Source organism: Streptomyces sp. NPDC048442 (genome assembly GCF_040651475.1).
Classification (GTDB): Bacteria; Actinomycetota; Actinomycetes; order Streptomycetales; family Streptomycetaceae; genus Streptomyces.
Genome location: NZ_JBEZKB010000004.1, coordinates 259611 through 316225 on the forward strand (window position 1 = coordinate 259611; position 56615 = coordinate 316225).

The following is a 56615-nucleotide window of genomic DNA, read 5'->3' on the forward strand; positions in this document are numbered from 1 at the left end:
GCCGCCGCCTTCGCGGCCGGTGTCGCCCTGGAGTCCCGGGGCTGGGGCGCGGTCTTGGCGCCGGTGGCGGGCGCGGTGGCGCTGTCCCGGGTCTACACCGGTGTGCACTTCCCCAGCGACGTACTGGTCGGCGCCGCGCTCGGCGTGGGTGCCGCCTTCGCCGTACGGGGCCTGGTGCCGACCCGCGACCAGCTGCCGTCGCCCGGCCGCCCGCACACCGACGCGCCCCGGCTGCCCGCCGGCCAGGGCCTGGTGGTCGTCGTCAACAAGGCGTCCGGCAGCGCCGCCGCCAAGGCCGCTCTCGTACGCGACGCCCTGCCCGAGGCCGAGGTGCGCGAGGTCGCCCCCGAGGACCTGTGCGCCGAGCTCGACAAGGCCGTGGAGAACGGCACCGCGCTCGGCGTCTGCGGCGGCGACGGTACGGTCAACCGGGCCGCAGTGGCCGCCGCCCGCGCGGGAGTTCCGCTCGCCGTCTTCCCCGGCGGCACCCTCAACCACTTCGCGTACGACCTGAACATCGAGACCGTGCACGACACCTGCCGTGCGCTGGAGGCGGGCGACGCGGTCAAGGTGGACCTCGGCCGCTTCACCCCGGGCCCGGACCCGGACGGCTCACCCGGCTACTTCCTGAACACCTTCAGCCTCGGCGTCTACCCGGAGCTGGTCCGCATCCGCGAGCACTGGTCGCCGCGCATCGGCGGCTGGCCCGCCGGGGTCCTCGCCGCGTACCACGTCCTGCGCGGGGAGCGGCCGTTGGAGGCGGAGGTGCGGGGCAAGCGGCGCGGCATGTGGATGCTGTTCGCCGGGAACGGCCTGTACCAGCGGATGGGCCCGACGCCCGGCCGCCGCTTCGACCTCGCGGACGGGCTGCTCGACGTCCGGGTGGTGCACGGCGGCCGGCTGCCGGGGCTGCGGCTGGTGCTGGCGGCGCTCTCCGGGCCGCTGAGCCGATCCCCGTTCCACTCGGCGGGCCGGATGCGGCGGCTGCGACTGGCGGGGATCGAGCCGGGGACACCGCTCGCGTACGACGGCGAAGTGGCGGAGGCCCCGCCCGCGTTCGTCATCGACAAGGCGGACGAGGCGCTCACGGTGTACCGGCCGCTGCCTACCGCCCAGACGGCTCTGTAGGCCCGAACCGCTTCGGCTGCTCCCGAGGCTGTTCCCGCAGCTCCTGCCGCAGTTCCTGCCGCGGTTCCTCCCGAGGGTCCTCGCCCGGTACGAGTTCGCCGGTGGCGGCCTCGTCCGTGGGGGCCTCCGTCACATCGAGGAAGACCTGGTCGGCCTCCGGCCAGGTCTTCCGTATGTGCATCTTGATGCGCTCGGAGACCAGCTCGACGCGCTCGCTGTCCAGCCCCGGCATCAGGTCGACGCGGGCCGCCACAAGGATCGATTCCATGCCGAGCCGCATGGTGAGCAGGGCCGCCACCCGGTCGATCTCCGACTGGGAGCCCAGGAACTCGCGGATTTCTTCGCGCAGTTCGGGTTCGGCGGCCTCGCCGATGAGCTGGGCGCGGGCGTCGGAGCCGAGCCGGTAGGCCACGTACACCAGGAGCAGTCCGATGGTGAGCGAGGCCGCGGCCTCGTAGGCGACCTGGCCGGTGACCATGTGCAGGGCCATGCCGGCCATGGCGACGAGCACGCCGACGACGGCGGTGCTGTCCTCGGCGACGACGGTACGCAGCGCCGGGTCCTTGCCGAGGCCCTGGCCTGGCTGTTTGCGGACCTGCCACAGGGCGCGGACGAGGGAGCTGCCCTCGGCGGCGAGTGCCACTCCGAGGACGATCAGCCCGGCGGCGTACCCGCTGGTGGACTCCTCGGCCGACGGCTTCCGCAGGGCTTCGACGCCCTGGAAGAAGGAGAATCCGGCGCCGAGCACGAAGATGCCGACGGCGGCGAGGAGCGACCAGAAGTAGCGCTCCTTGCCGTAGCCGAAGGGGTGCCGGCGGTCGGCGGGGCGGCGGCTGCGGCGCAACGCGGCCAGCAGGAAGACCTCGTTGAGGCTGTCGGCGACGGAGTGCGCCGCCTCGGAGAGCAGGGCGGGTGAGGCCGCGACGAGCCCGCCGACGGCTTTGGCGGCGGCGATGAGGAGGTTGGCCGCGAGGGCCACCAGGATCGTGATGCGGGTCTTGCGGTCGGAGCCGCTCTCGGCGTTCGCGGCGGGATCGGTACGTTCGTTCTGCGAACTGTCGCTCACAGAAGGTCAGTTCCGGGGCAGCAGGGGCCCGAGCGGCCCCAGGTCGATGTTCAGGTCCTCCGGCTCCAGGCCGAACTTGTCCCGCAGGATGTCCATCCGGTCCTCCAGCAGCATCAGCGTCATGCCGATCCTTTCCTCCTGGTCCTCGGTGAGCTCGCCGGTGTCGACGCGGCGCAGCGCTTGACGCTCCATGAGCTGGCGCAGCAGCTCGACGACGGTGAGGACAAGTTTGGCGAGGTCGCGCTCGACGGTGTCGGCGTCCAGCTCGACCTGTTTGCGCCTGGCCTCGTCGCCGGCGGTCGCGGGGGCCGCGCCGCTGGAGCCGAGGCTGATGTTCCCCGCGCGGCCGGTGGCCACGGCGGTGTCCAGGTCGGCGGCGCCGAACTCGGCGCTGGTGGTGGCGCGGGGGATGTCGGTGACACCGGCCAGGTCGGCGATGCCGGTGGGGTCCACAGGACCGGTGAGGTGTTTGTCGCTCACGGCAACTCCCCTCCTCTCCATGTCAGTTCAGGTCCTCGAAGGGGGACGGCACGTTCTCGCTGACCGAGCTGATGAGTGCATTGAGGTCGATGCGTACGAGGTCGACGTCCGCGATCCGCAGGGTCAGGTCGCCGGAAAGCACCACTCCGCCCCCCAGCAGCCGGTCGAGGAGGTCGACGAGGGCGATCTCGCGCTGGGCGAGGGCGTCGATGTCGTGGTCGTCGGTGTAGTGGGTCACGCGGCACCGCCCTCCGCCGTGGATTGCCCTTCGCCCGCCTCGGCTGCGGCCTCGTCGCCGATGTCGGTGAAGGAGTAGGGCGCCCACGGCCCGGTCAGTTCGACCGTGACGTTGCCGCCGTCCTCGGGCGACGGCGTCAGGGCCTGCACCTGCTCCACGAAGGCCTCGCTGGTGCCGCGCGGCACCAGATAGGCGGCGTTGAGCACGTTCTGCCCGCCGCGGCCCGAGAGCCGGCCGTCCTGGAGGCGGTGCAGCAGGGCCGCCTCGGCGGACTGCGAGAGTTCGGCGTGGACCTTGCGGCAGAAGGCGTCGGCCTTCTTCGAGTCCGATTCGCGGCTGCGCCGCTGGGCGAGCCGCTGCCGGAGGTAGCTGCGCCCTGCACCGGGCTCGCCGGCCGAGGGCGGCGGGGAGGAAGGCGCGGGGGCGGTGGGCGCGGGCGACGGGTCCCCCTCGGAGGCCTCGGAGGCCTTGGGTGCCGCCTCCGCGTACACCTTGACTCCCCACTCGACCCGCCCGTCGAGCCGCTCCAGCGCCCGTACGAACCGTTCCTTCCCGCTCTCCAGGAGCCGCCGCACCCCGTCGTCGTCACGGCACACGGTCGCCAGCCGCAGCGGCAGCGGGGTGGTGACGGCGGTCAGGGCGGTGACGACCGCCTGGTGGGTACGGGCGGTCGCGGCGAGCCAGTCGAGGTCTTCGAGGTGGGCCTTGAGCGGCGCCTCGTCGAAGTCGGCGGCCCGTACCGGGCTGACGGCGGCGACCAGGTCGCCGTGGCGCAGCAGCCGGGGCGGCTCGCCGTCGAGGCCGCGCCCGCCCTCCTCGGGGAGGAACCCCTCGAAGGGGCGGGTCACGGCGTAGACGTAGCGGAGCTCTGCGGGCCCTGCCTCGTCCTTGAAGACTTCGGCAGGGAAGACTTCGGCGGAGAAGTCTTCGGCAGGCCCGGTCCCGCTGGTGCTGTCTGTCATGTCTGTCATGCCTGTTCTGCTTGCCCGTCCTTCGCCTTTTCAAGCTCCGGAGCGGAGGCTTCGAGGTCGGCGATGCGGCGCTTGAGGCGTTCGTTCTCCTCGGTGATCTCGCGGCGCCGGGCACCGGAGGAGAGCGACGGATCGTCCTCCCACCAGTCGATGCCCATCTCCTTGGCCTTGTCGACCGAGGCGACGATCAGCCGCAGCTTAATGGTGAGGAGCTCGATGTCCAGGAGGTTGATCTTGATGTCTCCTGCGATGACGACGCCCTTGTCGAGGACCCGTTCGAGGATGTCGGCGAGGTTGGCCCCGCCTCCGGACCCGTACGGGTCGGGCAGTCTGGCAGCGGTACTCATCGGCGGCCCCTGTCTCCGGAGTCGGCGTACTCGCGCTGCTTGCGGGAGTCGTCATCCTCCTGCTCCTCGTCGTCGACGGCCTCGGCCTCTTCGTACTCGGCCTCGGGGTCGTCCTCTTCCTCCTCGTACTCGGCCTCCGGCTCGCCTTCTCCTTCGGCCTCGGGCTCGGCCTCTTCCGCGGCCTCTTCGTCGTCGTACTCCGCCTCGGGCTCGCCCTCTTCCTCGTCCTCGGCCTCGGGCTGCTCCTCCTCGTCGTACTCGGCGTCGGGGTCGTGCTCCCCCTCGGCCTCCTCTTCCTCCTCGTACTCGCCCTCGGGACGGTCGTCGTCGGACTCCCGGCCCTCGTCCTGGCCTTCCTCGCCCTCGTGGTTTTCGTGGCCCTCTTCCTCCGCGCGGGCCTCTTCCTCCTCGGCGAGCGCGTCCTCGTGGGTCCTGACGACCTCGCCGTCCTCGATGGAGCCGCGCCAGCCGTCGTCGATGTCGCCCTTCATCGAGATGTGCCGGGCGTAGTTCTTCAGGTCGAGCCTGGCCCGCCGGCCCTGGGCCCGCCAGATGTTGCCGGTCCTTTCGAACAGGCCCTTCGGGTAGTACTCGATGACCAGCAGCACGCGGGTGAGGTTGTCACCCAGCGGATGGAAGGTGACCACACCCTTTGTGGTGCCCTTGGCGCCCTCGGACGTCCAGGACAGACGCTGGTCGGGAACCTGCTGGGTGGTGTGCGCCTTCCAGCTCCGGGTGGACCAGAAGACCTTGAGTTTCCAGTCGGAGGTGGTGTCGTCGGCGGTCGTCGCGCTCTTGACGCCCTTGGCGAAGGTGGAGAAGTCCTCGTAGCGGGTCCACTGGTCGTAGGCGACCCGGACCGGCACGCCGACGTCGATCGTCTCCAGGATGACGATGGGCTTGCCGCCGCCACCGCCCTTCTTGCGTTTTCCCTTGCCGCCGAAGAGGCCGGAGACCGCGTCCTTCGCCTTGTCCTTCAGGTGTCCTGCTCCGAGTTCCACGGCGCTGCGGACCGGGCCCTTGCCCTCGGCGATCTTCCGGCCGCCGTCGAGCGCGAGCTTGGCGAAGCCGGGGCTGTTGCCCTCGGCGATGTCGTTGAGCTTCACGGTGGACTCACCGAGCTTGCGGCCGACGCCCGTCAGGACGCGGGTGACCTGTGCGGTCAGGTACGCCTGCGCCTCGGACTTGAGGCGGTCGGTTATCTCGGAGTCCGGCTTCAGCGCGCCGGCTGCGTTCTTCAGATCAGCCACGGCGCTGGCCCCCCTTCGCGGCGGTGGTCTTGCGCGCCGCGGTCTTCTTCGCGGCGCCGGTCGCGCCGGACGCCGTCCTGCGGGCGGTGCCGGTGGACTTCTTGGCGCCGTCGGCGGTCTTCTTCGCCGTACCCGACGAGGCGGTCTTCTTGGCCGTGCCCTGTCCGGACCGGCCGGTGGAACGGGTTGCGCCGGTGGCCTTCTTGGCCGTACGGGAGCCCCGGGAGCCGCCGGAATCCGAGGAGTCACCCGACTCCGACGAAGATCCCGAGGCGGACGACGATCCCGAGGCGGACGAAGAGGACGACGACTGCTTGCGGGGGCGGGACCTGCGGCGCGGTTCGGCGCGCTCCTCGGTCTCCTCCTCGTCCTGCTCGTCGTACTCCTCCTCGTCCTGGCTCTTGTGGCCCTTCTCGCCCTTCAGGCTGCTGATGTCCGGCACGACACCGGCCGCCCGGTCCTGCACGTTCAGGGTGCGGTCGTGCAGCTTGTCGGCCAGGCCGCTGAGCTGACGGTTGATGAGGGCGCCGGTGGCGGCCTTGCCGACACCGCGCATGTCCTCGCGGAGCTGGTCGCCGATCTCCTTGAACTGCGGGTTGTTCTGCAACTGTGAGGACGCGAGGTCCATCAGCGCCTTCGGGCTCAGCTGCAGCTTCTTGCCCGCGACGAACGTGCCGACGGCGAAGGCGAACTTGAGTTTCTTGGTCCGCCCCAGCAGGTAGCCCGCACCTACGGCGAGCCCCAGTCCGAGCCTGTTGTTCATCGTTGCCCTGCTTTCATCGCGAAGGGGGTTGCCCCTTCTGCTTCTGCTCCAGCCGGTCGAGGAGTTCGTCCTCGCGGCGGTCGAATTCGGCCTCGTCGATCTCCCCCGCCTCAAGGCGCTCCTCAAGGGCGCGGAGCTCGCTCTGGATGGCCGCCGGGTCGTAGTACTGCTTCTCCGCCTCCGCGACCACCTGCCGCAGCACCCAGCCGGTGCCGCGCACAGGGGCCAGCGGAAGCATGAGCAGTTCTCCCAGGAGCCCCACGGGGCTATTCCACGAAGCTGTACGGCGGCAGCGGGCCGTTGACCTGGAGCACCAGGTACGGGGCCTCCCGCTGGAGGGTGTCGACGGCCTCGATGAACTCGGCGGAGCCGTCGCGCTCCACCAGGAAGGACACGTTGGCGAGCCAGCCGGTGGACTCGGGCCCGGGGCTGACGTCGGCGGCGGCACCTTCGAGCGCCTGGCGGACCAGCAGCGCGTCGGCCTTCTCGCGCTGCTGCACGGCGGCCACGACACGCTCGCCGAGGTGGAGCTTCTGCTCGTAACTTCCGCCCCCGGCAGCCCTGTTGGCCTCATTGAGGGTGCGCAGCTCGGAGTCGGTGGCGAGCACCTGGTGGAGCAGGGCCTCCTCGTCGTGGGTGGCCTTGACGTTGTACTCGACCTTGCCCTCCAGGGCGTCGAGCCGCTCCAGGTAGTGCTTCTCGCGCTCGGCGAGGACGGTGCGTACCGCCTCGTCGTCGGGCGAGACGCTGCCGAAGCGCATCGGCAGTACGGCGCCCGCCGCACCCGCCTCGGACAGCACGCTCTGGTGGGCGAGCAGATCGCGGCGCTTGGGCCGCAGGTTCTCCGGCGATTCACTGACCAGGGCGGTCAGTTCGCCGGTCTTGATGCTGTAGACGGGCTGCGGCGGGTCGCCCACCCCGCCCATCTTCTCGGGGAGGGCGGGGTGGGCCGCCCGGGTGATGCCGTAGACGTATGTGCTCATTCCTGCTCCTCCTTCCGGCGTGCCGGAGCGCGCCGGGCACGCGGCTTGGACTGGCTGCTCTCGTCACGGGCCTGCTGGAACGCGCCGGATATGGTCTCGGCGGCGCCGGACAGGGCGCCCTTGGACTTGCCGGACGCGCCCTTCTCCATCATGTCGCCGGTGATGTCGGTCAGCCCCGAGGGCTTCTTGGCGCCGGTCTCCAGGTCGAGGCGGTTGCACGCCTCGGCGAAGCGCAGATAGGTGTCCACGCTCGCGACCACGACACGGATGTCGATCTTCAGGATTTCGATGCCGACCAAGGACACGCGGACGAATGCGTCGATGACGAGTCCACGGTCGAGGACGAGCTCCAGGACGTCGTAGAGGCCGCTGGTACCTCCGCCGCCTCCACCTTGCTGTGCCGGAACAACGGTCATGTCGACCGGATCTCCTCTCTCTGTGTGATTGCGCGAGGACCGGCGCGCCGCTTCGCGGCTACTTCTTGTCGGCCCTGCCGCGCTCGTAACGGCCGACGCGGCGGTATCCGGTGAGCTCGCCGTCCGGGTCCAGCTGGACCTCGTACGAGGCGAGCAGGCTCATGGTGTCGGGGACGCGCTCCAGTTCGAGCACCTCCACCTTCAACACCCACCCGTCCTCCGCCTGCTCGAAGGAGGACACGGATTCGGCGGGCATGCCGGTGAGTTCCGAGATCTGCTCGCGGGCTGCGCGCAGTACTTGCATCGGACCCGGCTTCTTCTGCTCGCGCCGTTCGCTCTGCTTCTCGCTCGGCGTCCCGCTCTGCTTGTTCTGCGGGTCGCTCTGCTTCTCGCGCTGTTCGTCGTCGGCCTTGGCTTGCGTCTTCTTCGGTGTGTTCTCTGATGTATTTGCCATGGCTGCCTCGGAGGAGCGGGTAACCGCACACAACTGGAGCAAACCCTCAACGACGGAGCGTTGTTCGATTCGCCCCGGGGTACTCGTCGCGCCATGAAAACAACAGACAGCGGAGAGTTCCCGGAGGTCCGCACGCGCATCCCTGCGCGGCTGGACCGTCTGCCGTGGTCCCCCTGGCACTGGAGGATCATCATCGGCCTCGGCACGGTGTGGATCCTCGATGGCCTGGAAGTGACCATCGTCGGCAATATCGTCGTACGGCTCGCCGAAGAGGGCAGTGGCATCGCCATCACCACGGCACAGGTCACCACCACCGCCGCCGCCCTCTACGTGGCGGGCGCGTGCGTGGGGGCGCTCTTCTTCGGCCGGCTCACCGACCTCTTCGGCCGCAAGAAACTCTTCATCATCACGCTCGCCGTCTATCTCGCGGCGACGGCGGCGACGTCCCTGGCGGAAACTGCCTGGTTCTTCTTCCTCTGCCGCTTCTTCACGGGATTTGGCATCGGCGGTGAATACGCGGCAATCAACTCGGCCATCGACGAACTGATTCCGAGCAGGATGCGCGGACGGATCGACCTCATCATCAACGGTACGTTCTGGGCGGGCGCGGCCCTGGGCGCCCTGGCCTCCGTCGTCCTCCTCGACACGGACCTCTTCGCCAAGGACCTCGGCTGGCGGCTGGCCTTCGGCATCGGCGTCGTCCTCGGCCTCGTCATCCTGCTCGTCCGGCGCCACGTACCGGAGAGCCCGCGGTGGCTGATGGTGCACGGCAGGGAGGAGGAGGCCGACCGCATCGTCTCGGCGGTGGAACAGAAGGTCCACGACGAGACCGGATCGCCACTCCCGGAGCCCGAGGAGGAGATCACCGTCAGGCAGCGGGGCTCGATCGGCTTCCTGGAGATCATCCGTACGGTCTTCTCGCAGTACCGCAAGCGGGCGATCCTGGGACTGTCCCTCTTTGTCGGGCAGGCCTTCCTCTACAACTCGATCACCTTCGGTTACGCGGTCATCCTCGACAAGTTCTTCGGCGTGGGCACCGGCTCGGCCGCCTACTACTTCGCGGTCATCGCCGTCGGCAACCTGCTCGGCCCGCTCGTCCTCGGCCACTTCTTCGACTCGGTCGGCCGCGTCCCGATGATCGCCGGCACCTACATCCTCTCCGGTGTCCTGCTCTTCGGCACCGCGATGCTCTTCCAGAACGGGCTGCTGACCGCGACCACGATGACGGCGTGCTGGTGCGTGGTCCTCTTCTTCGCCTCGGCCGGGGCGAGTTCCGCGTACCTGACGGTCAGCGAGGTCTTCCCGCTGGAGACGCGCGCGATGTGCATCTCCTTCTTCTACGCGGTGGGCACGGCCCTGGGCGGCATCACCGGCCCGATCCTCTTCAACGGCCTGGTGAGCAGCGGCAAGCCGGGCGACACGACGCTGGCGTTCTGCATCGGGGCGGGACTTATGGTGGCGGCGGGAATCGTGGAATCCTTCCTGGGCGTCAAGAGTGAACGCAAGAGCCTGGAATCCATCGCCCAGCCCCTGAGCGCGGTACGGGCCGGCTGACAGCGAGGACCGCCGCCTCCGGTCCCGGGGCCCCGGGACCGGAGGCGGCGAGCCCGCTGCGAGGGCGCAGGGCCGGGGACGGCGGGGCTAGGGCACAGGGGCGGCGGGGCGGGGGCACGGGCCCCTGGCCCAATTCCCGTCACCGCTTGCGCTCACCGCACCACTGCTTTCTCCACCAGCAGACGTGCCGTCGCCGCCACCGACTCCGCGTCGATGCCGGCCCCGTACAGCTGCTCGTCGGGGGAGGCGGAACCGGGCATGTGCGAGACGTCGAGCCGTACCAGCCTCGGTACCGGCCGCCCGTCCGCGAACGCCTCGGCGACGGCGTCGCCGATACCGCCCTCGGCGCGGTGGTCCTCCACCGTCACCAGGGCGCCGGTCTCCTCACCGGCCGCCCACAGGGTCTGCGCGTCCACCGGCTTCACGGAGTACAGGTCGATCACCCGTACGTCGATGCCCTCGGCGGCCAGCATTGCCGCCGCCGCCAGCGCCTCCGGCACGGTCGTGCCCGCGGCTACCAGCGTCAGCCTGTCGTTGTCGCTCCGCCGCAGCACCTTGCTGCCGCCGACGGGGAACTCCTCGTCGGGCCCGTAGATGACGTCCGACTTGCCCCGGCCGGTGCGCAGGTACCGGATGCCCTTGAGGTCGGCCATCGCCGCGACGAGCTTCGCCGTCTGGTTGGCGTCGCACGGGCACAGGACGGTGCTCCCGTGGATGGCGCGCATCATCGCCAGGTCCTCCAGACCCATCTGGGAGGGCCCGTCCTGGCCGATGGCGACGCCCGCGTGCGAGCCGACCACATTCAGGTTCGCCCGGCTGATCGCCGCCATCCGCAGGAAGTCGTGGGCGCGGGTGAGGAACGCCGCGAACGTCGCCACGTACGGGACGTAACCGCGCGCCTGCATGCCGACACCCGCCGCGACGAGCAGCTGCTCGGCGATGTAGCACTCGAAGTACCGGTCGGCGTGCTGCTCGGAGAAGTATTCGGTACGGGTCGAGTCGCCGACCTCGCCGTCCAGCGCGACCACGTCGCCGCGCGCCGAGCCGAGCGCGGCGAGTGCCTTGCCGTAGGCGTCGCGGGTGGCGACCGGGTCTCCGCCCTTCTCGAAGCGGGGCAGCGTCAGGTGCCCGCTGGGCTCCGCGTGCAGGGTGCGGGCCGCGATCGGCTTGTGCACGTCCACGTGCCGGGCCCGTACGCCGCCCAGTTCCGCGATCGCCGCGGTCGCGTCCGGGAGCGGCTTGCCGTGCATGCCCTCCTTGTCGGCGACGCCTTCAACTCCCTTTCCCTTGACGGTACTTGCGAGAATCGCGGTCGGCCGGTCGAGGGTAGAGCGGGCCTCGGCGTACGCCCGGTCCACGGCGTCCACGTCGTGCCCGTCGATCTCGACGGTGTGCCAGCCGAACGCCTGGAGGCGGCGGGTGTACGCGCCGAGGTCGTGGCCGTGCCGGGTCGGGCCGCGCTGGCCCAGCCGGTTGACGTCCACGATCAGCGTCAGATTGTCGAGCTTCTCCGCACCGGCGTGCTCGACGGCCTCCCACACCGATCCCTCGGCCATCTCGCTGTCGCCGCTGATCACCCACACTCGGTACGGGATCCGGTCGAGCCGCTTCCCGCAGAGCGCCATGCCGACGCCCACCGGCAGCCCCTGCCCGAGCGAGCCGGTCGCGACGTCCACCCACGGCAGCCGGGGCGTCGGGTGCCCTTCGAGACGGCTGCCCTGGCTGCGGAAGGTCAGCAGTTCCTCGTCGCTGACGGCGCCGGCGGCCCGGTAGAGGGCGTAGAGGAGCGGCGACGCGTGCCCCTTGGAGAGGATCAGGTGGTCGTTGCCGGGGTGGTCGGGGCGGGCGAAGTCGTAGCGCAGATGGTTCGCCAGGAGTACGGCGCCGAGTTCGGCGGCGGACATGGACGAGGTCGCGTGCCCGGAGCCGGCGGCATCCGTGGCACGGACGGAGTCGACCCTCAACTGCTGGGCGAGTTCGGTCAGTTCGTCGGTGGACAGGCCTTCAGCGGGCATATTTCTTCTCCGGGTTTCGTAGCCGGGTGCACGGACTCGTCCGCGTGCCCTTCCCTTGCCCGCCCAAACTCCGTGATCAGTGTGTTTCCGGGCGCGCTCCGGGGATACCCGACAAGCACAGACGTACGACTACCGCCCCGGCTTCAGGAGCCCTGAGATGAGGCTGACCCAGGCCGCCCACCACCCGTCCCCCGCCTGGCGCCCGACACTGCGCACCCGGCTGGCCCACTTGCTCGCCCGGCTCAGGTCCGTCGCCCTGCGACGGCGGAACGCGTAGGGCCGTCCCGTGCGGAACTCGGCCCAACTCCCCCTGGAACAGCTGGAAGTGTCGTGTTTCCTGGTGCCGACGGACGCCCCCGAGGCGGACGGCACTCTCTCCTGGGAGACCACACCTGTGGTGGTGGCCGAGGCGCGGACGACGGACACCACGTACGGCACCGGATGGACGTACGCCCCCGCGGCGGCCGGCGCCCTCATCGTCCAGGAGCTGGCGCCGCTGGTGCTGGGCCTGGACGTGTTCGACGTTCCGGCGGCGCACCGGACGATGTGCCGTGCGCTACGCAACTACGCGGTTCCCGGGCTGACGTCGGCGGCCGTCTCCGCCGTCGACATCGCCCTGTGGGACCTCAAGGCCCGCCTTCTGGGCCTCCCCCTGTCGCGCCTCCTCGGCGCGGCCAGGCGCGAGCTGCCCGTCTACGGCAGCGGCGGCTTCACCACGTACCACGACACGCACCTCGCGTCCCAGCTGGCGGGCTGGGTGCACGGTCAGGGCATCGAACGCGTCAAGATCCGGATCGGCGAGTCCTGGGGCCGGGCGGTGGTCCGCGACCTGGAACGGGTCCGGCTGGCCCGTGAAGTCATCGGCCTGCAGGCGGAGTTGTACGTCGACGCGAGCGGTGCGTACAACCGCAAGCAGGCGGTACGGATCGGCGGACCGCTGGCCGAGCACGGGGTGGGCTGGTTCGAGGACCCGGTGCCGCCGGAGGACCTGGCCGGCCTGCGGGTGGTGCGGGACGCGGTGGTGTGCGACGTGGCGGCGGGCGGGCACGGGCTCGCCGACTGTGCGCGCATGGTGACGGCCGGGGCGGTCGACTGCCTCCTCCTGGACGTGACGCGGGGCGGGGGCGTCACCGGATTCCTCCGCGCGGCGGCGCTGGCGCAGGCGCACGGGCTGGAGGTCTCGACGCGCGGGGCGCCGCACGCGCAGGCGCACGTGGCTGCTGCCGTGCCCAATCTCCGGCACGTGGAGTGGTTCCACGACCATGTACGGGTCGAGGCGATGCTCTTCGACGGGGCGCTGGACCCGACGGGCGGAACGATCCGCACGAGCGGCTCGGCGCCGGGCCATGGGCTGACTCTTCGCCATGAGGAAGCGGAGCCGTATCGGGTCGCTTGAGGGGGCCTCGGGCCGCTTGGGCGCGGGCCGCTTGGGCGCGGGCCGGTGGGCTTCGTGCGGGTGCGTCGTGGCTGATCGCGCAGTTCCCCGCGCCCCTAACTGCTTGCCCCTTAGCCCGCTAGCCCTCTTGGGCAGCGGGGCCGCCCCCCGGGGGGGGCGGGACGGGTGGGCAAGGGGGCGGCCCCCACGCGGAGCGCGCCCCCTCACGACCCCGTGCGCCCGGCACCGTCTCGTCCACATCCCGAGACGCTCATCTCACAATCCAACACACACGCGTACCGTGAATCACCCACACCGCTCCGCACAAGGGAGTCCCCCGTGCCGAAAGAGACCGCCGTCTACACCCACGGCCACCACGAGTCCGTCCTGCGCTCACACACCTGGCGCACCGCCGCGAACTCCGCCGCGTACCTCGTTCCCCACCTCCGCCCGGGGCAGCGCGTGCTGGACATCGGCTGCGGGCCCGGCACCATCACCGCCGACCTGGCGACCCTCGTCGGCCCCGAGGGCCACGTCACCGGCGTCGACTTCGCGGCGGGCGTCCTCGACCAGGCCCGTCGGACCGCCGCCGATCGCGGCCTGGAGAACATCGAGTTCGCGAGAGCGGACGTGCACGCCCTCGGGTTCCCCGACGGCTCTTTCGACGTCGTCCACGCCCACCAGGTGCTCCAGCACGTGGGCGACCCGGACGCCGCCCTGCGCGAGATGCGCCGCGTGTGCCGCCCCGGCGGCATCGTCGCGGCCCGCGACAGCGATTACGCGGCGATGGCCTGGTACCCCGAACCGCCGCTGCTGGACGACTGGCTGGAGCTGTACCACCAAGTGGCCCGCGCGGGCGGCGGCGAGCCGGACGCCGGTCGCCGGCTGCACTCCTGGGCCAGGCGGGCCGGCTTCACGGACCTCGCCTCGTCCGCCGCGACCTGGTGCTACGCCACCCCCGACGAGCTCGCCTGGTGGAGCGGCCTGTGGGCGGACCGTACGATCGCGTCGTCGTACGCGGACCTGGCAGTGACCGGCGGGCACGCAACTGCCGTACAGCTCAAGGAGATCGCCGGGGCCTGGCGCGAGTGGGGCACCCGCGAGGACGCGTGGTTCATGGTCCCGCACGGCGAGATCCTCTGCCGCGCCTGACGGCTGCTCCCCCGCCCAACTACCCTCGCCCTTATGGAGATCTTGGGAACCACACTGCGCATCTACGTGGACGACACCGCAGCACTGGACACCACGGCCGCCTTCTACGAGCGCATCACGGGCATCCGTGCGCAGCGCTTCGAGCGCGGCGGGGTCTCGGTCGCCGCCGTCGGCTGCTTCCTGGTGATGAGCGGCCCGCGCGAGGAGATCGACCTGCTGCGGAAGGTCGCGGCGACGGTCGCGGTGAAGGACGTCGAGGAGGCCCACGTCACGCTGACCGCCGCCGGTGCGCAGGTCATCGCGGGCCCGGTGGCGACCCCGGTGGGCCGCAACCTGATCGCCCTCCACCCGGACGGCTCCGTCTTCGAGTACGTGGACCGGGGCGGCGCTTCCTCCGACTAGGAGCCGTCCTCCCGCCGTCTGAAGTCGTAGACCCCCGGCACCGGTTCGTCGGTGACGGTCGCCCAGACTTCGCCGACGTCGGTCGCGCCCTCGCGCAGATCGGCGACCTCGAAGCCCTCGTCGAAGACGGCTCGGGCCGCCTCCCGGTCCCCCTCCGCCACGAGCAGCTGGACCTCCAGGAGGCGGAACCGGCCGGTGGCCCGGGTGGCGGGCCGCAGTCCTTCCCAGACGGTACGGGCCTGGTCCTGACGGCCCGTGGCGAGCAGTGCCTCGATCGCCTCCCGGCCGAGTGCGGCGGTGGCCGCCGTCCAGTCCTCGCCGTCGCGGCGCTCCTCGCAGAGGTCGGCGAAGGCTTCGGCATACAGGTCGGCGGCCCGTTCCCGGTGTCCCGCCTCGCAGTCCGCGAGGGCCAGGCAGCGGAGCAACGGCCAGCGGGACGGAGCCAGTTGGAGGCCGCGCTCCCAGCTTCGTACCGCCTGGGCGAGGTCGCCCGCATGCCACTGGGCGATGCCGAGGTGGTACTCGGTGAGGGGTTCGGCGGGGGCGGTCTCCAGCATGTCGCGCCAGTGCGGGGCGACGAGCGAGGGCCCGGGAGGGACGACCCTTCGGGGGGCCGGGAGCGAGCCGCCCTTGAGCAACTCCAGCCAGGGCTCCTGCTGTTCGGTCAGCGTCGTCTCGGGGAAGGGGGTGCCCGGCAGCTTGAATCCGCCGCGCAGTACCTCCAGCGCGCCCCAGCCCGACCCCTCCGCCAGGATCTCGCCCGGCTCGTGGTCGGCGTGGGCGAGCCAAGCGGTATACGCGGCGTCGACGGCGGCGCGGGGCAGCGCCGCCTCAAGGGCGTCTTCCGCCGTCGTACGCGCTGCCGCCCAGTCGTCGCCGTGCACACTCTCCGCGTCGGCGGACAGCGGCCCGTACGCCTCCAGCCAGCTGAACGAGGTCTCCGGTTCGAGGGGTATGTGCTCCAGCTGGGTGCGGGCGAGTCCGGCCTGGATCTCGGCGTAGCCGGGGGTGCCCGGCTCGGTCAGCCACTCCTGCCAGCGCCGTCCGCCGTGCCCGCTGCCCCACAGGAACAGCTTGCGGCCGCGCAGCCGGTCGGTGGAGGTCTGCACGAGGCCCTCGCCCGCCCCGTCCAGCGCGGCGATCCACTTCCGCGACTCCTCGGGCACCTCGTAGAAGTAGTCGGCGGGGAAGTCACTGCGGGTGGGGTACGTACGGTCCGCGCCGTCGGAGTGCGGGACGGGGACCCGGCCGAGCGACTTCTCGTACCCGAAGTACCAGGCCTCGTCGGCGGGGGCGAGGACGCGGGTGCGCTCGTTCTCCTCGACGGCGGTGTTGGACCACCAGTAGGTGGGCACGGGCCGCTCGTGCGGGTTGCGGATGCGTACGCCCACGTACAGGAAGTCGGAGTCGGCGGGCAGCCACAGGTCGATCTGGAACGGCAGGTCGCGCAGTCGCTCCCACTCCCACAGCCGGACCATCTCGCCGCCGTCCGGAGCGGGCACGACGGCCGCGTGCAGCGGGGCGCAGGTGAGGGTGGTGTGGCCACTCGCGCCGATGTTCCACTCGATACCGCCGGAGAACCAGGCCCCGTTGAGGGCGAAGTCGGCAGGCTGGAGGACCGGGTTCCGGTAGACCAGTTCGCGTCCCGTGGGCTTGTGGTGGAGGGACTGGATCCGGCCACCGAGACCGGGCAGGACGGTCACTCGCAGCCGGTCGTTCTCGATCACGACCGCGTCGAAGTCCGTCTCCGTGCGCTCCCGCCCGTACCCGTCCAACGTCCGTACGGGAAGGAACGTGCGCAGCGGCTCGTACCCCATCTGACGTGCCATGTCGCGCGGCATCCCCTGCTTCGCCCGGTCCGCAGGCACCTGCACCCGGTCGAGGGTGCGCAGGCCGGGGAGGGGGTTCTCCTGACCCAACGGGGCGGCGGGGAGGGTCAGTACGGCACGTCGCACCGTCGTGGCCAAAACAACCTCACTCGTTCACTGGCTCGTGAAGGCGCAGCTGGGCACGCGCGCCCCTTCCGTGTCCATCCGAACACGATCCGTACCGCCCTGACCAGGGGTTCCGCCGGTCAGTATTAAGCAAAGGCGCGCTCGCCACGTGCGCCGTACGCTGGCCCTTTCCGCAGCCGTACGACGCGAAGGACCGACAGAGGATGAGCACGCAGCACACGTACCGGGTCATTGTCCGGGGAGCCTGGGACGGGCTGTCCGAGGACAGCAGGAGCCGGCTGCTCGCCGAGAAGGACGCGCACGGCCTGACGTCGATGCAGTTCGCCGCGGAGGGCTCGCTCACCTACGACGTCCCGCTGAAGCACTTCTCGATGCGCTACCTCGTGGAGTCCGACGCGGTGGACGGTCCTGAGATGGCGTCCGCGATCGCCGAGGACCGCGCCGAGTCCGTACTGAAGGAACTGGGCCACGGCCACGGTGAACTCAAGTCCACCGCGACCGACATGGACACGATGAAGATCAACCGGAAAGCGCGGCGGTGACGTCGGGCCCGGCCGGAAGCGCGGCGGTGACGTCGAGCTCCATGAGCTGCCCGGCAAAACCGAGCCGGGTGACGCCCAGGAGGGTGCTCGCGGTACTGAAGGCGGGTCCGAGCGGCGAGCCGGTGAGCCGCTGCCAGACGGCTCCGAGGGCGTCGGTCCCGTCCGTGACGACGTAGATCACGGTCCGTACGACCTGCTCGGGGCCCGCGTCGACAGCGGCGAGCGCGGCCAGGGTGTTCGCCACGACCTGATCGGTCTGGGCGAGTACGTCGCCGGGGCCGACCAGGTCTCCCGCCGCATCCAGCGGGCACTGTCCGGCGAGGTGGGCGGTGCGGCCCGCTTCGACGACGGTGATGTGGTGGTAGCCGGGGGTCTTGTGCAGGACCTCGGGGTTGAGGCGGGTGATGCCGGGCCCGGTGCGGGTGAGGTGGTCAGTCATGGGGGACAGGCTCTTCGCCCGACTGCCCTTCCCGCAAACGGTTTTGGGGCCGCAGCTCCGGTGCTGTGAGTGCCCAGCGTTCGTGGTCGCGCCAGGCTCCGGCGATGAAGAGGAAGTCCGGGGAGTAGCCCTCGTAACGGAAGTGCGCCGTGCGGACGAGGGCGAGGGAGGCTTCGTTGCCCGGCTGGATGTTGGCCTCCAGGCGGTGCAGGCCGAGCCGACCGAAGGCGTGGCGCAGGACGAGGTCCAGGCCCTCGGCCATCAGACCGCGGCCGACGGCGTGGGCGAACGCCCCGTAGCCGAGGGCGCCGTTCTGGAACGCACCCTCGACGATGTTGTTGATGTTGATGAAGCCCGCGATGCGGTCGTCGGCGCGGGTGCAGACCAGGAAGCCCACCCGGTTCGGGTCCCCGATCAGGGTGCTCGCGTAGCTGCGGAACGCCTGCGGGGTGTCCGGCGGTGCGAGCCACGGCCGGTGCAGCTCCCGGCTCTCGCGGACCCGTGCGGTGAACTCCTCCGCATCGCTGTGGCGGAACGGCCGGATGCCCACCCGCGGGCCCTCTGCGAGGTGGCGGGAGATGTGGGCGGCAGGTTGTTCAGGCATCCGGCCAGGCTACGTCCGACCGGGCTACGGGCACTTCTCGCCCGTCTTGACCACGCCCAGCCTGAGCGTGCCGCCACGCAGCTTGACGCCCGCCTTCGGGGACTGGGTGCAGACCTTCCAGTTGGGCGGCCACAGCACCTTGCGGTGGTCCCCGCTGAGGTCCTGGATGTCCAGGGCGGTCTCGGCGCTCACCGTGCTGTAGACGTGGAAGAGGTTCCTGCCGGCGAACTGGGGCAGCGGGTCGGGTTCGTCGGCGGCGGGCCCCGCCATGGCCTGCACCGCCATGACCTGCGGCGCGGCAACCGGCGCCGCCGCGGCCACGCCCGTCGATGCCACCGTCACGGCCAGTACCGCACCGGCCGCCGCCGTCGCCGCCGTCGCCGCACGCTTGTGAATCACTGTGCCTCCTGCGTCGCTGGGAAGGGGGCTCCCGCCCCCGGTGACCAGGATGACCGGATCCCCGGCGCCGAGGGGCACTCGGGCGGGCCGTACGGGTGACTTCCAGGGGCTTGACGGTGTGGTTTACGGTCCTGTGCATGACCCACACCACCCCGAAGCGGATCGAACGAGTGCCCTTCACCGGCGACGAGAAGTCGACCCTGCTCGCCTCGCTCGACCAGCACCGCGACATCGCCCTGTGGAAGCTCGAAGGCCTGGACGACGAGCAGTTGCGCCGTCCCCTGACCCCGACCGGCACGAACCTGCTGGGCCTGGTGAAGCACCTTGCGGCCATCGAGTACGGCTGGTTCTGCGAGACCTTCGGGTACGCGACCGAGAAGCTGTGGTTCGCGGACGAGGACGACATGGCCCTCTCCCCCGACGAGACGACCGCACAGATCGTGGAGCTGTACGGGCGGGCCCGGACGGCCTCCGACCGGGTCGTCGCCGACCTGGACCTCGACCACCTCGGCACGTCCTGGGACGGTACGACGGTGTCCCTGCGCTGGGTGCTGGTGCACATGATCGAGGACACCGTCCGGCACACCGGCCACATGGACATCGTGCGCGAGCTGATCGACGGGGCGACGGGCGACTACCGCACCACCTGGCAGTAGAACACCGGCCGCCCCCACAGCATTTGACGGTACGTCACACCAGCGCGGGCGCGTCCAGCGTCAAGGTTCCCGCGTCCGCGTCCAGCACCGCCGGGACCCCCAGCGGCACCGTCAGCGCGGTCGCCGAGTGCCCAAAGCCCAGCTCCTCGACCACCGGCACCCCGAGAGGGCCCAGCCGGTCGAGCAGCACCGGCCTGATCCGCTCCTCGTACGGCCCGCAGTCCACCCACGACCCGAGGGCGATCCCCGCGACGCCGTCCAGCAGGCCGGAGCGCAGGAGTTGGGTGAGGATGCGGTCCAGGCGGTACGCCTCCTCGCCGATGTCCTCGATGACGAGGATGCCGCCGCGTGCCGACGGGCGGCCGTACGGGGTGCCGAGGTCGGCGGCGAGCAGCGAGACGCAGCCGCCGAGGGTGACCCCGTGTGCCCGGCCGGGCACCAGGGTGCGGGCGGTGGGAAGCCCGAGGGTGCGGACGGTCTCCGGGGTGAAGAGGGTGGCGCGCAGGGAGTCCTGGGTGGGCCCGTCCTTGAGGAAGACGGGGGAGCCGGCCATCGGCCCGTGCAGGGTGGCGACGCCCATCCGGACGGCGAACGCCTCGTGCAGTACGGTGATGTCGCTGTAGCCGACGAAGGGCTTGGGCCGCCCGTACGCGGCGGTGGCCGTCCGCATCGCCGCCCAGTCGACGAGGTCGACCATGCGCTGCGCCCCGTACCCGCCGCGTGCGCACATCACGGCGGCCACGGACGGGTCGCACCACGCCTCGGTCAGGTCGCGGGCCCGCGCGGCGTCGCCGCCCGCCAGATACCCGAACTCCCCGTGTCTGTCCAGGACATGGGGCATCACCACCGGGTCCAGGTCCCACCCGCGCAGGATGTCGAGCCCCTGTGCCAGCTGGTCCTCGGGCACGGGGCCGCTCGGTGCGACGATCGCGACGCGCGCGCCGGGGCGCAGCCGGGCGGGGCGGGACAGTTCGGCGAGGGCTGCGCGGCCGGCAGGGGCGGAGGTGGCGGGGCGGGTGGTCACTTGTTGAGCTCCAGTCGCGGCACGTCGGTCCTGTCGGTTCCGAACGCCTGTGAGTACAGGGAGAGTTCGGCCTCCAGGGCCCTGGTCATGGTGTCCGCCCTGCGGAATCCGTGCCCCTCCCCCTCGAAGGCGATGTACGCGTGCGGTATGCCGCGCCCCGCCATCAGCCCGAGGAAGCGTTCGGCCTGGACCGGCGGGCAGATCGGGTCGTCGAGCCCCTGCAGCAGCAGGAAGGGGGCGGTGATGCGGTCGGCGTGCTCGGCGGGCGAGCGGGCCGCGTAGATCTCGGGACAGGTGGCGAGCGGGCCGATCAGCGATTCCAGGTACTGGGACTCCAGGTCGTGGGTCTCGTCGTCGGCCCACGAAACCAGGTCCAGGACCGGGTACTTGATGGTGCCGCAGGCGTAGACGTCCGTACCGGCGAGCGAGACGGCGGTGGTGAAGCCGCCCGCGCTGCCGCCGCGGATGGCGAGCCTGCCCGGGTCCGCGGTGCCCTCGTCGGCGAGGGCGAGGGCGACGGCGGCGCAGTCCTCGACGTCGACGACGCCCCACTGGCCGCGCAGCCGGTTGCGGTACTCGCGCCCGTAGCCCGTCGAGCCGCCGTAGTTGACCTCGGCGACACCGATGCCGCGCGAGGTGAAGTAGGCGATCTCCAGGTCGAGTACGAGGGGTGCGTGGCCGGTGGGGCCGCCGTGCGCCCACACCACGTACGGCGGGAGTTCCTCGGCGGGGGCGATCCGGCCGGGGTGGTGGGGCGGGTAGATGTGTGCGTGGATGTCGCGGCCTTCGGGCCCGGTGAAGGTGCGGATCTGCGGTTCGGGGTAGTACGACGGGTCGACCGGGTCGTCGTGCGGGGAGCCGATGACGCGGGCCCGGCCGGACGCGGGGATGAGTTCGACGACTTCGTACGCACTGCGCGGGCTGGCGGCGACGCCGACGACGCGGGCCCCGTGCACGGCGAGGGTGGCCGACCACGTGGTCCAGGGGCCTGCCGCGTCGACGAGTTCGCCCGTCTCGGGGTCGAGTATGCCGAGCGCGGTGGCGCCCCTGCCGTGGACGACGGCGATCAGCCCGCTGTCGAGCGGGTGGAACCAGCGCAGCCCGATCTGCCACAGCGGCCCGCCGAACTCCTCCTCCCTGCCCAGGCAGAGCGCTCCGCTGATGCGCCCGCCGTCGCGCCGCAGCCGGTAGAGCTCCCACCAGCCGCCCCGGTCGGAGACGTACAGCAGTGTGCCGTCCCGGTCCCACTCGACCTGGCAGACCGACTCCTCCTCGCCGCCCGCCAGGATCCGCACACCGGTGAACTCCCGTCCTGACTCGGCGATTTCGGCCACCAGCAGCTCGGTGCCGTCCCACGGCATCCGGGGGTGGTCCCAGCCGATCCAGGCGACCTGCGTCCCGTCGTGCGAGATCCGGGGCCCGGTGACGAAGCGGTGCCCGCCGTCGCTCAACTCCCGCACACGGCGGCGGTCTTCGGCGGCGGACCCGTCCAGCGGTACGGCGGCGATCACCCGGCGCACGTCGGTGGGTGCTTCACCGGTGAACTCCTCCAGCACGCACCACACTTCGCCGTCGTGAATCACCGGGTCGACCCAGCGCAGCCCGCCCCCGACGGCCGACACGGGGGTCAGCGGACGGGGGCCCCGGCCGGCGCCGAGCCCGTCCGGCTCGTACGCGTCCGGCTCGTACGCGTACAGCCTCTGATCGGCGAAGTTCACGAAGACGACGAGCGGCCCGCCCGTCTCCCGTGCGGTCCCGGCCCACGGCTGTCCGCCGTACTCGACGACCCTGCTGCGGACGTTCCACGGCGCGGGCAGCACCGACTCCTCGGCGCCGTCCGGCCGCAGCCGCACCAGGGCCCGCCGGCCGCCCTCCTCGGGGCGCGGCACGGTCCACCACACTTCGTCACCGACCATGCCGACGAACTGCGGGGCGCCGTCGTGCGACGCCGCGAGCGCCGCATCGATCGGCGACGGCCAGCTTCCGTAAGGCCCGGTGGGCACCATGCTGTCAACTCCCCCAATGGGTTCAGACGCCTCTTGAGGTCAGGCGTTCCGAAGGTAATGGTCCAGGACGCGCACCCCGAAGTGCAGTGCTTCGACCGGGACTCGTTCGTCGACCCCGTGGAAAAGTGCCCCGTAGTCGAAGCCCTCGGGGAGCTTCAGCGGCGAGAAGCCATAGCCGGTGATGCCGAGCCGGGAGAACTGCTTGGCGTCCGTGCCGCCCGACATGCAGTACGGCACCACATGCCCTTCGGGGGCGAACCGGCGTACCGCATCCCGGAGTTGACGGTAGGTCGGGGAGTCGACCGGCGCCTCGATCGCGACCGAGCGGTGGTGGAACTCCCAGTCGACGTGCTCCCCGGTGAGCATGTCCAGCGTCTGGCGGAACTCGTCCTCACCGCCGGGAAGAAACCTTCCGTCAACGTAGGCGGTGGCACTGCCCGGGATCACGTTGACCTTGTACCCGGCGTCCAGCATGGTCGGGTTCGCACTGTTTCGTACGGTTGCCTGGGCGAGCTCGGCGGCCGGGCCCAGCTTGTTCAGCAGGGCGTCCACGTTGAAGCCCGGGTCGTCCGGGTCGGGGGTGTCCAGGTCCTGCAGGGCCGCCAGTTCGCGCAGACAGGCCCGTACGGTCGGGGTGAGGCGGACCGGCCACTCGTGCTCCCCGATCCGGGCGACGGCGGCGGCGACGCGGCTGACCGCGTTCTGCCCGTTGACCTTGGAGCCGTGGCCCGCGGTGCCGTACCCGGTCAGCTTGAGCCAGCCCGTACCGCGCTCACCCGCCGCAATGGGATAGATCTGCATGCCGGGTCCGGCGTGGAAGGTGTACGCACCCGACTCGCTGATGCCCTCCGTGCAGCCCTCGAAGAGAGCGGCGTGCTCGTCGACCAGGAAGTCGGCGCCGTCGATCGCGCTGGCCTCCTCGTCTGCGGTGTACGCGATCACGATGTCCCGGCGCGGGCGCACTCCCGCGCGCGCCCAGGCCCGTACGACGGAGAGCACCATCGCGTCCATGTTCTTCATGTCGACGGCGCCGCGCCCCCACACCACCCCGTCCCTGACCTCGCCGGAGAACGGGTGCACGGACCAGTCGGCGGGCTCGGCGGGGACGACGTCGAGATGGCCGTGGACGAGGAGCGCATCGGCGGAAGGGTCGGTTCCGGGGATGCGGGCGACGACGTTGGTGCGTCCCTCGGTGCGCTCCAGCATCCGCACGTCGAGGCCGGCCGCGGCGAGGCGTTCGGCGACGTACTCGGCGGCGGGGCGCTCGCGGCAGTCGCCGCTGCCCCGGTTGGTGGTGTCGATGCGGATGAGGTCGGAGGTGAAGGCCACCACCTCGTCCAGCGCGGCCCGGTCGATCGGTGCGGCCTCGTCGATCGGCGCGCTCACCGGATTCTCCGGGGTCACGGGGCTCACAGAGTCACCCATACTGTTCCTCCACAGCGGACGAGACGATCGTGGTGACCGCCTTGAAGGTACGAATGCCCTCATACATCGTCGGGCTGGTGTAGGAGACACGCCGTTCACCGGTTCGGTCCACTCCCGGCACCACCGTGGCGACGTCCGAGAGGTGGGTCGCGTCGAACTCCAGCTCCACGGTGAACGACCCGCCCCGCACCGGCTCGTGACGCACGGCCAGCGCGGTGGCCTCCTTGGCGGCGGCCCGGATGTCGGCGGCGGTACGGGTGGGGGTCCGGCACACGGCGGCGTACCTGGAGACGTGGTCCTTGACGGCGACCTTGCGGGCGTACGGCGCGTACCCGTCCGCATCCTCGCAGGTCAGGTCGTCGCCGGTGACGAGCACGACGGGCACTCCGTACTCCGCGACGACGTGCGCGTTGAGCAGACCCTCGCTGGCGCGCTTCCCGTTGAGCCAGACCCCGGTGATCGAGTTGGCGAGATAGGTGTGCGCGAGGACGCCTTCCGTGCCGGCACCGGTGTGGTAGCCGACGAACGCGATGCCGTCGACGTCGCCGTGCTGGATGCCCTCGACCATGCTGAGCGACTTGTGGCGGCCGGTGAGCATCTGGGCGCGTTCGTCAAGCCGTTCGAGCAGCAGGTTGCGCATGGACCAGTGGGCCTCGTTGATGAGGACCTCGTCCGCGCCGCCGTCGAAGAAGCCGAGGACGGCCGCGTTCACGTCGGAGGTGAACATGGACCGGCAGCGCTCCCACTGCGGGGTGCCGGGCAGCACGTCGGCGGGCCAGGTGACGCCGGTGGCGCCCTCCATGTCGGCGCTGATGAGGATCTTCACCCTGGTTCCTTCCACTGCGGGGGCGGCGGGTTCTCTCGCGGCGTCGTGCCCGGTGAGTGTACGTACGGAGCCAGGCGGCCCGGCAGCCCGCCGGGCGGACGTTCGCGCGCTCAGCCGGTACGCCCCACCACCAGCCACTTCGACGGCAGTTCCATCCGGGTGCCGTCCGGGAGGTACTCGGTCGTCGTGAGCGGTATGTCCCCGCTCGCCAGCACGTCGAGACCCGCCGACCGGAACAGCCCCGGCACCTCCGCGTCCGGCATCGCGCCCGGGACGATGCCGTGCGCGAAAACCGGGCGGAGCTTGGGCGGCGGCCCCTCGGGGTGGTGCGCCAGCTCGCACAGGATGCGCCCGGCGGTCTCGGCGGGCTCGACCACGAACGCCCGCCCCCGCTCGCCCACCAGCGTGGCCACGGCGGCCGCCAGCGGCCCCCGGTCGGCGCTCTCGCACTGGTGCAGCACGCTGCGCAGATACACCTGGGCGTCACCCAGCTCCCGGTGCAGCCGCCGTACGTCACCGGGCTCGGTGGCGTCTGCGACGGTGAACCGCACCTGCCCGTCCGGGTCGCAGCGGCGGGCCCGTGCGATGGCGGCGGGGGCGAGGTCCAGGCCCGCGACCCGCGGGAAGCGGTCGGCGAGGAAGAGCGTCTGGGTGCCGTTGCCGCAGCCCAGGTCGACGACGGGGAGGTCGGTCGCGGTCATGTGCGGCTCGAAGAGGGCCAGATGGATGCCGGCGGTGAGGGCGGGCTCGGCGTCCCAGAGGACCGCGCCCACCCTCTCCGGCGCCTCCTGCCAGAACCCTTCCCAGGCGTCCCTGTATCGGCTCGTCACGCTCATGATCAGCTCCCGGGGGTGCGGTGGGCCACTGGTGAAGATCACTCCACCGTCCCTCCCTGCCGGGCGCACTACAAGGTATCGACATACACCTTTGTCGGCTGTTCGAGCTGCGCCGACGGCCGTGCACGCCGCGCACGCGCCGTGCACGCTGGGGTTGACAACGGGGAGGAGACCGGCCCCGACGGGACCGGCCTCCTCCGTTCGCGTGCGGCTACTCCCGTACCCGACAAGGGACTTCAGCTACGGCGCAGGGACTTCAGTCCTCGTGGCCGAGCTGGAGGTCGCGTTCGGTGCGGCCGCCGCCCGCCACCTGGAGGACGGTGGCCACCGGCGGGTACCCGGCAGCGATCACCGTGTACTCGCCCGTCGAGAGGTCGACGAAGCGGAACGTGCCGTCCGAGCCGGTGGTGAGGGTGTCCACCACGTTGCCCGCCGCGTCGAGCAGCGTCACCCGGGCGTCCTCGACGGGCCGGCCGCCGCCGGCCCGCACGGTGCCGCGCAGGACGGCGCCGCCCGCCAGCTCGATGTCCTGCCGGGTCTCCCGCGCCGCCTGCACGCTGACCGGCAGTGCGGCGGGCCGGAAGGCGGGCGCGCTCGCGGCGAGGGTGTACTCCCCCGCGACCAGCTCCGAGATGACATAGCCCCCTTCGCGGCCGCTGCGCGTCGAGGCGACGACTTCGCCGCGTACGTCGGTGAGCGTGACGGCCGCGTCGCGGACCGGCGTGCCGTCCGCGGTGACGACGGACCCGGCGAGCCGGCCCGCGCCGCCGAGGACCACGTCCAGTTCGACCGGCCGCTCCCCCACGGTGACCGTGACGGCCTGCGGCTGGTGCCCGCCCGCCGCCGCGATCAGTACGTACGATCCGGGGCCGCGCACGCTCAGCGCGTACCGCCCGTCGGAACCGCTGGCGCCCCGCCCGACCTGCCGGCCGCCCACGTCGATGAGGGTGAGCGCGGCGCGCGGCACGGTGGAGCCGTCGTGGTGCTGGACGGTGCCGCAGACCGGTACGCCTCCCAACTGCTGGGCGGGAAAGGGGAGTTGCGGGGCGGGGAGGGGGCGGCTCACGGGCTCGGCTGCTGCGGCGGGAGCGGCGGCAGCGGGGGCGTTGTGCGCGGACACCAGTGGTTTCTCCTTGAGGAAGCAGGCGATGAGCAGGCCGAGCACGAGCACCGGCACGAGGTAGAGGAAGATGCGCGGCATGGCCGCCGCGTACGCCTCGATGTAGGCGTCGCGCAGCAACGGCGGCATCGCGTGCACCAGTTGCGGGGTGATGGACGACGGGTCGGGCAGGCCGACGCCGGCGGGCAGGGAGCCGGCGAGCGCGTCGACGAGGCGGCCCGCGAACAGCGTTCCGAAGATCGCGGCGCCGATGGAGCCGCCCATCTGCCGGAAGTAGGTGTTGGCGCTGGTGGCGGTGCCGAGGTCGCCGGGCGGTACGGAGTTCTGCACGGCGAGCACGAGCACCGGCATGATCAGCCCGACCCCGATGCCGAGCACGGCCATCCAGACGCTGTAGTGCAGCTGCGAGGTGTCCGTCTCCAGCCGCGACAGCAGCCACATCCCGACGGCGGACAGCGCACTGCCGGCGATCGGGTAGATCCGGTAGTGGCCGGTCCTGCTGATCAGCTGCCCGGAGACGATCGACGCGATGACGACGCCGCCCATCATCGGCAGCATCAGCAGCCCGGACTCGGTGGCGGTGGCCCCGTCGACCATCTGGAGGAAGGTCGGGAGGTAGCTGGCGGCGCCGAAGAGCGCGATGCCGACGACGGCGCCGACGAGCCCGGTGATGTTGAAGATCGAGTCGCGGAACAGCCGCAGCGGAATGATCGGTTCGGCCGCGTGGTACTCGGCGACGACGAACAGCAGGGACGTTCCGGCGGCTCCGGCAGCAAGCCCCAGGATCACCCGTGAGCCCCACTCGTACTCCGTACCGCCCCAACTGGTCAGCAGTACCAGGCAGGTGGACGCGGCGGCGAGCAGGACCGCCCCCATGATGTCCAGCCGGGGACGCACGGTGGGCTTCGGCAGCTTCAGTACGACGGCGACGACGGCGAGGGTGACCAGGCCGAACGGCACGTTGATGTAGAAGCACCAGCGCCAGGAGGCGTGGTCGGTGAAGAACCCGCCGAGCAGCGGCCCCGCCACGGACGCGAGCCCGAAGGCCGCCCCGATCAGTCCCATGAAACGGCCGCGCTGCCGGGGCGGCACGATGTCCGCGATGATCGCCTGCACGCCGATCATCAGCCCGCCCGCGCCGGCGCCCTGGATGGCCCGGAAGGCGATCAGCTGGTCCATCGTCCGGGACCAGCCTGCCAGTGCCGAGCCGATGACGAAGACGACGATGGCGAAGAGGAAGACGCCCTTTCGGCCGAAGAGGTCGCCGAGCTTCCCGTAGATCGGCAGCCCGATGGTCGAGGTCAGCAGGTAGGCGGTGATCGCCCAGGACATCCGGTCCAGACCCTGGAGATCGCCGACGATCTTCGGCAGGGCGGTGGCGACGATCATCTGCTCCAGCGCCGCGAGCAGCAGCGCGAGCATCAGAGCGCAGAACACGAGGCGGATCCGGCGGGGCGTACCGTGCCCGCCCGGGGGAAGCCCCCCTGGCCCGCGGTCCGCTGCGAGCGGGGCCTGTGGTGTCTGCTCGAACCCCTCTGTTCCCCCGGGGACCTGGGCCGGACGCGCCGCGCCCCGCCCGTCCTTCACCAGAGTGATGCCACCCACGTAATCGCTCCCCTCGTCACGCCTGTCGTCACGCCTGCGCCGCCCATTTGTCGCATTCGGCGACAAGGCGGAGCAAGCGCGACGATTGACGCGCGGGGCGTACGCGGGCGGACTTCGGGCCGGTGGGAGCCCCTACGGCGCACAACCGACGGGCACGGAAGACCACTCGAACCGGTGAGTCCGCGATCTTCCCGTAACGGCCTTCGCCGTGCGGCCAGTTACCCCTTCTCCACCTCGGCGGCGAGCTTGGCGAGCACCGCGTCGTAGATCCGGCCGAGCCCCTTGGGGGCGAAGGTCCTTTCGAAGAATCCGCCGATGCCGGTGGCGCCGGTCCATACGGACGTGACGACAACCTTCGCGGAACCCTCTCCGGCCGGGGTGACCGTCCAGGTGGTCACCATGGACGAGTTGCGGTCCTTCTCGACGAGCTGCCCGTCGGTCGGCTCGGTGACCTCCAGCAGGCAGTCGCGCACCCGCTTGCTGGTGGCCTGGAGTTTCCAGTGGACGAGGGTGCCCTCGCCGTCACCGCCCTCGCGCACTTCGTACTCGCTGAAGTGCTCGGGCAGGAGCTTCGCGCGCGCGCCGCTGTAGTCGGCCAGCGTGTCGAACACCGTCTCCGCATCCGCCGCGATGATCCGCTCCGTCGTGGCCTCTACCTGCGCCATGCCTCTTCCTCCAGCAGTCGGTTTTCCGGGTGGCTGCGCTCACCCAACCACCTCGGGAGCAGCCGCCAAAATCGGGGTTGCGACACGTAAGCGAACATGTGTTCTATTCTTGGTACGGCACTACCTAGGAGGCGTCCATGCGCTGGAACCATCTGGCCGAGAACGCGACCGACGGCCCCGCCGGAGCCGACACCCAGGACCCGGCGGCCGCCGCCCGCGCCGCCGCCCTCTTCGACGCGGACGCGGTCACCACCCGCACCTTCGACACCCCGGAATTTAGCGGGATCACCTTCCACGAGGTCCGGGCGCGGTCGATCGTGAACCGGGTGCCCGGGGCGTCCCGGATGCCGTTCGAATGGACGGTGAACCCGTACCGGGGCTGCTCGCACGCCTGCGTCTACTGCTTCGCGCGCAAGACCCACAGCTATCTGGACCTCGACACCGGCCTCGGTTTCGACTCGCAGATCGTCGTCAAGACCAACGCCCCCGAGCTGCTGCGCCGCCGGCTCGGCGACCGGAGCTGGCAGGGCGCGCACATCGCGATGGGCACGAACGTCGACTGCTACCAGCGCGCGGAGGGCCGCTACCGCCTGATGCCCGGCATCATCGAGGCGCTGCGCGACTACGCGAACCCGTTCTCGATCCTCACCAAGGGCACCCTGATCCTCCGCGACCTGCCCCTCCTCCAGCAGGCGGCGGAGGTGACCGAGGTCGGAGTCTGCGTCTCGGTCGGCTTCACCGACCGGGAGCTGTGGCGCACGGTCGAACCCGGCACACCCTCTCCCGAGCGCCGTCTCGACGCCGTGCGCACCCTGACCGACCACGGCCTCTCCTGCAGCGTGCTGATGGCACCGGTGATCCCGTTCCTCGGCGACTCCCGCGAGGAGCTGCGCGCCACCGTCCGCGCGATCGCCGCTTCCGGGGCGACCTCCGTCACCCCGCTCGCCCTGCATCTGCGGCCGGGGGCAAGGGAGTGGTTCATGTCCTGGCTGGCCGCCCACCACCCCCAACTGGTCGGCAGTTACGAGAAGTTGTACGCGTCCGGGGCCTACGCCCCCACCTGGTACCAGCGCCGCATCACCCGCACGGTCCACGAACTGGCGGCGGAGTACGGGATGGGCCCGGCCCGCAGCGGCGAAGCCCGCCGGATCCCGGCGCCCCAGCCGGGCCCCGAAGCCTCACCCGACGGTTCCACTCAGCTCAGCCTGCTGTGACGGGGGCGGCTAGGGCCTCTCCGCCGGACAGGCCCTAACGTGCCCCCATGAACCGCAGCGCACACAGCACGCACATCCGGGAAATGACGCTCGCCGACTGCCAGGCCGTCGCCGCCGTGCGGGTCCTCGGCTGGCAGACCTCGTACGTCGGACTCGTACCGCAGCCCTACCTCGATGCCATGAGCATCGAGGAGGCGACCGAGCAGTGCCGCACGCACCTCACCGCGGCCCGTCCCGGCGTTACCCATCTCGTCGCCGAGCACGCGGGCGAGGTCGTCGGCTGGGCCTGCCGGGGCCCGTACCGGGAAGCGGAAGGTGTCCGGGGGACCGATCCGGCGCACGCCGAGCTCTACACCCTGTACGTCCACCCCGACCGCCTGTCCACCGGCACGGGCCGCGCCCTCATGGCCGAGAGCATGACCGGCGCCCGCGGTGCGGGATTCACCTCCATGAGCCTGTGGGTGCTCCGGGACAACTCCCGCGCCCGCCGCTTCTACGAGAAGGCGGGCTTCAGCACCGACAACGCCCCGGAGCCCTTCGAGCTCGGCGGCGCCACCCTCCACGACGTGCGCTACACGCGCCCTCTTTGAGGTGCCCCGCACCAAGCCCTCTTTGAGGTTGCGCTACGCGAGCCTGCTCAGCGCCGCCGCTGCCGCCGCCCCCAGCCTCGGGTGGTCCAGCGCCGCGTCGAGCACCTCCGTGGCCCGTACGTCCCGCAAGCGCCCCAGCCCCTCGACGCAGGCGAGCGCCACCCGCCAGTGCGGCTCCCTGGGTGCGAGCAGCCCGCGCAGGGTGGTGATCAGCGCCGGTACGGACTCGGGCGCACGCAGTTCGGTCAGCAGCCGCACCGACTGCAGGGCGTACGCGGTGCGCATCGTGTTCGTCGCGAGTGCCGCGGCGGCACGAGCCGTGCGCGGATCGCCGAGCCTGGCCAGCGCGTACGCGGCGGAGACGCACCGCTCCGGGTCCCGGTGGTTGAGCAGCAGGACGAGCGCCTCGAAGGCCCGCCGGTCACCGGCGCAGCCGAGCCGGAAGGCGGCGATCTCCCGCGCCCAGAGCGGCTGTTGCGGTTCGGTGAGGACCCTGGCGAGTATTTCGTGGTCCGCTGTCGCGATCAGTCGCTCGTACGAAGCCGATTCCCCGGCCTCTTCGCCCAGCCTGTCGATCAGGGACCGCAGTTCCTCGTCCATGCGGCCAGCGTAGCCAGCGCGGCGGCGCCCCGGGCGGCGTAGATCACATTCGACGGAAGCAGCCAGGGGCTGGCGCGCTCATTACTCGCCGGTTACTCTCAAGTGAGCGGGTCGCCCCCACCACAGGGCCCAACCCCCGCTGAAAGATCGACTCTTGGCGGCCTGGTGACGCAGCCGCCACGGAGTGTTCAGTCGGTTCGGCGTTTTTGTACGGCACGGCCCGGGACAGGGCCCGCCGGCTCCTCCAGTACGACGCTCACGTCCGCACGCCCGCCGTGCGTCGACGCCCGTCTCTCAGCGCGTACCTCCGCGCACAGACGCCCTCAGCAGACGCCCCTCTTCAGTCGTCACTCATTCTCTGGAGTCCCGTGATGGACACCCCTGTCTCCACCACCCCTCTCTCCTCCCTCGCCACCGTCGCCGTCGTCGGCCTCGGCACCATGGGCACCGGGATCGCCGAGGTCCTGGCCCGTGCGGGCCGCACGGTGATCGGCATCGACATCAGCAGCGACGCGGTCCACCAGGCGGTCGCCGCACTCGAAGCGTCCACCGCCCGTGCGGTGCGCAAGGAGCGGATCACCGCGGTCGAACGTGCCGAGATGCTGGCCCGGTTCCGCACCTCGGTCGAGCTGTCGGCCGCCGCGGAGGCGGACCTGGTCATCGAGGTCGTCCCCGAGTCGTACGAGATCAAGCACCAGGTCTTCCGCGAACTGGACGCCGTCGTCCGCCCGGAGACGATCATCGCCACTGGCACCAACGCCCTCTCGGTGACCCGCCTGGCCGCCGACTCGGCGCGCCCCGAACGCGTTCTGGGCCTGCACTTCTTCAACCCGGCCCCGGCGATGAAGCTGGTGGAGATCGTCTCCTCCGTGCTCACCGCCCCGACCGCCGTCGCGGCCGTCACCGACCTCGCGCACGACCTCGGCAAGGAGCCGGTCGCGGTCGGCGACCGTCCCGGGTTCGTTGCCGACGGACTGCTGTTCGGCTACCTCAACCAGGCCGCGGCGATGTACGAGGCCAAGTACGCCTCCCGCGAGGACATCGACGCCTCGATGCGCCTGGGCTGCGGACTCCCGATGGGTCCGCTCGCCCTCCTGGACCTGATCGGCATCGACACCGCGCGCACCGTCCTGGAGGCGATGTACTCGGAGTCGCACGACCGGCTGCACGCCCCCGCCCCGATCCTCAAGCAGCTCAGCGAGGCAGGCCTGACCGGCCGCAAGGCGGGCCGCGGCTTCTACACGTACGAGGAGGCCGGCAGCGACGCCGTCGTCCGTGACGCACTGACGCCTCTTGAGGCGGCGCCGCTCACCACCGGCCGGGAAATCCGTACGGTCGGCGTCGCGGGCTCCGGAACGATGGCCTCCGGCATTGCCGAGGTCTTCGCCAAGGCCGGTTACGGCGTGATCCTCGCGGCCCGCAGCCCGGAGAAGGCCGAAGCTGCCAAGGCCCGTATCAACAAGTCCCTTTCGCGCTCTGTCGACAAGGGCCGGATGACCGCGGAGGCCCGTACCGAGACCCTCGCCCGGATCACCCCGGCAGGCTCCCTCGACGCCTTCGCCGACGTGGACCTGGCGCTGGAGGCGGTCGCCGAGGACCTGGGGGTAAAGCAGCAGCTCTTCGCCACCTTCGACAAGGTCTGCAAGCAGGGGGCGATCCTCGCCACCACCACCTCCTCGCTCCCCGTCGTCGCCTGCGCCCGCGCCACCTCGCGCCCGCAGGACGTCATCGGAATGCACTTCTTCAACCCGGCCCCTGCGATGAAGCTGGTGGAGATCGTCCGCACGGTCCTCACCGCGGACGACGTGCACGCCACCGTCCGCGACCTCACCACCAGGATCCGCAAGCACCCGGTGGACTGCGGCGACCGGGCGGGCTTCATCGTGAACGCGCTGCTCTTCCCGTACCTGAACAACGCGATCAAGATGGTCCAGGAGCACTACGCGTCCCTGGACGACATCGACGCCGCGATGAAGCTCGGCGGCGGCTACCCGATGGGGCCCTTCGAACTCCTCGACGTGGTCGGCCTGGACGTCTCGCTCGCCATCGAGCAGGTCCTGCACCGCGAGTTCCGCGACCCGGGACTGGCCCCCGCACCGCTCCTTGAACACCTGGTCGCGGCCGGCTGCCTGGGCCGCAAGACGGGCCGGGGCTTCCGGGAGTATGCGCGACGGTAAGCAGGCGGGTGCTCCTGGCTGGGGCGGGCTGCTGGAAGGCGCGGGCGGCCCGCCCCCTCAGGCGCGCTCCCCTGCACGGATGGGTTACGTTCAGGGCATGCCCCAGGCCCCCAGGACTTCTCGTACGAACTCCGCTCCCGACGCGCCCGAAACCGCGGCGGGTTCGCGTGCGGCGGCGCAGCGCCTCAAGATGCGCCGCGAGCTGTCCGCCGCGGCGATGGAGCTCTTCGCGACGAAGGGGTACGAGGCGACCACGGTCGACGAGATCGCCGCGGCGGGCGGCGTCGCCCGCCGCACCTTCTTCCGGCACTTCCGCTCCAAGGAAGAAGCGATCTTCCCGGACCACGACGACACCCTCGTACGGGCCGAGGCGGTGCTCAACGCGGCACCGCCGCACGAGCACCCGCTCGACACGGTGTGCCGCGGCATCAAAGAGGTGATGCGGATGTACGCCGCCGCCCCCACGGTGTCGGTGGCCCGCTACAAACTGACCCGCGAGGTCCCCACCCTCCGCGAGGCGGAGATCGCCTCGGTGGCCCGCTACGAGCGCCTCTTCACCCGCTATCTGCTGGGCCACTTCGACGAGCACGACCACGAGCCGGGCAACGACGACCCGCTCCTCGCCGAGGTCGCCGCCTCGGCGGTCGTCACCGCCCACAACCACGTCCTGCGGCGCTGGCTGCGAGCCGGCGGCCAGGGCGACGTGGAGACCCAGCTGGACCACGCCTTCGCGATCGTCCGGGAGACCTTCGGCTCGGGCATCGGCGCGGGCCGCAGCACCAGGTCCGAGCCGGGCCAGGCACAGGCCGAGCCGGCCGCGGTACGCAGGAACGGTGAGGTCCTGGTCGCGGTGGCCCGGACCGACGCCCCGCTGGACGAGGTCATGCGGACCATCGAAGAGGCCCTGAAGCAGCGCTGAGGCGGCCCGGAGAGAGCACTGAGACAGCGCTGAGAGAGCACTGAGGCGGCGCTGAGACGCACGCCACGAAGGAGGCCGTCCCCGACCCCGGGGGCGGCCTTTTTCGTATGCCAATACGGGCCGCAACGGACACCATGACGGGCCTCCGGGGGCCCCGATCGATCGATCATCGCGCATATGCGCAGGCCAGTGGCCAAGTGAGCGAATTTGTTGGCACTCAGTGCCTTGCGACCTGTCACGGGGTGCCATACCTTGAAGTTGTCCGGGCGGCCGGCGTGCAGAGACCTCTCGTACGCCGGCTGTCCCCGCACACCTCCCGGTGTGCGCGCCCGGACGCCTGCGTCACAGGCAACCTCCCGCGCACCACCCCGCGCTGCCGACAGCTACACCTCAGAAGCTCTCGCATCACCGCCGAACCGACGGCACTCCTCCACCCCACTCCCCTCAAGCTCCCGAAGCACCGCCGGAGGCCCCCCGTGAAGGAAATCCTGGACGCGATCCAGTCGCAGGAAGCGACTGCCGCGGACTACGCAGCCCTCGCCGTCCCCGAGTCGTACCGCGCGATCACCGTGCACAAGGACGAGACGGAGATGTTCGCCGGACTCACCACCCGCGAGAAGGATCCCCGCAAGTCGCTCCACCTGGACGACGTGCCGGTTCCCGAACTCGGCCCTGGCGAGGCCCTGGTGGCGGTCATGGCCAGCTCGGTCAACTACAACTCCGTCTGGACCTCGATCTTCGAGCCGGTGTCGACCTTCAGCTTCCTCGAACGGTACGGCCGCGTCAGCGAGTTGACGAAGCGTCACGACCTGCCGTACCACGTGATCGGCTCCGACCTCGCGGGCGTCGTGCTGCGCACGGGCCCCGGCGTGAACGCCTGGAACCCCGGCGACGAGGTCGTCGCGCACTGCCTCTCCGTCGAGCTGGAGAGCTCCGACGGCCACAACGACACGATGCTCGACCCCGAGCAGCGCATCTGGGGCTTCGAGACGAACTTCGGCGGGCTCGCCGAGATCGCCCTCGTGAAGTCCAACCAGCTGATGCCCAAGCCCGACCACCTGAGCTGGGAGGAGGCGGCGGCGCCCGGCCTGGTCAACTCCACCGCGTACCGCCAGCTGGTCTCCCGCAACGGCGCCGGCATGAAGCAGGGCGACAACGTCCTGATCTGGGGCGCGAGCGGCGGACTCGGCAGTTACGCCACGCAGTTCGCTCTCGCCGGCGGCGCGAACCCGATCTGTGTCGTCTCCAGCGACCAGAAGGCGGACATCTGCCGCGCGATGGGCGCCGAGGCGATCATCGACCGCAACGCCGAGGGCTACAAGTTCTGGAAGGACGAGAACACCCAGGACCCGCGCGAGTGGAAGCGCTTCGGCAAGCGCATCCGGGAGCTGACCGGCGGCGAAGACGTCGACATCGTCTTCGAGCACCCGGGCCGCGAGACCTTCGGCGCCAGCGTCTACGTCACCCGCAAGGGCGGCACGATCGTGACCTGCGCGTCCACCTCCGGCTACACCCACGAGTACGACAACCGCTACCTGTGGATGTCGCTGAAGAAGATCGTCGGCTCGCACTTCGCCAACTACCGCGAGTCGTGGGAGGCCAACCGCCTCGTCGCCAAGGGCAAGATCCACCCGACGCTGTCGAAGGTGTACTCGCTGGAGGACACCGGTCAGGCCGCGTACGACGTGCACCGCAACCTGCACCAGGGCAAGGTCGGCGTGCTGGCGCTCGCCCCGCGCGAGGGCCTGGGTGTCCGGAACCACGAGCTGCGGGAAACCCACATCGACGCGATCAACCGCTTCCGGAACGTGTGATGACCGAACGCAAGAAGGACCGCCCCTGGCTCATGCGGACCTACGCCGGTCACTCGACCGCCGAAGCGTCCAACGCGCTGTACCGGGGCAACCTCGCCAAGGGCCAGACCGGCCTCTCGGTGGCCTTCGACCTGCCGACCCAGACCGGCTACGACCCGGACCACATCCTCGCCCGCGGCGAGGTCGGCCGGGTCGGCGTCCCGGTGTCCCATCTCGGCGACATGCGGCGGCTGTTCCAGGACATTCCCCTGGATCAGATGAACACCTCGATGACCATCAACGCCACCGCCATGTGGATGCTCGCGCTCTACCAGGTGGTCGCCGAGGAGCAGGGCGCGGACCCCGACCGGCTGCAGGGAACCACCCAGAACGACATCGTCAAGGAGTACCTCTCGCGCGGGACGCACGTCTTCCCGCCGGGCCCGTCCCTGCGGCTGACCACCGACATGATCACGTACACGGTCAACCGCATCCCCAAGTGGAACCCGATCAACATCTGCAGCTACCACCTCCAGGAGGCGGGGGCGACCCCGGTCCAGGAGATCTCGTACGCGATGTCGACGGCGATCGCGGTCCTGGACGCGGTGTTCGCGTCCGGGCAGGTCCCCGAAGACCGCAAGGGGGACGTCGTCGCCCGCATCTCCTTCTTCGTGAACGCGGGCGTCCGCTTCATCGAGGAGATGTGCAAGATGCGCGCCTTCGGCCGCATCTGGGACAAGGTCACCCGTGAGCGGTACGGCATCGAGAACGACAAGCAGCGCCGCTTCCGCTACGGCGTCCAGGTCAACTCTCTGGGCCTCACCGAGGCCCAGCCGGAGAACAACGTCCAGCGCATCGTCCTCGAAATGCTGGCCGTCACCCTCTCCAAGGACGCCCGCGCCCGCGCGGTCCAACTCCCCGCCTGGAACGAGGCGTTGGGGCTCCCCCGCCCCTGGGACCAGCAGTGGTCCCTTCGCATCCAGCAGGTCCTCGCGCACGAGAGCGACCTCCTGGAGTACGAGGACATCTTCGCCGGATCGCACGTGATCGAGGCCAAGGTCGAGGAGCTGGTGGCCGACTCGCTCGCCGAGATGCAGCGCATCGAGGAGATGGGCGGTGCGATGGCCGCCGTCGAGTCCGGCTACCTCAAGTCCCAGCTGGTCTCCTCGCACGCCGAGCGCCGGGCCAGGATCGAGGGCGGCGAGGAAAAGATCGTCGGCGTCAACGTCTACGAGACCACCGAGCCCAACCCCCTCACCGCCGACCTCGACACCGCGATCATGACGGTCGACCCGGCGAACGAGGCCCGTGTGGTGGCCGCCCTGCACGAGTGGCGGGACAACCGCGACGAGGCGCGCGCCCAGGAGTCCCTGGCCGCCCTCAAGGCGACCGCGGCCGGTACCGGCAACCTGATGGCCGCCACCGTCGAGTGCGCCCGCGCGGGCGTCACCACCGGCGAGTGGTCGTGGGCGCTGCGGGACGTCTTCGGCGAGTTCCGCGCCCCGACGGGGGTGTCGTCCGCCCCGGTGGCCGTCACCGCGGAACCGGGCACGCCGCTGGCCCTCGTACGGGAAAAGGTGCGCCGGACGGCGGACGAGCTGGGCTCCGGGCGGCTGCGCCTGCTGGTCGGCAAGCCCGGCCTGGACGGGCACTCCAACGGTGCCGAGCAGATCGCCGTACGCGCACGTGACGCGGGCTTCGAGGTGGTTTACCAGGGCATCCGGCTCACGCCCGAGCAGATCGTGGACGCGGCCCTCGCCGAGGACGTGCACTGCGTGGGCCTGTCGATCCTGTCCGGCTCGCACGCCGAGCTGGTGCCGGACGTTCTCGTACGCCTCCGGGAGGCCGGAGCGCCGGAACTGCCCGTCATCGTCGGCGGGATCATCCCCCACGCCGACGGCGTCGAACTGAAGCGGGCGGGAGTCGCCGCCGTCTTCACCCCGAAGGACTTCGGGATCACGGAGATCATCGGCCGTATCGTCGACGAGATCCGGAAAGCGAACAAGCTCGACCCTCTGGAGGTCTCCGCATGACCAGCGCCACCGATGGCAACGCCGTCAACCGCCTTCGTCCCCGCCGCTCCTGTCTCGCGGTCCCCGGGTCGAACCCCCGCTTCCTGGAGAAGGCCCAGGGCCTCCCCGCCGACCAGGTCTTCCTCGACCTGGAGGATGCCTGCGCCCCGCTCGCCAAGCCCGGCGCGCGGCACACCATCGTCAAGTTCCTCAACGAGGGCGACTGGACCGGCAAGACCCGGGTGGTCCGGGTCAACGACTGGACCACCGAGTGGACCTACCGGGACGTCGTGACGGTCGTCGAGGGCGCCGGCCAGAACCTCGACTGCATCATGCTGCCGAAGGTGCAGGACGCCCAGCAGGTCGTCGCGCTGGACCTGCTCCTCACCCAGATCGAGAAGACGATGGGCTTCGAGGTCGGCAAGATCGGCATCGAGGCGCAGATCGAGAACGCGCGCGGGCTCAACAACGTCAACGCGATCGCCGAGGCGTCCCCCCGCACCGAGGCGATCATCTTCGGCCCTGCCGACTTCATGGCGTCGATCAACATGAAGACCCTGGTGGTGGGCGAGCAACCGCCCGGTTACGGCGCCGACGCGTACCACTACATCCTCATGAAGATCCTGATGGCGGCCCGCGCCAACGACCTCCAGGCGATCGACGGCCCCTACCTCCAGATCCGCAACGTGGACGGCTACCGCGAGGTGGCCAAGCGCGCCGCCGCCCTCGGCTTCGACGGCAAGTGGGTGCTGCACCCGGGCCAGGTCGAGGCGTCGAACGAGATCTTCTCGCCGTCCCAGGAGGACTTCGACCACGCCGAGCTGATCCTCGACGCGTACGACTTCTACACGTCGGAAGCGGGCGGCAAGAAGGGCTCCGCGATGCTCGGCGACGAGATGATCGACGAGGCCAGCCGCAAGATGGCGCTCGTCGTCTCGGGCAAGGGCCGGGCCGCCGGCCTGCAGCGCACCTCGAAGTTCGAAGCCCCGGAGGCCTGATCACCATGCAGTTCGGACGCACCTTCGAGGAGTTCGAGGTCGGCGCGGTCTACAAGCACTGGCCCGGCAAGACGGTCACCGAGTACGACGACCACCTCTTCTGCCTGCTCACCATGAACCACCACCCGCTCCACCTGGACACCAACTACGCGCAGAAGACGACCGACTTCGGCAAGAACGTCGTCGTCGGCAACTACGTCTACTCCCTCCTCCTCGGCATGTCCGTACCGGACGTCTCCGGCAAGGCCATCGCCAACCTGGAGGTCGAGTCGCTGAAGCACATCGCGCCGACCTTCCACGGCGACACGATCTACGGCGAGACCGTCGTCCTCGACAAGACCCCGTCGAAGTCGAAGAGCGACCGCGGCATCGTCTACGTGGAGACCAAGGGCTACAAGCAGGACGGCACCGTGGTCTGCGTGTTCCGCCGCAAGGTGATGGTCCCGACCGAGACGTACATCAAGGAGCGCGGCGGCGAGCAGCCGGGCCGCCCCGAGCCCAAGACGCAGGAGAAGAAGTAGCCATGGCCCGTCTCGCCCAGACCGCCGGTCTGACCGACGTACAGCAGGAAATCCTCTCCACCGTACGGAACTTCGTCGACAAGGAGATCCTCCCGGTCGCGACCGAGCTGGAGCACCGCGACGAGTACCCGACGCAGATCGTCGAAGGCCTCAAGGAACTCGGCCTGTTCGGGCTGATGATCCCCGAGGAGTACGGCGGCCTGGGTGAGTCCCTTCTCACATATGCGCTCTGTGTGGAAGAGATCGCCCGCGGTTGGATGAGTGTGTCCGGAATCATCAACACGCACTTCATCGTGGCGTACATGCTCAAGCAGCACGGAACGCAGGAGCAGAAGGACACCTTCCTGCCCAGGATGGCGCTCGGCGAGGTGCGCGGCGCGTTCTCGATGTCGGAGCCGGCGCTCGGTTCGGACGTCTCCGCGATCAGCTCCAAGGGCGTCCGCGACGGCGAGGAGTACGTGCTCAACGGCCAGAAGATGTGGCTGACCAACGGCGGCACCTCCACGCTCGTGGCCGTCCTGTGCCGCAGTGACGAGGGTCACCCCGAGGGCACAGCCCCGCACAAGTCGATGACCACGTTCCTGGTCGAGAAGGAGCCGGGCTTCGGTGAGGTCCGCCCAGGTCTGACCATTCCCGGCAAGATCGACAAAATGGGATACAAGGGGGTGGACACCACCGAGTTGATCATGGACGGACTGCGCATTCCGGCCAATCGCGTACTCGGCGGGGCCACCGGCCGAGGGTTTTACCAAATGATGGACGGCGTAGAGGTCGGCCGCGTGAACGTCGCAGCCCGTGGTTGCGGAGTCGCTCAGCGTGCCTTCGAGTTGGGTGTTTCGTACGCCCAGCAGCGCCACACCTTCGGCAAGCCGATCGCCCAGCACCAGGCGATCCAGTTCAAGCTGGCCGAGATGGCCACCAAGGTGGAAGCCGCCCATGCGATGATGGTGAATGCAGCACGCAAAAAGGACAGCGGGGAACGAAACGACCTCGAAGCAGGGATGGCCAAGTACCTGGCCTCCGAATACTGCAAGGAAGTCGTCGAGGACGCCTTCCGCATTCACGGCGGATACGGGTTCTCGAAGGAGTACGAAATCGAGCGCCTCTACCGCGAGGCACCCATGCTGCTGATCGGTGAAGGTACCGCCGAGATCCAGAAAATGATCATTGGGCGGCGGCTGCTGGAGGAATACCGGCTGCAGGGCTGATTGTTCTCTTTGTGTAGATTTCAACGCGAAGAAGATCACACCCTGTCACCTTCTCCAGGCGTCTTTCCGGCCGCTGACTCGCTTTCCGGCTTGCCCAGTTGCACCCCGCAACCGATAGCATCGCCGGAAAGCCGCCGTCCCCCGCATCCGCGCGCGGCATCATCCGCTACGAAGGTCTTCCATGCCCCACAGCCAAACCTCTGCACCACGCGACGGCGAATCCTCGGGTCTCATCCCCAAGGGTCGCCTTGCTCGCGGAGCATCGCCGTGGCTCCTGCCGACCGTCGCCACCGCGGCGCTCACCCTGGTCAAGGCTCGCAAGTCCGGCCGCTGGGCCGCCGCAGCCGTCCCCACCACCGCTCTCGCGGCGGGGATGCTGTGGTTCTTCCGCGACCCCGAGCGTGAGATCGCCCAGGGCCGGGTGATCTCGCCGGCCGACGGTGTGGTGCAGAGCATCATGCCGTGGAAGGACGGGCGCACCCGCGTCGCGATCTTCATGAGCCCGCTGAACGTCCACGTCAACCGCGCGCCCCTCGCGGGCACGGTGACGTCCGTCGAGCACGTGCCCGGCGGTTTCGTTCCGGCGTTCAACAAGGAGAGCGAGAACAACGAGCGCGTTGTCTGGCACTTCGACACGGAGCTCGGCGACATCGAGATGGTGCAGATCGCGGGCGCTGTGGCCCGCCGCATCGTCCCGTACCTCCCGCAGGGCACCAAGGTGGAGCAGGGCGAGCGGATCGGCCTGATCCGCTTCGGGTCGCGCGTAGACATCTACCTTCCGGAAGGTGTCGAAGTCGCGGTCGAGGTGGGCCAAACCACAACCGCGGGGGTGACCCGAATTGACCGTGACTGATCCAGAGACGCAGGCCGGCTGGGTTCCGGAGGCCGGAGCCGAGGACACCATCGACGGTGCCGAGGACATGCCGCTCAGTCTGAGGCTGTCGATAGCGGACACCCTCACGCTCGGTAACGCCACGTGCGGATTCATGGCGGTGTACTTCACCACCACCGGAATCCTCATTCCGCACCTCCAGGGCAGCGCGGAGACCGGCATGGCGCGCAACAGCGCCGCCACCGCCGTGATCCTGATGCTGCTCGCCGCGATCTTCGACCTGTGCGACGGACTGGTGGCCCGCAAGCTGCGCAGTTCGCCGATGGGTGCGGAGCTGGACAACCTCTCCGACCTGATCAGCTTCGGGCTCGCCCCCGCCTACTTCGTGCTCGTGTACGGAATGGTGGCGGACGACGCCCAGCAGAAGGTTGCGGCGCTGGCCGCGATCGTGGTGTTGCTGGCGGTGGTGCTGAGGCTTGCGCGGTTCAGTTGCGTGACCATGAAGGACGGCATGTTCCAGGGCATGCCGAGCCCCTTCGGAGCGCTCACGGTCGTCTCGATCGTCCTGCTGGAACTGCCCTTCATCCCGACCCTGCTCGCCGTGCTCGGTGTGGCCTGGCTGATGGTGAGCCGGGTCGAGTACCCGAAGCCGCGGGGCATCCTCGCGGTCGCGATGCTGAGCTGGATCGTCGGCGCGATGGGCCTGCTCACGGCGTGGGCGTTCAACGCCCCCGGCGGCCAGCTGCTCCTGCAGACCGGCTGTGCGCTCCAGGTGGTCATGGGCGCGGTCATCCCGCTGTTCGCCACCGCGCGACGCGTGAACACCTTCCGCGGCAACCGCCGCGAGGCACGGGCGGCACAGCTGCCGTAGCGTTTCCGTACGTACGAAGAGGGCCCCCGACCGGTGCAAACCGGCCGGGGGCCCTCTTTCGTGTGAGGCTCGGGGGCTGGCTGGGTAAGGGGCAGGCTCTTTAGGGGCGCGGGGAACTGCGCGATCAGCCACGACGCGTCCGCACGACACCCACCACACGGTCACGACGCACCCGCGCGCAATCCCCACCGCCCCGCGCGGCGACCCGCCCCGCCCGGGTGATTGAATGACCAACCCGCAGGACCGAAGCAGGAGTTGAGCACAGTGCGTACGCGCATCGGCGTCTATCTCGCCCACCCCCGGCCGGGCAGTTTCAACCACGCGCTCTTCGAAACTGTCGTCGACGAACTCCAGAATCTGGACTGCGAGGTCCTCGCACACGACCTCTGCGCGGAGGGTTTCGACCCCGCGCTGACCGCCGGCGAGACGGGCACGGTCGACGCCCCGGAATCCTCCGCGGATCCACAGGTGGCCCTGCACCAGCGCGAGCTGCCGAGCCTGGACGCCGTGGTGTTCGTGCACCCCAACTGGTGGGGAATGCCGCCCGCCGTCCTCACCGGCTGGCTGCAGCGCGTGTTGGTCCCGGGGGTCGCCTACAAGCTGGGCACGGCCGACGGCGAGCCCCTCGGACTCCTGAAAGCGGGCCGCGCCCTGGTCCTCAACACTTCGGACACCCCTGCGGCCCGTGAGCACGACGAGTTCGGCGATCCGCTCCAGCACATCTGGTCGGCGTGCGTCCTGCCGTACACCGGCGTCACCGATGTCCGCCGGGTGGTGTTCCGTACGGTCACGGACTCCATGGACGAGGAGCGGTCCGGGTGGCTGATCCAGGCGCGCGAGGAGGCCAGGAACCTTGTGAGCGGCAGTTGAGCCGGCGGGCCGCCCCGGTGCCGTCCGCCTAGGGCCCGGCCGGCGGCAGCACGCCGCACAGTGCTTCCAGGGCTGCCCCGTACGCGTGCTCCGGCGGGGTCGCGTACCCCACGACCAGGCCGTCCGCGGTGGGCCCGGTTGCGTCGGGGTGCCGGAAGCCGGTGAGACCGTCGAGCGCCAGGCCCTGCCGGGCGGCTGCCCGGAGGGTGGCGGTTTCGGTCCCTGCGGGGAGGCTGAGGACGGCGTGCAGCCCGGCCGCGACACCGGTGACCCCGATGTGCGGGGCGTGTGCGGCCAGGGCCTCGGACAGCTGGTCGCGGCGGGCGCGGTAGCGCTGGCGCATCCGGCGGACGTGGCGGTCGTAGTGGCCGGAGGCGACCAGCTCGGCGAGGGTGAGCTGGTCCAACGCGCTTGCCCACGCCTCCCGTTGGCCCTTCACGGCCAGCACGGGTTCGACCAGATGGTCGGGCAGCACCATCCAGCCGAGCCGGATCGCCGGGGAGAGGCTCTTGCTCACCGAGCCGAGGTAGACGACGCGTTCGGGGTCCAACCCCTGTACGGCGCCCACCGGTTCGCGGTCGTAGCGGAACTCGCCGTCGTAGTCGTCCTCCACGAGCAGCGCGTCGTGGGCACGCGCCCAGTCGACCGCCGCCGCCCGGCGCGCGGAGTGCAGCGGACCGCCGGTGGGAAACTGGTGGGCGGGAGTCAAGAGCACCCCCTTCAGACCCTTGGGGCTCCCCAACTCCCCTGTGTTGGCGCCGTATTCGTCGATCGACAGGGGTACGGTGCGCACTCCCGCCGCATCCAGCAGATCGCGGTGGAAGGGCAGGCCGTACGACTCGACGGCGAGCGGGCCGCGCAGCAATCCGCGCGTCCGGCCGCCCACGCCTCCGTACAGCAGCCGCAGCGCGTGCGCGAAGCCGGAGCAGACGACGATGCGGCCCGGGGTGGTGCGGACGCCCCGGACCCGGGAGAGGTACTCGGCGAGGGCGCTGCGCAGCTCGATGCGCCCCTGGGGGTCGCCGGGACCGAAGGCTTCGTTGGGGGCGGCGACCAGGGCGCGGCGGCCGGCGGCGAGCCAGGCGGTGCGGGGGAAGGACGCGGCGTCGGGCTGCCCCTGCCGCAGGTCGTGCGCGGGGCCCGGCGGCTGCGTCCGCTGCGTCACCTGGGCCGGCCGGGGCGGGGTCGCGCGGGCGGCGACCCGGGTGCCGGAGCCCTGGCGGGCGGTGAGCCAGCCCTCGGCGACGAGTTCGGCGTACGCGGAGGCGACGGTGTTGCGGGCGACGGCGAGGTCGGCGGCGAGCGAGCGGTACGGGGGCAGCCGGGTGCCGGGGGCGAGCCTGCCCTCGCGTACCGCTTCGCGCAGGGCGTGGGTGAGGGCGGCCTGCCGGCCGCCCTTCTCGGCGGGGAGGCTCAGATGGAGGTCCGCACCGATGCGTTCGGCGGAATTGACCCAGGATTCCGGCATGGGAGTGCACCTTACCGGGGGTCTGTGCGGAAGGCCCGGCCCGGGGTTCGGGCCGGGCCTTCCGTACGACTCAGAGCTACGACTCAGAGGTGCAGCTCAGAGCTACGACTCACACGTGCGACTCAGACGGCGGAGCCGAGCATGTTCGACGCGTTCTCCAGCGGGGAGAGGGCCGGAGCGGGAACCGGCGCGACGGTGTCACGGCAGGTGAAGCCGAGCCGGGTGAGCGCCCGGGACACCTCGCTCGCGGTGAAGTCACGGCGGTCCTGGCGGGTGATGACCTCGCCCACCTGCTTGACGGGGTAGGTCCTGCGGCCGATCGTGACGGACTCACCGGTGACGGCTTCGGGCTTGATGCCCTTCATCGCCTCCTGGACCTCGCTCTTGACCAGCTCGAAGGGGAAGCGGGCGATGACAACGCGCATGAGACCTCAACAAGGTTGGAGGGAGGGAGAGAGTTGACGCGAGAGTTCGTTATGCGGCGCTGCGCTGTGCGCTTCCGGGGACGCGGCGCGCCTGCCCCGGGCGGCCGCGGCGGCCGCGGGACGGGGAGCCGCCCCTCTTGGACCGCTCGGTGACGGGGGCGGTGATGACGACCGGCACCCCGGACGGTGCCTTGGCGCCGGTGATGCGCGTCAACTCCGCTTCTCCCGCACGCACTTGAGTGGTCTGCGGGGTGATCCCTGCGGCACGCATGAGGCGGGTCATGTCGCGGCGCTGGTTCGGGGTGACCAGGGTGACCACGCTGCCGGACTCGCCGGCCCGGGCGGTGCGGCCGCCGCGGTGCAGGTAGTCCTTGTGGTCGCTGGGCGGGTCGACGTTGACGACCAGGTCGAGGTTGTCGACGTGGATGCCGCGGGCCGCGACGTTGGTCGCCACCAGCACGGTCACGTGGCCGGTCTTGAACTGCTCCAGGGTGCGGGTGCGCTGCGGCTGGGACTTGCCGCCGTGCAGCGCCGCCGCCCGTACCCCGCTGTTCAGCAGGTGGTCGGTGAGCCGGTCCACCGCGTGCTTGGTGTCCAGGAACATGAGCACCCGGCCGTCGCGTGCGGCGATCTCCGTGGTGGTCGCGTGCTTGTCCGCGCCGTGCACGTGCAGGACGTGGTGCTCCATGGTGGTGACCGCGCCGGCGGACGGGTCGACGGAGTGGACCACCGGGTCGCTCAGGTAGCGGCGTACGAGGAGGTCGACGTTGCGGTCGAGGGTGGCGGAGAACAGCATCCGCTGGCCACCGGGCCGCACCTGGTCGAGCAGTTCGGTGACCTGCGGCATGAAGCCCATGTCGGCCATCTGGTCGGCCTCGTCGAGGACGGTGATCTCCACGCTGTCCAGGACGCAGTCCCTGCGCTCGATGAGGTCCTTGAGCCGGCCGGGCGTGGCGACGACGACTTCCGCACCGCCGCGCAGCGCGTGGGCCTGGCGGCCGATCGACATGCCGCCGACGACGGTGGCCAGCCGCAGCCGCATCGAGCGGGCGTACGGGGTGAGTGCGTCGGTGACCTGCTGGGCCAGCTCGCGGGTCGGCACGAGCACCAGGGCCAGCGGCTGTCGCGGCTCGGCGCGCTTTCCTGCCGTACGGGCGAGGAGGGCCAGGCCGAAGGCGAGGGTCTTGCCGGAGCCGGTGCGGCCGCGGCCGAGGACGTCGCGTCCGGCGAGGGAGTTCGGGAGGGTGGCGCCCTGGATCGGGAACGGCACGGTCACGCCCTGCGCGGCGAGTGCGGCTAGCAGCGGGGCGGGCATGTCCAGGGCGGCGAACGTCTCGACGGCGGGCAGCGCCGGGGTGACGGTCACCGGCAGGGCGAATTCGCCCTGTACGGCGGCGGGGCGACGGCCGTAGCCACCGGTGCGCGCGCCGGAGTATCGGGTGTGTGTACGAGTGGTGGCACGGGGGTTGCCGGTGCGCGGACTGCGGTCCATGCGGAACCTTTCCTCGATACGGCACGTGTCGAGGAATTCCCGGCGGCGGCCAGCAGGTGAACGCCGCGGAGAATCGCAGGATCGAGCCGAAGAAAATTCGAAAGCTAATTCCAGCCGTTCAGCTCCGGCCCAAGGAAGGGCAACGGGAAGCCAAAGAAAAGCGGAATAAAAGGAAAAACAGGTAGTGGGCCGGAAAATCACGGCGCGTCACTGCCCGGAAAATGCAACGAGCTGGGGCCCGCACCCCAAGGTGCGGGCCCCAGCTGCGTACTGCATGCCTGGGATCAGGCGGGGGTGATGTTCTCCGCCTGCGGGCCCTTCTGGCCCTGCGTGACGTCGAAGTTCACCTTCTGGCCCTCCTGGAGCTCGCGGAAGCCCTGGGCGGCGATGTTCGAGTAGTGGGCGAAGACGTCGGCGCCGCCGCCGTCCTGCTCAATGAAGCCGAAGCCCTTTTCCGCGTTGAACCACTTAACGGTGCCAGTAGCCATGTTTCAAACTCTCCTTGGAAACCACAACTGCAACTGCAAACCACAACTGCAGATGAGAAGAACACTAGCACGGAAACATCAATCGGTCGCCTGGAAGATTTTCCGCGTGTCCTCTCCCAGAAATTCTCCCCACTGCGGGTTGGTTTTATCTGTAGTGGCAGGGACAGATATTCACCCGCGGCGGGCGGCGAAGGAGGCGCGATAGGCGCGAGGACTGGTGTCGAGGCGGTTGCCGAAGTGCTGGCGCATGGTTATCTCGCTGCCGAATCCGGTGCGCCGGGCGACCTCGGGCATCGGCAGGTCGGTGTGTTCCAGGAGCTTCTGGGCGGCGGCCACCCGCTGGTCGAGGAGCCAGTGCAGGGGCGTGACGCCGTTCGCCGCGGTGAAGTGGCGGGCGAAAGTGCGTACCGACATGCCGGTCCGGGCGGCGAGCTGCCCGACCGTCAGCGGTTCGTCGAGATGCCGGATCGCGTACGCGCGCACCGAGGCGAGGGCGTCGGCAGACCGGTCGGTGCGCGGGGTGGGGTGCTCGATGAACTGCGCCTGGGTGCCGGTCCTGAACGGCGCGGTGACCATGGAGCGGGCGATCGTGGCCGCCACCTCCGCGCCGTGGGAGGTGCGGACCAGGTGCAGACAGAGGTCGATGCCGGCGGCGGTTCCGGCGGCCGTCCAGATGCCGCGGTCCTCGATGAAGAGCGCGTCCGGCTCGACGGTGATGTCCGGGTGGTGCGTACGGAGCAGCTCGACGAGGTTCCAGTGGGTGGTGGCGCGACGTCCGTCGAGGAGCCCGGCCTGGGCGAGCGTGAAGGCGCCTCCGCAGAGTGAGGCGATGGGGGTGCCGCGGGCGTGGGCCCGGCGGAGCGCTTCGAGGACCGGAGCCGGGGCGGGGGTGACGTGGTCGTCCAGGCCGGGAACGAGGACCAGGTCGGCGCGGGGCAGCCAGGCGAGGGTGCGGTCGGGGGTGAGGGTGAGGCCGCCGCGCAGCGGGATGGGCTGTGGGGTGGCGGCTACCCGGCGCAGGTCGAAAGCAGGGACGCCGCGATCCGTGCGGTCGGTGCCCCAGACCTCGGTGATGACGGAGAGGTCGAAGGGGCGGATGCCGGGGAAGGCGAGGAGGGCTACGCGGTGGGGCGGGGTTGGGGTGGCCACGGGGGCAGTAAACCATCGGTCGATGGATTACTGCCCCGGCGTGGACGTCACGGCTTGCGCCGGTGAGGGCTGAGGCTTGCGGGCTGCGCCCCGTGTACGGACGCACCCCGTGCACGGACGCACCCTGTGCACGGAGTGCGTCCGTGTGTCCTCAGACGCCCGACGGGCTGAAGTGTGCCTGGTCCACGTACTCCCGCAGATGCTGTGCCGTCAGCGTGTCGCCCTTGGTGATCAGGTCGGTCGGGGTGCCGGTGAAGACGATTCGGCCGCCGTCGTGGCCGCCGCCGGGCCCCAGGTCGATCAGCCAGTCCGCGTGGGCCATCACCGCCTGGTGGTGCTCGATCACGATCACCGTATTGCCGTCGTCGACGAGCCGGTCGAGCAGGGCGAGCAGCTGGTCGACGTCGGCCATGTGCAGGCCGGTCGTCGGCTCGTCCAGGACGTACGTCGCGGCCTTTTCCGCCATGTGGATCGCCAGCTTGAGCCGCTGCCGTTCACCGCCGGAGAGCGTGTTGAGGGGCTGGCCGAGGCGCAGATAGCCGAGGCCCACGTCGGTGAGGCGGGTGAGGAGGGCCCGCGCCTGGGTGCCCGGGGTGCCGCCCACCGCGCTGCCGTCCGCGAAGAAGTCGTACGCCTCGGCGACCGACATACCCAGGACCTCGCTGATGTTCTTGCCGTTCAGCGTGTAGGCGAGGACTTCCGCCGTGAAGCGCTTCCCCGCACAGGCCTCGCACACCGAGGCCACCCCGGCCATCATCGCGAGGTCGGTGTAGACGATTCCGATGCCGTTGCAGTTCGGGCAGGCGCCTTCGGAGTTGGCGCTGAAGAGTGCCGCCTTCACGCCGTTGGCCTTGGCGAAGGCGTTACGGATGGGGGTGAGGAGACCGGTGTACGTGGCGGGGTTGGAACGGCGCGAACCGCGGATCGGCGACTGGTCCGCGACGACGACGCCCTCGCGGCCCGGCAGGTTTCCGTGGATGAGTGAGCTCTTGCCGGAACCGGCGACGCCGGTGACGACCGTCAGCACTCCGGTCGGGATGTCGACGCTCACGTCCTGGAGATTGTGCTGCGAGGCGCCCGTGATCGAGATCTGCCCGGTCGGCTTCCGCACCTCGGTGCGCAGTTCGGCGCGGTGCGAGAGATACCGTCCGGTGAGGGTCCCGGAGGCCTTCAGCCCTTCCACGTCCCCGCTGTAGCAGAGCTCGCCGCCGCCCGTGCCCGCGCCGGGGCCGAGGTCCACGACGTGGTCGGCGATACGGATGACCTCGGGCTTGTGCTCGACGACGAGCACCGTGTTGCCCTTGTCGCGCAGCCGTAGCAGCAGGTCGTTCATGCGGGTGATGTCGTGCGGGTGCAGGCCCGTGGTCGGCTCGTCGAAGATGTACGTGACGTCCGTGAGGGACGAGCCCAGGTGGCGGACCATCTTGACGCGCTGCGCCTCGCCGCCGGACAGCGTGCCGGCCGACCGGTCCAGGCTGAGGTAGCCGAGGCCGATCTCGACGAGAGAGTCGAGGAGGTCGCGCAGGCCGGCGAGGAGCGGGGCGACCTCGGGGGCGTCGAGGTCACCGACGAACTTCGCGAGGTCGTTGATCTGCATCGCCGAGCACTCCGCGATGTTCACCCCGCCGATCTTCGAGGCGAGGGCGGCCTGCGTCAGCCGCGTACCCCCGCACTCGGGACAGTCGGCGAAGACCACGGCCCGGTCGACGAAGGCCCGGACGTGCGGCTGCATCGACTCGCGGTCCTTGGCGAGCATGGTCCGCTGGACGCGTGCCACCAGGCCCTCGTACGTCAGGGTGCTCTTGCCGACCTTCACCTTGACGGACGGCTTGTGCAGGAAGTCCGCCCACTCCTGCTCGGTGAAGTCCTTCAGCTTCTTGTCCGGGTCGAAGAAGCCGGAGCCGACGATGATCCCCCACGGCCAGGAGTCCACCGCGTGGCCGGGCATGGTGATCGCGCCCTCGTTGAGGGACTTCTCCCGGTCGAGGAGCTGGTCCACGTCGATGTCCGAGACCTGTCCCATGCCTTCGCAGCGCGGGCACATCCCGTCGGGCACGTTGAAGCTGAAGGCGCTCGCGCTGGGCAGGTTCGGCGCGCCCAGCCGGCTGAAGATGATGCGAAGCATCGCGTACGCGTCGGTGGCCGTGCCCACCGTGGAGCGGGAGTTGGCGCCCATCCGCTCCTGGTCGACGACTATCGCGGCGCTGAGGTTGTACAGCCCGTCGACGTCCGGGCGACCCAGGCTCGGCATGAAGGACTGGAGGAAGGCCGTGTACGTCTCGTTGATCAGACGCTGCGACTCGGCGGCGACCGTCCCGAAGACCAGGGAGGACTTTCCGGAGCCGGAGACTCCGGTGAATACGGTGAGGCGACGCTTGGGGAGGTCGACCGACACGTTCCGCAGGTTGTTCTCGCGGGCGCCGCGGACCTGGATCAGGCCGTGGCTGTCGGCGGGGTGCGCGGGCGGTTGCGCCTGCTGCGAAGGGACCGTTCTGGCGGATTCCGAAGGCATGCACCGACCCTATCGGCCGCCACTGACAAGCGACCGTTTCCCATCGATCGCTGACTTCTTCCCCTATGGGAACTCAAGCGTTTCCCGACCAGGATCGTAGCCATGGACCTCACACAGAACACCGCACTCGTCGTGGTCGACGTACAGCAGGGCTTCGAGGATTCCGCCTTCTGGGGCCCCCGCAACAACCCGGCCGCGGACGACAACATCGCAGCCCTCCTGGACACTTGGCAGTCCACCGGCCGCCCGGTCGTCTTCGTACGGCACGACTCGGTGAAGCCCGGGTCGCCGCTGCACCCGGCCCACCCCGGCAACGCCCTCAAGCCGTACGTCGAGGAGCGCCGCGGCAAGGGATCGGGCCCCGAGCTCTTCCTCTCCAAGACCGTCAACTCCGCTTTCTACGGCACCCCGGACCTCGGCGCCTGGTTCAAGGCGGCGGGCATCACCAGCTTCGTGGTGGCCGGGATCCAGACCAACATGTGCGCCGAGACGACGGCCCGCATGGGCGGCAACCTCGGCTACGACGTCCTCTTCGCCCTCGACGCCACGTACACCTTCGACCAGGAGGGCCCGTTCGGCTGGCGCCTGACCGCCGACGAGATCGCCCGCGCCACCGCCGTCACCCTGCACGGCGGCGGCTTCGCGACGGTGACGACCACGGCGGATCTGGTGGCGGCGGCCGGGCAGCAGCTCACCCGGTAGCGAACCGAGGCGCGCAGGCTCCTCAACCCCCCTTCTATTCACCGAACTTGAAGCCCTCGGCGGGCTTCGAAGCCGTCGCCTCCTGTACGACCTTCAGGCCGCCGGGGGTCTTCGCGTCCGGCCGCATGATGACGGACTGACGGGTGGAGGGGGCCTTGGGGTCGGTGAAGTCGTGGGTCATGCCGAAGCCGTTGTCGAAGGCGTTCATGGAGCGGACGGCCTTGGCCATGCCCTCGCGGGTGAGGTTCTTGTCGGCGCAGGCCCGCTTGAGGGCCTCCTCGAAGATCTTGCCCGCCGTGTAGCCCGCGGCGACGCCGTTGTCCAGGCTGTCCTTGGGGTACGCGGCCTTGTACGCCTTGGCGAGGGCGGCGGGACCGGCTGCCGGGGAGCCGATGGGGAGGGTGGAGGCGGCCACGTAGTAGTTCTTCTGGAGGGCGGGGCCCGCCGGGGTGGCGAGGAGCTGTGGTGCGAAGGCGGAGTTGTTGCCAATGATCGGGACGTCGAAGCGGCCGGCCGCGGCGACGCCGACCAGGGAGGCCGCCTGGCGCGGGCCCGCGCTGACCATGATGGCCTTGACGCCTGCCTTCTTGAGGGCGGTCACCTGGCCGGACATGTCGTTGTCGGTGGGCTTGATCTTCTGCTCGACCACCGTCAACCCGGCCTGTTCGGCAGCGTACTTGGAGCCCTGGAGGGCGTTCTCGCCGTAGTCGCCCTCGAAGTAGACGTGGCCGATCCGGTCACCCTTGGCGATGAGCTTGTGGGTCAGGAGGAAGTCGATCGCGTTGATGGTCTCGATGTCGTACGTGGCGCCGACGACACGGACGTACGGGCTGCCCAGGAGGGACGCCGACCAGGCCTGCGGGAGGATCAGGCCCTTGTCCTGGGTCTCTACGCGCTGCTTGACGGCGGCCACGAACGGGGAGCCGATGAACTGGACGTACCCGGCGACCTCGCCTTCGAGCTCGGTGTACGCGGAGACCGCCTTCTGCGGGTTGTAACCGTGGTCGCGGACGGTGAGTTCGACCTTCCGGCCGCAGATGCCGCCGGCCGCGTTGAGCTGCTTGGCCCAGAGTTGCTGGGACTGGGTGACGCTCTTGCCGAGGGAGGCGTACACGCCCGTCAGGTCGGTGAGGACACCGAGCGGGATGACCTTGTCGGTGATGCCGTCGCCGGTCCTGACGCCCTGGGAGTCCTCCTTGCCCGCGCTCCCCGTACCGGCCTTGCTGCTGCAGCCGGTGGCGGCGAGGGTGAGCGCGAGGAGGGCTGCCGCCGCAGCGGTCGAGTACCTTCGATCCGTCATGTGCTTCCCCTTCGGACACTGCTTCGGAGACTGCTTCGGAGTCGGAGGCGGGAGAGGCCGCCCGGCAGGAACAGGACCACGACGACGACCGCCGCGCCGTACAGGTAGCGGGACGCCTCGCCCGGTGCGATGCCGCCGGCGCCGGTCCCGGGCGCGGTGACCAGCGGCAGCGACTCGCTGTAGCGGGTGAGGAGTTGGGGCAGCAGCGACACGAACGCGGCGCCGATCACCGCGCCGCGCACCGAGCCGAGGCCGCCGATGACGATCATCGCCAGGAATTCAAGGGACAGCGTCATGTCGAAGTACTCGGGGACGGTCCGCTGGAAGACGAGGGCGAGCAGCACCCCGGCGAGGCCCGCGTACATCGACGACAGGACGAACACCGACGCCCGGTAGCGGGCCACCGGCACGCCCATCACGCCCGCCGCGATGCGGTGGTCGCGGATCGCGTTCAGCGCCCGGCCGGGTCGCCCGCGCAGGACTCCGCGGGCGAAGAGCGCGCAGAGGAGGAGGGCGAGCAGGGCCGCGTACCAGAGCTTCTCCGCGGATTCGAAGGGGACGCCCGCGATGACGGTCTGCGAGTCGTCGAAGTCGACGCCGAAGAGTGAAAGAGGCGGTACGGAACGGCCGTTGAAGCCCCCGGTGAGGTCCCGGGCGTTGAAGAGGACGTGCTGCCCGATGAAGATCAGGGCGAGTGTGGCGATGCCGAGGTACGCGCCGCGCAGACGTCCGGCGATGGGACTGAAGAGCCCGCCCGCGAGCCCGGAGACGCCGACCGCGAGGAGTGCGGCGAGCCAGCTGGGCAGCCCGAGCCCGGTGAGCCGGTGGCCGTTCTCGGTGAGGGGGTCGGCGGCCAGGACGCAGTAGCTGTACGCGCCGACGGCGAGGAAGAAGGCGTGCCCCATGGAGAGTTGGCCGGTCGCGCCGGTGAGGAGGCCCAGGCCGATGGCGGCGATGGCGGCGGCCATGGCGAAGAGCCCGGCCTGCAGCCAGAAGCGGTCGACGTAGAAGGGCAGCGCGAGGAGGAGGACGCCGAGCGCGGTCCAGAGGTAAGTCCGGGGCGCGCGCAGGCCCTTAGTACGGGCCGGACGGGGCGCCCCGGGCCCGGCGGCGCCGCCCGGCTCCGGCACGCCCGACTTCCCGGCCCGCGCGCGTCCGGCCGCTTCGACGGCCGTACGGGGGCCGTCGGCCCGCGTGTCTGCGGGCACGGCGCGCCCCGGGCCCGGGCCGGAGCCGGCGGTTTCCCGGGGCCCTGTCGTGCGTTCTCCGTTCGGTGTGGGGTCAGACACGGGTCGGCTCCTTTGTGCCGAAGAGGCCTGCCGGGCGGATCAGTAGGACCGCCACCATCACCAGGTAGGGGGCGAGGTCGCCGATGCCGCGGCCGAGGAAGGAGAGGTCGTTCTGGTAACCGGTGGCGAGGGATTCGACGACGCCGACGATCAGGCCGCCCGCGAGCGCGCCGGTGGTGGAGTCCAGGCCGCCGAGGATGGCTGCGGGGAAGGCCTTCAGTGCGGCCAGGGAGGTGGCCCGTTCGAGGCCGGGGGTCGGGAAGACGGTCAGGAAGAGTGCGGCGACCGCGGCGAGTGCGCCCGCGACCGCCCAGGCGGAGAGCGAGACCCGGCCGAGGCGTACCCCCATCAGGGCCGCCGTCTGCGGGTTCTCCGCCGCGGCGCGCATGGCGACGCCCCACGAGGTGTACCGGAAGGCGAGCAGGAACGCGGCGATGAGGACGGCCGCGGCGAGGAGTGCCGCGATCCGGGTCTGGGCCATGGTGACGGAGCCGAGGGTCACCACCTTGTCGCCCCAGGGGTCGCCCGGTGACAGGACGCGGGTGCCGATGCGTCGGGTCAGTTCGGTGACCAGGAGGATGTCCACGCCGATCGTGACGATCGCGAGCACGCTGTGGTCGCTGCCCCGGTAGCGCCGCATGACGAGGAATTCCACCGCCGCGCCGACCACCGCGGCGCCCGCGATGCCGGCGGCGAGCGCGAGCCAGAAGCCGAGGTCGTCGTGGAGCACGGCGGTGAGGTAGCCGCCTGCCAGGAGGAGCGAGGCGTGGGCGAAGTTCACGACCTCGGTCGCCTTGAAGATGACGACGAATCCGAGGGCGATCAGGGCGTAGACGGCGCCCATGGAGAGGCCGCCGAGGAGGAGTTCGACGAGAGTCGTCATGGCGTGGGCGCCCCCAAGTACGCCTGGACGACGGCGGGATCGGACTGCACCTGGGCGGGTGTGCCGCCCGCGATGCGCCGTCCGAAGTCGAGTACGGTCACCGCGTCCGCGAGCCTCATCACCACTCCCATGTCGTGTTCGACGAGCACGATCGAGATGCCGAGGCTGTCCCGTACGCCCGCGACGACGGCGGCGGTGGCACGCCGTTCGTCGGCGGTCATGCCCGCGACGGGCTCGTCCAGGAGGAGCAACCGCGGTTCCATGCACAGGGCGCGGGCCAGCTCGACGAGCTTCTGCTTTCCGTACGGGAGGACCCCGGCGGGCCGGTCGAGGTCGGCGGCGAGACCGACGAAGTCCGCTATCTCCCTTACCCGGTCCAGGTGTTGGCGCGCCTCGCGGGCTGCGGACGGCAGCCGCAGTCCGGCGGCGAGGAACCCGGTGCGGGTCAGCCGGTGGCGGCCCAGCATCAGGCTGTCGGCGACGGTGGCCCGCGGCGGGAGGGCCAGGTTCTGGAAGGTGCGGGCGATGCCGAGGGCGGCGATGCGGTGCGGGGCGAGACCGGTGAGCTCGGTGGAGCCGAGCCGGACGCTGCCGGAGGTGGCGCGGTAGACCCCGGAGAGAACGTTGAAGCAGGTTGACTTTCCTGCCCCGTTGGGGCCGATGACGGCGTGCACGCTGCCCGGTTCGACGGTGAAGGAGACGGCGTCGAGCGCAGTCAGTCCGGCGAACTTGACGGTGACGTCGGTGACGTGGAGCGGGGCGGCAAGGGCGGCCGTCATGCCGTCCACCTTCTCAGCGTCGGCGCCGCCGCCCCCGCGTTTCCCGCGTCCTCGGCCGCCGTCTCGTCGACGACGCCGAGGTAGCGGCGGCGCACCTCGTCGGAGGTGGCGAGTTCGGCGGCGGGACCGTGCAGGGCGACCTCGCCGACATCGAGTACGTACGCCGTGGTGGCGAGCCGCAGGGCGAGGGCCGCGTTCTGTTCGACGAGCAGGACCGAGGTGCCGGTGGCGTTGATCTGCTGGACGGTCTCGGCGATGCGGGCGGCCATCAGCGGGGCGAGCCCGAGGGACGGCTCGTCGAGCAGGAGGAGTCGGGGGTGGGCCATCAACGCCCGCCCCAGCGCCAGCATTTGCTGCTCGCCGCCGGACAGGAGGCCGGCGCGCTGGCGGGCGCGGTCGGCGAGGACGGGGAAGAGTTCATGGACGCGGGCGAGGGCTTCGCGGGCGGCGGCACGTCCGCCGGGGGCGCCGAGCGCACCCGCGCGGAGGTTGTCGGCGACCGTCATACGGGCGAACACCTGGCGCCCCTCCGGGACTTGGACGACCCCCGAGGCGACGACCCGGGCGGCGCTCGCACCGCGCAGGTCGCGCCCGCCGTACGAGACCGTGCCCGAGGTGACCGCGCCCCGGTGGTAGCCGAGTGTGCGTGAAATCGCCCTCAGGAGCGTGGACTTGCCCGCCCCATTGCCGCCGAGCACGGCAACCACGGAACCGGCCGGAACATCGAGCGTGACCGCGCGCAGAGCGCGTACCGGCCCGTACCCGACGGAGAGGGAACGCACTTCCAGGGCGCCTGGCCCCACCGGCGCCGATTCCGCCGGCCGCAC

The 56615-nt window shown here is 70.6% G+C and carries 55 protein-coding genes (1 of these 55 only partly in view); 20 read left to right on the top strand and 35 right to left on the bottom strand.

Annotated elements, in window-relative coordinates:
• Positions 1-1128, top strand: the 3' portion of a protein-coding gene (locus AB0D18_RS08915; protein WP_362414456.1) for a phosphatase PAP2 family protein. Its footprint begins 402 nt before the window's first position; 1128 of the gene's 1530 nt are visible here — the last part of the coding sequence; its start codon lies off the left edge, out of view; its stop codon occupies positions 1126-1128.
• Here AB0D18_RS08915 and AB0D18_RS08920 read toward each other — a convergent pair.
• The 11 genes from AB0D18_RS08920 to AB0D18_RS08970 form a co-directional block, all read right to left on the bottom strand.
• Complete coding sequence (locus tag AB0D18_RS08920) at positions 1106-2194, bottom strand: cation diffusion facilitator family transporter (protein WP_362414458.1); 1089 nt, start codon at positions 2192-2194, stop codon at positions 1106-1108. The two genes, AB0D18_RS08915 and AB0D18_RS08920, sit on opposite strands and share 23 nt — an antisense overlap.
• A 6-nt stretch (positions 2195-2200) precedes the next feature.
• Positions 2201-2527, bottom strand: a complete 327-nt coding sequence (locus AB0D18_RS08925) for a gas vesicle protein K (protein WP_362414725.1) — start codon at positions 2525-2527, stop codon at positions 2201-2203.
• 169 nt (positions 2528-2696) lie between these two features.
• Positions 2697-2885 carry a gas vesicle protein gene (locus AB0D18_RS08930; RefSeq protein WP_189824690.1) on the bottom strand — a complete coding sequence of 63 codons (189 nt, stop codon included), beginning with the start codon at positions 2883-2885 and terminating at the stop codon, positions 2697-2699.
• Between the two features lie 23 nt (positions 2886-2908).
• A complete protein-coding gene (locus AB0D18_RS08935) occupies positions 2909-3883 on the bottom strand; it encodes a GvpL/GvpF family gas vesicle protein (RefSeq protein WP_362414460.1) in 975 nt (324 codons plus the stop codon).
• Positions 3880-4230: a gas vesicle protein gene (locus tag AB0D18_RS08940; RefSeq protein ID WP_362414461.1), complete on the bottom strand. Its 351-nt coding sequence runs from the start codon at positions 4228-4230 to the stop codon at positions 3880-3882. Before AB0D18_RS08940 ends, AB0D18_RS08935 begins: the two co-directional genes overlap by 4 nt.
• Positions 4227-5480, bottom strand: coding sequence for an SRPBCC family protein (locus AB0D18_RS08945; RefSeq protein ID WP_362414463.1), 1254 nt, complete (start codon positions 5478-5480; stop codon positions 4227-4229). The genes AB0D18_RS08940 and AB0D18_RS08945 overlap by 4 nt, the downstream gene beginning before the upstream one ends.
• Positions 5473-6243: a DNA primase gene (locus AB0D18_RS08950; protein ID WP_362414465.1), complete on the bottom strand. Its 771-nt coding sequence runs from the start codon at positions 6241-6243 to the stop codon at positions 5473-5475. Before AB0D18_RS08950 ends, AB0D18_RS08945 begins: the two co-directional genes overlap by 8 nt.
• A 13-nt stretch (positions 6244-6256) precedes the next feature.
• Entirely contained in the window at positions 6257-6505 is a 249-nt protein-coding gene (locus AB0D18_RS08955; protein ID WP_362414467.1) for a gas vesicle protein GvpG, read from the bottom strand.
• 4 nt (positions 6506-6509) lie between these two features.
• Positions 6510-7226 (bottom strand): GvpL/GvpF family gas vesicle protein, encoded by a 717-nt coding sequence (locus tag AB0D18_RS08960; RefSeq protein ID WP_362414469.1) that lies wholly within the window; start codon positions 7224-7226, stop codon positions 6510-6512.
• Positions 7223-7642 (bottom strand): gas vesicle structural protein GvpA, encoded by a 420-nt coding sequence (locus tag AB0D18_RS08965; protein ID WP_362414471.1) that lies wholly within the window; start codon positions 7640-7642, stop codon positions 7223-7225. Before AB0D18_RS08965 ends, AB0D18_RS08960 begins: the two co-directional genes overlap by 4 nt.
• Before the next feature lie 58 nt (positions 7643-7700).
• Positions 7701-8096 carry a gas vesicle protein gene (locus tag AB0D18_RS08970; RefSeq protein WP_362414473.1) on the bottom strand — a complete coding sequence of 132 codons (396 nt, stop codon included), beginning with the start codon at positions 8094-8096 and terminating at the stop codon, positions 7701-7703.
• 93 nt (positions 8097-8189) lie between these two features.
• On the opposite strand from AB0D18_RS08970, the gene AB0D18_RS08975 reads away from it, so the two are divergent.
• Complete coding sequence (locus tag AB0D18_RS08975; RefSeq protein ID WP_362414475.1) at positions 8190-9650, top strand: MFS transporter; 1461 nt, start codon at positions 8190-8192, stop codon at positions 9648-9650.
• A gap of 152 nt (positions 9651-9802) precedes the next feature.
• On the opposite strand, the gene AB0D18_RS08980 is transcribed toward AB0D18_RS08975, so the two are convergent.
• Positions 9803-11650: a transketolase gene (locus AB0D18_RS08980; protein WP_362414727.1), complete on the bottom strand. Its 1848-nt coding sequence runs from the start codon at positions 11648-11650 to the stop codon at positions 9803-9805.
• A gap of 301 nt (positions 11651-11951) precedes the next feature.
• Between AB0D18_RS08980 and AB0D18_RS08985 the strand changes: the two genes are divergently transcribed.
• From AB0D18_RS08985 to AB0D18_RS08995, 3 genes are all read left to right on the top strand, one after another.
• Positions 11952-13061 carry an enolase C-terminal domain-like protein gene (locus tag AB0D18_RS08985; protein ID WP_362414477.1) on the top strand — a complete coding sequence of 370 codons (1110 nt, stop codon included), beginning with the start codon at positions 11952-11954 and terminating at the stop codon, positions 13059-13061.
• A 318-nt stretch (positions 13062-13379) separates the two neighbouring features.
• Positions 13380-14192 (top strand): methyltransferase domain-containing protein, encoded by an 813-nt coding sequence (locus AB0D18_RS08990; protein ID WP_362414479.1) that lies wholly within the window; start codon positions 13380-13382, stop codon positions 14190-14192.
• 33 nt (positions 14193-14225) lie between these two features.
• Positions 14226-14594, top strand: a complete 369-nt coding sequence (locus tag AB0D18_RS08995) for a VOC family protein (RefSeq protein WP_362414481.1) — start codon at positions 14226-14228, stop codon at positions 14592-14594.
• Here AB0D18_RS08995 and AB0D18_RS09000 read toward each other — a convergent pair.
• A complete protein-coding gene (locus AB0D18_RS09000; protein WP_362414483.1) occupies positions 14591-16561 on the bottom strand; it encodes a DUF5107 domain-containing protein in 1971 nt (656 codons plus the stop codon). The two genes, AB0D18_RS08995 and AB0D18_RS09000, sit on opposite strands and share 4 nt — an antisense overlap.
• 191 nt (positions 16562-16752) lie before the next feature.
• Between AB0D18_RS09000 and AB0D18_RS09005 the strand changes: the two genes are divergently transcribed.
• Positions 16753-17091: a DUF6204 family protein gene (locus AB0D18_RS09005; protein WP_362414485.1), complete on the top strand. Its 339-nt coding sequence runs from the start codon at positions 16753-16755 to the stop codon at positions 17089-17091.
• On the opposite strand, the gene AB0D18_RS09010 is transcribed toward AB0D18_RS09005, so the two are convergent.
• Genes AB0D18_RS09010 through AB0D18_RS09020 form a run of 3 tightly spaced genes read right to left on the bottom strand, consistent with a single transcriptional unit; the run spans position 17069 to position 18533 of the window.
• Positions 17069-17530, bottom strand: coding sequence for a RidA family protein (locus AB0D18_RS09010; protein ID WP_362414487.1), 462 nt, complete (start codon positions 17528-17530; stop codon positions 17069-17071). The genes AB0D18_RS09005 and AB0D18_RS09010 overlap by 23 nt on opposite strands.
• Positions 17523-18134 carry a GNAT family protein gene (locus AB0D18_RS09015; RefSeq protein WP_362414489.1) on the bottom strand — a complete coding sequence of 204 codons (612 nt, stop codon included), beginning with the start codon at positions 18132-18134 and terminating at the stop codon, positions 17523-17525. Before AB0D18_RS09015 ends, AB0D18_RS09010 begins: the two co-directional genes overlap by 8 nt.
• Before the next feature lie 24 nt (positions 18135-18158).
• Positions 18159-18533, bottom strand: coding sequence for a hypothetical protein (locus tag AB0D18_RS09020; protein ID WP_362414491.1), 375 nt, complete (start codon positions 18531-18533; stop codon positions 18159-18161).
• A 137-nt stretch (positions 18534-18670) separates the two neighbouring features.
• Here AB0D18_RS09020 and AB0D18_RS09025 point away from each other — a divergent pair, with 137 nt between their 5' ends.
• Positions 18671-19189, top strand: a complete 519-nt coding sequence (locus tag AB0D18_RS09025; protein ID WP_362414493.1) for a DinB family protein — start codon at positions 18671-18673, stop codon at positions 19187-19189.
• Between the two features lie 34 nt (positions 19190-19223).
• Here AB0D18_RS09025 and AB0D18_RS09030 read toward each other — a convergent pair whose 3' ends face one another.
• The 7 genes from AB0D18_RS09030 to AB0D18_RS09060 all read right to left on the bottom strand — a co-directional run bounded on the left by AB0D18_RS09030 (position 19224) and on the right by AB0D18_RS09060 (position 28696).
• Positions 19224-20213: an LD-carboxypeptidase gene (locus tag AB0D18_RS09030; protein WP_362414495.1), complete on the bottom strand. Its 990-nt coding sequence runs from the start codon at positions 20211-20213 to the stop codon at positions 19224-19226.
• Positions 20210-22219, bottom strand: coding sequence for a prolyl oligopeptidase family serine peptidase (locus tag AB0D18_RS09035; protein WP_362414497.1), 2010 nt, complete (start codon positions 22217-22219; stop codon positions 20210-20212). The genes AB0D18_RS09030 and AB0D18_RS09035 overlap by 4 nt, the downstream gene beginning before the upstream one ends.
• A gap of 39 nt (positions 22220-22258) precedes the next feature.
• Positions 22259-23644: a M20/M25/M40 family metallo-hydrolase gene (locus AB0D18_RS09040; RefSeq protein ID WP_362414499.1), complete on the bottom strand. Its 1386-nt coding sequence runs from the start codon at positions 23642-23644 to the stop codon at positions 22259-22261.
• Entirely contained in the window at positions 23637-24470 is an 834-nt protein-coding gene (locus AB0D18_RS09045; protein ID WP_362414500.1) for a M55 family metallopeptidase, read from the bottom strand. The genes AB0D18_RS09040 and AB0D18_RS09045 overlap by 8 nt, the downstream gene beginning before the upstream one ends.
• Positions 24471-24580: 110 nt before the next feature.
• Positions 24581-25306: a methyltransferase domain-containing protein gene (locus tag AB0D18_RS09050; RefSeq protein ID WP_362414502.1), complete on the bottom strand. Its 726-nt coding sequence runs from the start codon at positions 25304-25306 to the stop codon at positions 24581-24583.
• Between the two features lie 256 nt (positions 25307-25562).
• The gene (locus AB0D18_RS09055; RefSeq protein WP_362414504.1) at positions 25563-28031 is read right to left on the bottom strand and encodes an MFS transporter; all 2469 of its coding nucleotides are present in this window, start codon (positions 28029-28031) and stop codon (positions 25563-25565) included.
• Positions 28032-28249: 218 nt separating this feature from the next.
• Positions 28250-28696, bottom strand: a complete 447-nt coding sequence (locus tag AB0D18_RS09060; protein WP_362414506.1) for an SRPBCC family protein — start codon at positions 28694-28696, stop codon at positions 28250-28252.
• A 137-nt stretch (positions 28697-28833) separates the two neighbouring features.
• Between AB0D18_RS09060 and AB0D18_RS09065 the strand changes: the two genes are divergently transcribed.
• Together AB0D18_RS09065 and AB0D18_RS09070 are read left to right on the top strand one after the other, a co-directional pair.
• Complete coding sequence (locus AB0D18_RS09065; RefSeq protein ID WP_362414508.1) at positions 28834-29910, top strand: Rv2578c family radical SAM protein; 1077 nt, start codon at positions 28834-28836, stop codon at positions 29908-29910.
• Between the two features lie 47 nt (positions 29911-29957).
• The gene (locus AB0D18_RS09070) at positions 29958-30500 is read left to right on the top strand and encodes a GNAT family N-acetyltransferase (protein WP_362414510.1); all 543 of its coding nucleotides are present in this window, start codon (positions 29958-29960) and stop codon (positions 30498-30500) included.
• A gap of 33 nt (positions 30501-30533) precedes the next feature.
• Here the strand turns inward: AB0D18_RS09070 and AB0D18_RS09075 are convergent, their stop codons facing one another.
• Positions 30534-31100 (bottom strand): adenylosuccinate lyase, encoded by a 567-nt coding sequence (locus AB0D18_RS09075; protein ID WP_362414512.1) that lies wholly within the window; start codon positions 31098-31100, stop codon positions 30534-30536.
• Between the two features lie 371 nt (positions 31101-31471).
• Here AB0D18_RS09075 and AB0D18_RS09080 point away from each other — a divergent pair, with 371 nt between their 5' ends.
• From AB0D18_RS09080 to AB0D18_RS09125, 10 genes are all read left to right on the top strand, one after another.
• On the top strand, positions 31472-33277 hold the full coding sequence (locus AB0D18_RS09080) for a 3-hydroxyacyl-CoA dehydrogenase family protein (RefSeq protein WP_362414514.1): 1806 nt from the start codon (positions 31472-31474) through the stop codon (positions 33275-33277).
• A 97-nt stretch (positions 33278-33374) separates the two neighbouring features.
• Entirely contained in the window at positions 33375-34196 is an 822-nt protein-coding gene (locus AB0D18_RS09085) for a TetR family transcriptional regulator (protein ID WP_362414516.1), read from the top strand.
• 476 nt (positions 34197-34672) lie between these two features.
• Positions 34673-36010 carry a crotonyl-CoA carboxylase/reductase gene (ccrA, locus tag AB0D18_RS09090; RefSeq protein ID WP_362414518.1) on the top strand — a complete coding sequence of 446 codons (1338 nt, stop codon included), beginning with the start codon at positions 34673-34675 and terminating at the stop codon, positions 36008-36010.
• Positions 36010-38022, top strand: coding sequence for a protein meaA (locus AB0D18_RS09095; RefSeq protein WP_362414520.1), 2013 nt, complete (start codon positions 36010-36012; stop codon positions 38020-38022). The genes ccrA and AB0D18_RS09095 overlap by 1 nt, the downstream gene beginning before the upstream one ends.
• Complete coding sequence (locus tag AB0D18_RS09100; RefSeq protein WP_362414522.1) at positions 38019-38999, top strand: CoA ester lyase; 981 nt, start codon at positions 38019-38021, stop codon at positions 38997-38999. The genes AB0D18_RS09095 and AB0D18_RS09100 overlap by 4 nt, the downstream gene beginning before the upstream one ends.
• A gap of 5 nt (positions 39000-39004) precedes the next feature.
• On the top strand, positions 39005-39520 hold the full coding sequence (locus AB0D18_RS09105) for a MaoC family dehydratase (RefSeq protein ID WP_362414523.1): 516 nt from the start codon (positions 39005-39007) through the stop codon (positions 39518-39520).
• 2 nt (positions 39521-39522) lie between these two features.
• Entirely contained in the window at positions 39523-40728 is a 1206-nt protein-coding gene (locus AB0D18_RS09110) for an acyl-CoA dehydrogenase family protein (protein WP_362414525.1), read from the top strand.
• 181 nt (positions 40729-40909) lie between these two features.
• Positions 40910-41581, top strand: coding sequence for a phosphatidylserine decarboxylase (locus AB0D18_RS09115; RefSeq protein ID WP_362414527.1), 672 nt, complete (start codon positions 40910-40912; stop codon positions 41579-41581).
• On the top strand, positions 41568-42431 hold the full coding sequence (gene pssA / locus AB0D18_RS09120) for a CDP-diacylglycerol--serine O-phosphatidyltransferase (RefSeq protein ID WP_362414529.1): 864 nt from the start codon (positions 41568-41570) through the stop codon (positions 42429-42431). Before AB0D18_RS09115 ends, pssA begins: the two co-directional genes overlap by 14 nt.
• A gap of 264 nt (positions 42432-42695) precedes the next feature.
• Positions 42696-43301: an NAD(P)H-dependent oxidoreductase gene (locus tag AB0D18_RS09125; protein WP_362414531.1), complete on the top strand. Its 606-nt coding sequence runs from the start codon at positions 42696-42698 to the stop codon at positions 43299-43301.
• Positions 43302-43329: 28 nt separating this feature from the next.
• Here the strand turns inward: AB0D18_RS09125 and AB0D18_RS09130 are convergent, their stop codons facing one another.
• The 6 genes from AB0D18_RS09130 to AB0D18_RS09155 form a co-directional block, all read right to left on the bottom strand.
• Entirely contained in the window at positions 43330-44769 is a 1440-nt protein-coding gene (locus AB0D18_RS09130; RefSeq protein WP_362414533.1) for a PLP-dependent aminotransferase family protein, read from the bottom strand.
• A gap of 122 nt (positions 44770-44891) precedes the next feature.
• Positions 44892-45194, bottom strand: a complete 303-nt coding sequence (locus tag AB0D18_RS09135; protein ID WP_362414535.1) for an SCO5918 family protein — start codon at positions 45192-45194, stop codon at positions 44892-44894.
• Positions 45195-45243: 49 nt separating this feature from the next.
• Positions 45244-46686, bottom strand: coding sequence for a DEAD/DEAH box helicase (locus tag AB0D18_RS09140; protein WP_362414537.1), 1443 nt, complete (start codon positions 46684-46686; stop codon positions 45244-45246).
• A gap of 284 nt (positions 46687-46970) precedes the next feature.
• A complete protein-coding gene (locus AB0D18_RS09145; RefSeq protein ID WP_069572018.1) occupies positions 46971-47174 on the bottom strand; it encodes a cold-shock protein in 204 nt (67 codons plus the stop codon).
• A 171-nt stretch (positions 47175-47345) separates the two neighbouring features.
• Complete coding sequence (locus AB0D18_RS09150; RefSeq protein ID WP_362414539.1) at positions 47346-48323, bottom strand: helix-turn-helix domain-containing protein; 978 nt, start codon at positions 48321-48323, stop codon at positions 47346-47348.
• Between the two features lie 151 nt (positions 48324-48474).
• Complete coding sequence (locus AB0D18_RS09155) at positions 48475-50835, bottom strand: excinuclease ABC subunit UvrA (RefSeq protein WP_362414541.1); 2361 nt, start codon at positions 50833-50835, stop codon at positions 48475-48477.
• Positions 50836-50937: 102 nt separating this feature from the next.
• Here AB0D18_RS09155 and AB0D18_RS09160 point away from each other — a divergent pair, with 102 nt between their 5' ends.
• Entirely contained in the window at positions 50938-51537 is a 600-nt protein-coding gene (locus tag AB0D18_RS09160; RefSeq protein WP_362414543.1) for a cysteine hydrolase family protein, read from the top strand.
• 34 nt (positions 51538-51571) lie between these two features.
• Here AB0D18_RS09160 and AB0D18_RS09165 read toward each other — a convergent pair whose 3' ends face one another.
• From AB0D18_RS09165 to AB0D18_RS09185, 5 genes are all read right to left on the bottom strand, one after another.
• Entirely contained in the window at positions 51572-52837 is a 1266-nt protein-coding gene (locus AB0D18_RS09165) for an ABC transporter substrate-binding protein (RefSeq protein ID WP_362414545.1), read from the bottom strand.
• The gene (locus AB0D18_RS09170) at positions 52834-53907 is read right to left on the bottom strand and encodes a branched-chain amino acid ABC transporter permease (protein ID WP_362414729.1); all 1074 of its coding nucleotides are present in this window, start codon (positions 53905-53907) and stop codon (positions 52834-52836) included. The genes AB0D18_RS09165 and AB0D18_RS09170 overlap by 4 nt, the downstream gene beginning before the upstream one ends.
• A gap of 211 nt (positions 53908-54118) precedes the next feature.
• Positions 54119-55009: a branched-chain amino acid ABC transporter permease gene (locus AB0D18_RS09175; RefSeq protein WP_362414547.1), complete on the bottom strand. Its 891-nt coding sequence runs from the start codon at positions 55007-55009 to the stop codon at positions 54119-54121.
• Positions 55006-55788 (bottom strand): ABC transporter ATP-binding protein, encoded by a 783-nt coding sequence (locus tag AB0D18_RS09180; RefSeq protein WP_362414549.1) that lies wholly within the window; start codon positions 55786-55788, stop codon positions 55006-55008. Before AB0D18_RS09180 ends, AB0D18_RS09175 begins: the two co-directional genes overlap by 4 nt.
• Complete coding sequence (locus AB0D18_RS09185; RefSeq protein ID WP_362414731.1) at positions 55785-56591, bottom strand: ABC transporter ATP-binding protein; 807 nt, start codon at positions 56589-56591, stop codon at positions 55785-55787. Before AB0D18_RS09185 ends, AB0D18_RS09180 begins: the two co-directional genes overlap by 4 nt.
• Between the last annotated feature and the right edge of the window lie 24 nt (positions 56592-56615).

Bases quoted from the DNA above. Each gene is read 5' to 3' on its own strand.
- AB0D18_RS09060 (WP_362414506.1), bottom strand. From the start codon at position 28,696: ATGGCGCAGGTAGAGGCCACGACGGAGCGGATCATCGCGGCGGATGCG.
- AB0D18_RS08965 (WP_362414471.1), bottom strand. From the start codon at position 7,642: ATGACCGTTGTTCCGGCACAGCAAGGTGGAGGCGGCGGAGGTACCAGC.
- AB0D18_RS09165 (WP_362414545.1), bottom strand. From the start codon at position 52,837: ATGACGGATCGAAGGTACTCGACCGCTGCGGCGGCAGCCCTCCTCGCG.
- AB0D18_RS09080 (WP_362414514.1), top strand. From the start codon at position 31,472: ATGGACACCCCTGTCTCCACCACCCCTCTCTCCTCCCTCGCCACCGTC.
- AB0D18_RS09130 (WP_362414533.1), bottom strand. From the start codon at position 44,769: ATGCCGGAATCCTGGGTCAATTCCGCCGAACGCATCGGTGCGGACCTC.
- AB0D18_RS09110 (WP_362414525.1), top strand. From the start codon at position 39,523: ATGGCCCGTCTCGCCCAGACCGCCGGTCTGACCGACGTACAGCAGGAA.
- AB0D18_RS09175 (WP_362414547.1), bottom strand. From the start codon at position 55,009: ATGACGACTCTCGTCGAACTCCTCCTCGGCGGCCTCTCCATGGGCGCC.
- AB0D18_RS09155 (WP_362414541.1), bottom strand. From the start codon at position 50,835: ATGCCTTCGGAATCCGCCAGAACGGTCCCTTCGCAGCAGGCGCAACCG.
- AB0D18_RS09040 (WP_362414499.1), bottom strand. From the start codon at position 23,644: ATGGGTGACTCTGTGAGCCCCGTGACCCCGGAGAATCCGGTGAGCGCG.
- AB0D18_RS08950 (WP_362414465.1), bottom strand. From the start codon at position 6,243: ATGAACAACAGGCTCGGACTGGGGCTCGCCGTAGGTGCGGGCTACCTG.
- AB0D18_RS09160 (WP_362414543.1), top strand. From the start codon at position 50,938: ATGGACCTCACACAGAACACCGCACTCGTCGTGGTCGACGTACAGCAG.
- AB0D18_RS09180 (WP_362414549.1), bottom strand. From the start codon at position 55,788: ATGACGGCCGCCCTTGCCGCCCCGCTCCACGTCACCGACGTCACCGTC.
- AB0D18_RS09105 (WP_362414523.1), top strand. From the start codon at position 39,005: ATGCAGTTCGGACGCACCTTCGAGGAGTTCGAGGTCGGCGCGGTCTAC.
- AB0D18_RS09035 (WP_362414497.1), bottom strand. From the start codon at position 22,219: ATGGTGCCCACCGGGCCTTACGGAAGCTGGCCGTCGCCGATCGATGCG.
- AB0D18_RS08970 (WP_362414473.1), bottom strand. From the start codon at position 8,096: ATGGCAAATACATCAGAGAACACACCGAAGAAGACGCAAGCCAAGGCC.
- AB0D18_RS09100 (WP_362414522.1), top strand. From the start codon at position 38,019: ATGACCAGCGCCACCGATGGCAACGCCGTCAACCGCCTTCGTCCCCGC.
- AB0D18_RS09095 (WP_362414520.1), top strand. From the start codon at position 36,010: ATGACCGAACGCAAGAAGGACCGCCCCTGGCTCATGCGGACCTACGCC.
- AB0D18_RS08935 (WP_362414460.1), bottom strand. From the start codon at position 3,883: ATGACAGACATGACAGACAGCACCAGCGGGACCGGGCCTGCCGAAGAC.
- AB0D18_RS09005 (WP_362414485.1), top strand. From the start codon at position 16,753: ATGAGCACGCAGCACACGTACCGGGTCATTGTCCGGGGAGCCTGGGAC.
- AB0D18_RS09140 (WP_362414537.1), bottom strand. From the start codon at position 46,686: ATGGACCGCAGTCCGCGCACCGGCAACCCCCGTGCCACCACTCGTACA.
- AB0D18_RS09070 (WP_362414510.1), top strand. From the start codon at position 29,958: ATGAACCGCAGCGCACACAGCACGCACATCCGGGAAATGACGCTCGCC.
- AB0D18_RS09145 (WP_069572018.1), bottom strand. From the start codon at position 47,174: ATGGCTACTGGCACCGTTAAGTGGTTCAACGCGGAAAAGGGCTTCGGC.
- AB0D18_RS09135 (WP_362414535.1), bottom strand. From the start codon at position 45,194: ATGCGCGTTGTCATCGCCCGCTTCCCCTTCGAGCTGGTCAAGAGCGAG.
- AB0D18_RS09010 (WP_362414487.1), bottom strand. From the start codon at position 17,530: ATGACTGACCACCTCACCCGCACCGGGCCCGGCATCACCCGCCTCAAC.
- AB0D18_RS08975 (WP_362414475.1), top strand. From the start codon at position 8,190: ATGAAAACAACAGACAGCGGAGAGTTCCCGGAGGTCCGCACGCGCATC.
- AB0D18_RS09075 (WP_362414512.1), bottom strand. From the start codon at position 31,100: ATGGACGAGGAACTGCGGTCCCTGATCGACAGGCTGGGCGAAGAGGCC.
- AB0D18_RS09050 (WP_362414502.1), bottom strand. From the start codon at position 25,306: ATGAGCGTGACGAGCCGATACAGGGACGCCTGGGAAGGGTTCTGGCAG.
- AB0D18_RS08995 (WP_362414481.1), top strand. From the start codon at position 14,226: ATGGAGATCTTGGGAACCACACTGCGCATCTACGTGGACGACACCGCA.
- AB0D18_RS08960 (WP_362414469.1), bottom strand. From the start codon at position 7,226: ATGAGCACATACGTCTACGGCATCACCCGGGCGGCCCACCCCGCCCTC.
- AB0D18_RS09085 (WP_362414516.1), top strand. From the start codon at position 33,375: ATGCCCCAGGCCCCCAGGACTTCTCGTACGAACTCCGCTCCCGACGCG.
- AB0D18_RS09065 (WP_362414508.1), top strand. From the start codon at position 28,834: ATGCGCTGGAACCATCTGGCCGAGAACGCGACCGACGGCCCCGCCGGA.
- AB0D18_RS09025 (WP_362414493.1), top strand. From the start codon at position 18,671: ATGACCCACACCACCCCGAAGCGGATCGAACGAGTGCCCTTCACCGGC.
- AB0D18_RS08940 (WP_362414461.1), bottom strand. From the start codon at position 4,230: ATGAGTACCGCTGCCAGACTGCCCGACCCGTACGGGTCCGGAGGCGGG.
- AB0D18_RS09115 (WP_362414527.1), top strand. From the start codon at position 40,910: ATGCCCCACAGCCAAACCTCTGCACCACGCGACGGCGAATCCTCGGGT.
- AB0D18_RS09015 (WP_362414489.1), bottom strand. From the start codon at position 18,134: ATGCCTGAACAACCTGCCGCCCACATCTCCCGCCACCTCGCAGAGGGC.